Source organism: Mordavella massiliensis (genome assembly GCF_016901695.1).
Taxonomy (GTDB): domain Bacteria; phylum Bacillota; class Clostridia; order Lachnospirales; family Lachnospiraceae; genus Claveliimonas; species Claveliimonas massiliensis_A.
In genome coordinates this window covers 1-57671 of record NZ_JACJKS010000012.1, presented here as the reverse complement: position 1 = coordinate 57671, position 57671 = coordinate 1, and the positions used below count along the sequence as shown (strand labels likewise).

Sequence of the window (57671 nt, the reverse complement as noted above, 5' to 3'; positions counted from 1 at the left end):
ACGTCGGAAGTGTGCGAGCCGGAGGACCTGATGTCCATCGAGCGCTACCTGGGCTCCGGCGCTGTGAAGGGTGTGGGGGCCGCCCTGGCGGCGCGGATCGTCCGCCGCTTTAAGGAGGACACTTTCCGCATCATCGAGGAGGAGCCGGAGCGCCTGGCCGAAGTGAAGGGCATCAGCGAGCGGAAGGCCCGGGAGATCGCGGAGCAGATCGAGGAGAAGAAAGACCTCAGGCGGGCCATGATCTACCTGCAGAAATACGGGATCACCACCGCCCTGGCGGCGAAGATCTACGAGCGCTATGGCAACCGCATGTACCAGGTGCTGGAGGAGAACCCGTACCAGATGGCGGACGATATAAGCGGCGTGGGCTTCAAGACCGCGGACGAGATCGCCCGCCGGATCGGCATCCACGCGGACTCCGACTACCGGATCCGGAGCGGGATCTTCTACACCCTGCTCCAGAGCGTGGGGGAGGGCCATGTCTACCTGCGGGAGGAGGCGCTGCTGGCCAGGACCGGCGCCCTGCTGGGGATCGAGATCCCCCATATCGGGCGGTTCCTGATGGATCTTGCCATGGAGAGGAAGGTGGTCATCAAAGAGGCAGTGGACGGCAGGCGGGTCTACGCCTCCAACTACTACTATATGGAGCTGAACACGGCGAAGATGCTCCACGACCTGAACCTGGCGGCCCGGGTGGACGAGGAGGCAGTGCGGCGGAAGCTGGCGGCCATCGAGCGGCACATGGACATCCCCCTGGACGAGCGGCAGCGGGCCGCGGTCCTGGAGGCGGCGGGCCGGGGCATCATGATCCTCACCGGCGGCCCGGGAACGGGAAAGACCACCACCATCAACGCCATCATCCGCTACTTTGACGGGGAGCAGATGGACATCCGCCTGGCGGCCCCCACGGGGCGCGCGGCCAAGCGGATGACGGAGGCCACGGGCTGGGAGGCCCAGACCATCCACCGGCTCCTGGAAGTGAGCGGCAACCCGGAGGAGGAGACGGCGGGCACCGGGTTTCAGCGGAACGAGGAGAACCCCCTGGAGGCGGACGTCATCATCATCGACGAGATGTCCATGGTGGACCTGCCCCTGATGCACGCCCTGCTGCGGGCTGTCTGCCCGGGCACAAGGCTCATCCTGGTGGGGGATGTGAACCAGCTCCCCTCCGTGGGGCCGGGCAGCGTCCTGAAAGACATGATCGCTTCCCGCGCCTTCTCTGTAGTGGAGCTCACCCGTATCTTCCGGCAGGCGGGGGAGAGCGACATCGTGGTCAACGCCCACCGGATCAACCGGGGCGAGCACGTGGTGCTGGACAACAAGAGCCGGGATTTCTTTTTCCTGAAGCGGCAGGACGCCAACACCATCATCAGCGTGACCCTGACGCTCATTCAGAAAAAGCTCCCGAAATACGTGGGAGCCACCGCCTTCGACATCCAGGTGCTCACGCCCATGCGCAAGGGGCTCCTCGGCGTGGAGCGGCTGAACCGGATCCTGCAGGAGTACTTAAACCCGCCCGCCCCGTCCAAGGCGGAGAAGGAGTACGGGGACAGGAAGTTTCGGGTGGGGGACAAGGTCATGCAGATCCGGAACAACTACCAGTTGGAGTGGGAGATCTCCACCCGGTACGGCATGACCGTGGACAAGGGCGTCGGCATCTTCAACGGGGACATGGGCATCGTGCGCGCCATCAACACCTACGAGGAGACCCTCCAGGTGGAGTACGACGAGCACCGGGTTGTCACCTACCCCTTCGAGCTGCTGGACGAGCTGGAGCTGGCCTACGCCATCACCATACATAAGTCCCAGGGCAGCGAGTATCCGGCCGCCGTCATCCCCTTGCTGGCGGGGCCGAGGCAGCTCTACAACCGGAACCTGCTCTACACAGCCGTGACGCGGGCGAGGAAGTGCGTCACCATCGTGGGGAGCGAGGCCGTGTTCCAGGGCATGATCGACAACGACCGGGAGCAGGACCGGAACACCAGCCTCTGCGACCGGATCCGGGAACTGTGCCAGGACAGCACAGATGAATTGTGAGAAAATAAAAATATTTATTGAGAAACTTTTACGGTTCTTTTATCCGAACACCTGCCCTCTGTGCGGCAGGGTCATCCGGGAGGAGGTGTGCCCGGACTGCGCGCGGCGCGTGCAGCCCATCCGGGAGCCCCTCTGTAAAACCTGCGGCAAACCCATCCGGAGCAGCCAGGCGGAATACTGCCTGGACTGCAGCCGCACGGTCCATGACTTTGACTGCGGCCGGGCCCTCTATGTACACCGGGGGCAGGCCGCCTGGTCCATCTATCAGTTCAAGTTCCACAACCGGCGCATCTACGGCAGGTTCTATGCCGGGCAGATTGCGGACCGGTACGGAGCCCTCGTTCAGAAGTGGGGCGTCACCCGCATCCTTCCCATACCACTCAGCAGAAAGAAGAGGCGGCTGCGCGGCTTCAACCAGGCGCAGATCCTGGCCCTGGAGCTGGCAGAGAGGCTCGGCATCCCCGCGGACACCGGAAGCCTTGTGCGGATCCGCCACACAAAACCCCAGCGGACGCTGGACCCCGTGCTGCGCAGGCAGAACGTGCGGCGCGCCTTTGGCTGGAAGGGCGGCTCCCTGACCGGCGAGCGGGTGCTCCTGGTGGACGATATATACACCACCGGCAGCACCCTGGACGGCGCGGCCCGCGTCCTGAAGCGGGCGGGGGCAGAAAAAGTTTATTTTTTAACGGTAAGTATTGGACAAGGGTACTGATATTTGTTATACTTAAACATAATGAGCAAAACTGGATCCATATCCTTAATGAGGTGAATTATGTTAGATAAACGCAAGATAAGGCTGATGACCCGGATGGCCCTCTACGAACAGGGGGAGGGCGCCGAGGACATGAAGATCAGCGCCTACTACAAGAAAGACTATGTGAGCATGAAGATGATCGCGACGGTTGTCTGGACGACGGTCGGTTATGCCTGCGCCATGCTGCTTGTCCTGGCCTGGGGCATGACGGGATGGATCGAGGAACTTACATTCAGTCTCATCCTCATGCTGGCCGGCGTAGTGATCTTAGGGTACCTGGCCCTTCTCATCATTACCCTGATCGTCACGAGCCGGATCTGCGGCAGTAAGCACAGGGACGCCAGGATGCGGATGAAGCGTTACAACCACGGACTGTTACAACTGATGAAGATGTACGAAAAGGAGAATCGATAGAGATGGAGAACATATACAGCATAAAAGGGCAGTTGCAGAAGGTGTACGCTGCGTACTCAAAGTTCATCGACAAAGGGGTCCAGTTCCTGCTGGCCCTTGTTACATTCTACATGATCAACCACGACCTGGGCTTCATGGAGATCCTCTCCAACCCGCTGATCACCCTGGGTCTGGCGGTGATCTGCGCCTTCCTTCCCATGATCTTCACGGTCCTGGCGGCAGCGGCGCTGATCCTGGTGCAGATGGCGTCGGTATCCCTGGGGATCATGGCTGTGACAGCGGCTGTGTTTCTGATCATGTTTGTATTCTATGTGCGTTTCAGTCCCCGGATGGCTGTGTATATCCTTTTGACTTCCCTGGCTTTCCTGTGCCACATTCCGTATGTGGCGGCGGTAGCTTTCGGACTGATGGCGGGCCCGTCTGTTGTGATCCCCCTGATCTGCGGCACGGTGGCCTACTATATGATCGACTATGTGGAGACGTCCGCCTCCGCCCTCAAAGGAGGGGAAGAGGGCATGATCGGGCAGTTGATGGAATACTTAAAGCAGGTGTTCCAGAATAAAGAGATGATCGTCATGCTCATCGCCCTGATCATTGTGACGCTCCTTGTATACCAGTTGCACCGGATGTCCGTCAATCATGCCTGGAAGACGGCGTCCGCGGCGGGAGCCGTGGCGGGCATCGTCATCGTGGCGGCGGGAAGCGCCATGCTGGGCGTGAAAGTGTCCTACCCGGAGCTGATCATCGGCAGCGTGGCAGCCGTTGTCGTGGGACTTGTCCTGGAGCTCGCCTTCTTCGCAGTGGACTACTCCCGGACGGAGAGCGTCCAGTACGAGGACGATGAATACTATTACTATGTAAAAGCAGTGCCGAAGATCCTCGTGGCAGCGCCGGAGAAGACGGTGAAGCGCATCAACCGCCGCTCTGCGGGCGACGCCCAGGAGACGGAGATCATCGACACCGAGCAGATCCGCAGGAAAGCGGCCCCGGAGGAAGACGGGAAGACAGAGGACGAGGCGGAGCAGAAAAGGCCGGAGGCCGGACGGAAAAAAGGAGGACACAAAAAAGCCCCCCACGCAAAGGCCGGCTCTGTTACAGGCTCCATCACCGGCGCCCTCGCGGATAACGTAGATGAGCTGCTCCTGACAAAGCGGCTGCAGGAAGAGCTCAGCCTGGACGGTGACAAGAACAACAAGTAAGGACGGGAAGTGAAGGCATGGAGGCAAGAATCTCCGAATTCATCAACAGGTATATAAGAGACGGGTATTTTCCGGAGATGCATCTGACCGATATCATCGAGATCGTGATCATCGCGTTTCTTGTATACGAGATCATGATATGGATCAAGAACACGAAGGCGTGGATGCTGCTTAAAGGCATCCTCGTCCTTGGCGTGTTCATTTTTCTTGCCTTCGTGTTCCAGATGCACACCATCCTGTGGATCGCCCGCAACTCCCTGACGGTCCTGGCCACCGCCCTCATCGTGGTCTTCCAGCCGGAACTTCGGAGAGCCCTGGAGAAGCTGGGCGAGCGCAAATACATCAGCGCCGTGGTCCCTACCCTGGACAGCTCCCGTGACAAGGGGCGCTTCAGCGAGGAGACCATCGACGGCATCGTGGACGCCTGCTATATCATGGGGAAGGCCAAGACCGGCGCCCTGATCGTGGTGGAGCAGGCCATCCGCCTGACGGAGTATGAGAGCACCGGCATCCAGCTTGACTGCATCGTGTCCAGCCAGGTGCTGATCAATATATTCGAGCACAACACACCGCTCCATGACGGGGCCATCATCATCCGCAACGACCGGATCGTCTCCGCCACCTGCTACCTGCCCCTGTCCGATAACATGGGCCTGAGCAAGGATCTGGGAACCCGGCACCGGGCTGCGGTGGGCCTCAGCGAGGTGAGCGACGCCATGGTCATCGTGGTGTCCGAGGAGACCGGCTATGTGTCCGTCGCCCAGGGCGGCGTCCTTGACCGGAACATCACAAGGGAGCGGCTCAGGGAGTACCTGACGGAGATCCAGAACAAGCGCAGCGAGTCCCGCAGCATCATAGCAAAACTGAAAGGAAGGCTGATCCATGAAAGAAAATCTGATGCATAATATCGGCCTGAAGCTTCTGGCCTTTCTCTTTGCCTTCATGCTGTGGCTTCTGGTGGTAAACATAGACAACCCGGTCATGAGCGAGACCTTCGACGACATCCCGGTGACCGTCGAGCACAGCGAGGTGGTGACCCAGAACCAGCGTTCCTACCAGGTGCTGGACGGCACGGACACGGTGAGCGTCACGGTGAGCGCCACCCGCTCCGTCCTCCAGGACATTGAGGCGGAGAACATCGTGGCCACGGCGGACATGCGGGAGCTCTACCTGGAGTCCCAGGTGCCCATCGAGGTCTCCATCCCCGGATTCGAGATCAAAGATGCAGCCGCCACCCCGCGGAATATGCAGGTGAAGATCGAGCAGAACAAGAGCGATACCTTCCCCATCACCGTGTCCACGAAAGGCACGGTCCGGGACGGCTATGAGCTGGGCGCCGTGCAGGCGGATCCGGAGCGCGTGACCCTCAACGGGCCGGAGTCCGTGATCGACCGGATCAGCAAGGTGGTGGCTGAGGTGAACGTCTCCGGCCTCTCAGAGGACGCTTCCATCGACGCCTCCCTCACCTACTACGATGAGGACAACAACGAGATCAGCGCGGAGCAGCTTGCCAACAACCTGGGCGCCATCGGCGTGAAGGTCAATGTGACCCTTTTCCACACCGCGCGGATCCCGGTTACGGTAGATACATCCGGGATCACGGCGGCGGACGGCTACGCCATCTCTGAGGTGGTCTGGACGCCGGAGGAGATCCAGCTTGCCGGCGAGGAGGAAGTGCTGGACAGCCTTGCGGAGATCCGCATCCCCGCGGAGGCCCTGGATATCACCGCCATCTCCCAGCGCACGGAGGAGACGGTGGACGTCACGCCCTACCTGCCGGAGGGAACCCGGCTTGTGGAGGAGAACGGGAACAACATCCTTGTGACCGCCCGCGTGGCCCGGGAAGGGACGAAGAGCTTTGACATCCCGGTGGGCTCCATCACCGTGGAGGGGCTGGCAGACGACCTGGCCGTCGCCGGCTATGGAAGCGGCGACGATCTGGAAGTCCACATCGGCGGGCCCCAGGAGCAGTTGAACAGCCTGGATGTGAGCGACTTCGCTGTGAGCATCGACCTGTCGGATCATGCGAAGGCGGGCGAGTATGAAGTGCCCGTGACTATCGGACTGCCGGACGACGTGCCGGACTGCAAGGTGGAGACGGAAGTTTCCGTTACAGTTACACTGGAAGAGAGGGCGGTTCCGGATGAGTCTGCGGATGCCGCTGAAGACAGATAGAAAGAAATATCAGGAGGTTTATGTATTATGGTAAGCCGGAAAGTAGTGATCGCAAATCCAACGGGACTTCATCTGCGCCCGGCCGGAATCTTCTGCAACACAGCGGTGCAGTATGACTGCAAGATCACATTTCAGCATAATACGACGACAGCGAACGCCAAGAGCGTACTGAGCGTCCTCGGCGCCTGCATCAAGAAGGGCGATGAGATCGAGCTCATCTGCGAGGGGGCGGATGAGGAGGAAGCCCTGGCGGCGATGGTGAAGGCCGTGGAGGACGGACTGGGAGAATAGAAAAAGGAGAAACAATATGATGGGCAAAGCAACGCTGGTCATCATGGCCGCAGGAATAGGAAGCCGCTTTGGCGGGGGGATCAAACAGTTGGAGCCCGTAGGGCCAAACGGCGAGATCATTATGGATTACTCCATCTACGACGCCCTGGAGGCCGGATTTGACAAAGTCGTTTTTGTCATCCGCAGGGATCTGGAAAAGGATTTCAAAGAGGTGATCGGAAACCGGATCGAAAAGCAGGTGGAAGTCGGATATGCCTTCCAGGAGCTTGCCGATATCCCGGCGCAGTATAAAGACAAATTCCCGGGGCGGACCAAACCGTGGGGGACCGGACAGGCCATCCTCTGCTGCAGGGATCTGGTGCAGGAGCCGTTCCTTGTCATCAACGCAGACGACTATTATGGGAAACAGGCCTACCGGGAGGCGTTCGTCCATCTGCAGAAGATGAAGGAGATGCCGGCGGGAGAAAAGCTGCCGGTGTGCATGGTCGGATTTGTCCTTAAGAACACGCTCAGCGAGAACGGCGGCGTGACCCGGGGCGTGTGCCGGGTGAACGAAGCGCATATGCTGACAGACATCGTGGAAACGCATAATATTGTAAAGACGCAGGAAGGCGCGGCGGTCGTCCTTGAAGACGGACGGCGGGAAGAGATCGATGTGGAGTCGGAAGTGTCCATGAATATGTGGGGGCTGACGCCGGACTTCTTTTCCGTTCTTGAGAGCGGGTTCGACCGGTTCCTTGCAGAGACGCCGGCGGAGAACCTGAAGGCAGAGTATCTCCTTCCTACGATCATCGGGGAACTCTTACGAACCGGACAGGCGGATGTGAAAGTGCTCCAGTCCCACGACAAATGGTTCGGCGTAACGTATAAAGAAGACAAGGAGTCCGTGGTGCGCGCCGTTCAGGAACTGATCGCGCAGGGACATTATCAGAGGGGAAAATTCTAGTGTGAGGTGGGAAGAATGAGAGGAAAAAAACTTACAGCTTTTCTTTTAAGTGTTTCATTAGTATTCGGCAGCGCAGGCACAAGCCTGGCTGCTGAGCCGGAGGAGAATGGAGAAAATAATATTACAGCCGTGATGGAAGAGGCGGCGGATGACGGTTCGCAGGATATCGAGGAAACCGAACAGGAAAGTCAGGACTCATCAGATGTTTCGGAGGAGCAGGGAGATCTGGATGTGTCAGAAGAGGAGACAGCGCCGGAAATCCCGGAGGGTTCAGGAGAAGAGGAAACACCTGAGTCCCCGGAAGTACCGGAGAATACAGAAGAGCCAGATCAGGTCGGGCTCTCCTATCGTGCACATGTACAGACATATGGCTGGAATGAATGGACAGAAGAGGAAACAGGAATCCTGATTGGTACAGAAGGCCAGGCCAAACGTCTGGAAGCCCTGGAACTGAAAGTAGAAGACGCTCCGGAGGGAAGTGGAATCGAATATCGTGCTCACGTGCAGACATATGGCTGGCAGGACTGGAAAAAGGACGGGGAGACAGCAGGTACAACCGGACAGACAAAGCGTCTGGAGGCGGTTCGGATCCGTCTGACAGGAGCGCTGGCAGAACAGTACGATATATATTACCGTGCTCATGTGCAGAGTTATGGTTGGCTGAACTGGACATGCAATGGAGAGAAAGCCGGAAGTCTCGGTTATGCAAAACGTCTGGAGGCAATAGAGATCCGTCTTGTGAAAAAAGGGGCGGAAGTACCGAAAGGAGAGGGGGAAAGTTATAAGTACCCTGCACTCTCTTATCAGACACATTCTCAAACTATAGGCTGGCAGGCAGAGAAATTTAATGGCGAGACAGCAGGAATAACCGGCAAGTCCAAGCGGATGGAAGCTATCAAGATCAAACTGCCGGACAGTGAGTATGAAGGCGGGATTGAATACCAGACTCATGTGCAGACATATGGCTGGCAGGGGTGGAAGAAAGATGGAGAGCTTGCAGGTACAACAGGTCAGTCTAAGCGCCTGGAGGCGATACAGATCCGCCTGACGGGAGACATGGCGGAATACTATGATGTGTATTACAGAACGCATGTACAGACTTTTGGCTGGCTGGATTGGGCAAAGAACGGGGAGAAAGCTGGAAGCGCAGGGTATGGCAAGCGGATGGAGGCAATAGAGATCCGTCTGGTCAAAAAAGGAGAAGAAGCACCGGAACAGGGCGGGGAATGTTATAAATATCCACTCATATCCTATAGCGCTCATTCGCAGTCTGTGGGCTGGCAGGACACGAAGTGGGATGACGATATCGCAGGCGTGACAGGTAAGTCAAAACGAATGGAAGCCATCAAGATTTCGATTCCGGATAACGAATACGAAGGTGGCGTGGAATACAGAACTTTTGTGCAGGCCTATGGCTGGCAGGACTGGAAGAAAGACGGTGAAATTGCAGGTACAACGAATCAGGCCAAACGTGTTGAAGCAGTAGAGATCCGTCTGACAGGCGAATTGGCAGAGCATTACGATGTGTATTACAGCGTGCATATGGCGAAGATCGGATGGATCAATTACGCTGTAAACGGCGAGACGGCAGGCAGCACGGATCTGAGTAAGCGGATTGAGGCGATTCGTATCCAGCTTGTAGAAAAAGGCGGAACGGCGCCGAATACAAGCGGCATAAAATATATCGAAGGGTATAAAGCGGCAGATTTCACTTATTCTGGAACCATTCAGGGAACAGGTGACAGCGGGGAGATCCAGATGGGCGGAACACTCGGAACAACCGGGCAGAGCAAGCGACTGGAGAATATCTCGCTCCATCTGAACAGAAGAACAGAAAATATGCCGGAAGGCCAGATCACCTATGCTACGCATCTGTCGCATTTGGGATGGCAGGAAAGCACCGGCCTGGATACCGTAAACGGGAGCACGGACGGATCTTATGGCATTGAGGCTGTTAAAATATCTCTTTCCGGGGATCTGGCAAATTACTATGATATTTATTACCGTGCTCATGTGCAGAAATATGGTTGGCTCGGCTGGGCGAAAAACGGGCAGGCCGCCGGAACAACTAAGTGCGGTTACCGTATGGAAGCCCTGCAGATTAAATTGGTGTCAAAAGATGCCAGTGCACCGGGACCGAACAGCAATTATTATACAGAACTGAAATACCGCAGATATCAGAATCCAAGCCAGTACTATCAGATCAAGGACTCCATTACACTGACAGGGGGCGGCTATACACTCTCCTATGGCTTCGAGGGTGTGAAGGTCATGAAAGTAATCCAGGCTCTCGGCCTTGGCAATGGTATTGGTATGGGCGGAGCGTTCTACGGGCACAATGTGGAGAATGCAGTGCGCAGTTTCCAGGCGAGAAGCGGGCTCAGTCAAACCGGGAATGTGGATCTTCTGACCTGGATGCGGATGGGATTTAATCAGCTTCAGTGGGAACAGTGGGGCGCCTATGTGAGTCCTCTGAAAGTCAACAGGGACAGTACAAGAGCGGATCATATTGAAGCAATGATTAGTACAGCATATTCCTATCTGGGAACACCCTATGTGATAGGAGCTGCCGGACCTCCGGGAACAGGTATCGACTGCAGCGGACTTGTCATGCAGGCATTATATGGCGCAGGTCTCGATATATCTCCGATTAATCCTGTACGGCATGCACACCCGGGATATGAATATGAATCCAGAAATATGTGGGCTTCATCCAAATTTATGCATGTTCCTTACAGTCAGAGGCAGAGAGGGGACCTGATCTTCTATCAGAACAGTTCAGGCGTTGTGATCCATGTGGCAATTTATCTTGGAAACAACCAGGTGATTGAATCCTGGCCCAATGAAGTGGTTGTATGGCCGATCACAAACGGACAGCGGTCTAATATAAAAGGAGTTGTCAGACCCTTTGTATAAATAGTGCAATAAAAGACGGTATTATGCCGTCTTTTATTATTTTGACACAGGTAAAAAAAGGATGACATGTCTGGTTGTTGTTTGCGGCAATTGTGTGTTATAATAATCTGAAACATGTAAAAAAACCTTCTGTCATGTAAAGCGATTGTGGGACGCAGGAGAGGAGAAGTCATATGAGAAAGAGATGGAGAAGTATCATTACAACTATACTGTGCATAGGAATGCTTGCAGGAACCGCTGCCACCGCTTATGCGGATGAACCGGGGATTCCGACAGACGCATCTGTGCAGGAGCAGGATGTATACAGCATAGACGAAAATGGCAACATCTTTCTGCTTGAAGAGGATAACGGAGGCGTTGTCGAAGAGGATGCAGCCCTGCGTAAAGGCAGATCTGCCCAGGATAAGATTGTAAACTTCCGGGCTAACGCCAATGGACAGGCAGTTTTAGATACAACTCCATATACAGAGTACTATACTGGAGAGGCGGGTTATATATATGGAAGAAGCGGCGCTGACGCAGCCTATCTCGGAGAAGAGAACGGCAAAGTGAAATTTATGATAGCCGGCGTCGTGGGATTGGTTGATAAGTCCAGGGTGCAGGTGGTGAATTTGAGCAGTGCAAAGACCTACAGCCAGTATTATGCGGGCGGATCCAGTCTGATTCACAGAATTACAACGAATATGACCGATGAGAACTGGAAGAGTTCTGCCAACGTGGGGCCGCAGCCGTCTTACCTGCAGACAGGCCAGAGTTATTACAGCTATGACGGGCACTATTTTTATCAGGATTACAGTACGATGCTGGCTGACTACAGAAATAATACAAGAGCGCATTCTGTCAATCCAAGCAATCCCTATTACAATTATTATCAGTATCTGCCGCTGAGAAGTCAGACCAGTTATTCCGGGGCTGCACTCAATAGTATGATCAACCAGTATGCGGGCGGTTCATCTAAAATGAGCAATACAGGGACCAACTTTGTAAGCAAACAGAATACTTATGGGACGAATGCCCTTATCATGGCATCGGTCGGAGCGCTTGAAAGCGGATGGGGACAAAGTTCCATTGCGCAGAATAAGAATAATCTTTTTGGGCTCAATGCAGTAGATGCCTCTCCGGCAGAAAGCGCGGATACATATAAGAGCGTAGATGCATGTATCCGGACATTTGCAGAAACCTATCTGTCCAAAAGATATCTTAGAGCCGGATGGGATTACTATCATGGAGGATTTCTTGGCGATAAAGCAAGCGGGATGAATGTGAGTTATGCATCCGACCCCTATTGGGGCGAGAAGATCGCGGCAGTGGCCTGGATGCTGGACAATGCAAACGGGCAGAAGGACTATGGCCAGTATACGATCGGGATCAAGGATACGATCAATACGCAATATAATGTGGTGAACGTCAGAAAAGAGGCAAATACTTCTTCTAATGTCCTCTATACAACGACAAGTTCATCTGCAAATTCCGTTTCGAATTATGCGGTGCTGATTAAAGGGACGAATGGCAGCTTCTACCAGATCCAGAGCGATCCGGTGCTGAACAGTGCCAGGACTGCCATCGATATGGGATCCGGGACCTATGACTTTGACAATATGTATGCCTATATCAGCAAGGATTATGTGACAGTTGTATCCGGGACAGTAAGTGAAGGTGAAGGTACAGGCAATGCAGGCGAAACGGAAGAAGATCCGGAAACGCCGTCGGCCGGTGAAGGAATCAGCTATACAGTTCACGCGCAGACTTATGGATGGATGGGCGAAAAGCAGGATGGAGCCATGGCTGGGACGGAAGGCCAGTCAAAGAGGCTTGAAGCTGTCAGGATTAAACTCCGCTCTCCGTCTGCAGAAGGATCCGTAGAATACAGAACGCACCTTCAGGGAATCGGCTGGACCGGTTGGGAAATGGACGGAGCCGTGTCAGGTACAGAGGGAGAGGCAAGAAGAATGGAGGCAATTCGGATCCGTCTGACAGGCGAGATGGCGAAGAAGTACGATATTTATTACCGTGTGCACAGTCAGACTTACGGCTGGCTCGATTGGGCGAAAAATGGAGAGACAGCCGGTACGACAGATGGAGCCAAACGGATGGAAGCACTGGAGATCCGGCTTGTAAAGAAAGGCGGCGGGGCGCCGGGCGAGACCGTGCGGGCTTATGTGCAGCCGTTGCTGACATATCAGACGCATGTACAGACTTATGGCTGGCAGAAGCAGGCGGAAGGCGGTGTGATAGCCGGAACAGAAGGAGAGGCTAAGCGGATGGAGGCGCTGAAGCTTTCGCTCACAAATCAAAAATACACAGGAAGTATTGAATATCAGGTTCATGTGCAGACCTATGGCTGGACGGATACTGCCCGCAACGGATCTATGGCAGGGACGACCGGCCAGGCCAAGCGGATGGAGGCAGTGCGGATCCAACTGACAGGCGAAATGGCAAAGCAGTATGATGTGTATTACCGTGTGCATTCTCAGACATACGGCTGGCTTGACTGGGCAAGGAATGGACAGAGTGCCGGGACAGAGGGCCTGTCCAAACGGATGGAAGCGATCCAGATCATCCTGGTGACCAAGGGCGGCGAGGCGCCGGGCAGCACAGAACAGCCATTTGTAAAAGCATAACAGATTGAATAACAGAAGCAGAATGAAGGAGGAGACAACCAGTGAAACAGATCTGGAAGAGATTGACAGCGATTGGTTTGGCGGTATGCCTGACTGCAGGTATGACTCTGGCTGCAGACTTCAGAAGCAGCGCAGCAGAAGAGGAGGAGACCGGTTCTTATGTGCAGGATGTGGAAATGATTCAGGGAGAGGAAGCATCTGAAGCAGATGTGACAGAACCAGAAGCGGAAACAGAGGCAGAACCAGAAGCGGAAACAGAAGCTGTGACAGGAGAGACACGTCTGGCAAACAGTTGGAGATATAAAGACGGTGAGCCAATCCAGAGTCAGGAGAGAGCCGCCGCAAGAACAGCTTCCAACGCATGGGAGAAGGTGGACGGAAGATACGTGAATTCCTATGGAGATCCCATTCCGGGAGCGCAGTTAAAGGGTGTGGATGTCAGTGAGTGGCAGGAGCAGATCGATTGGGAAAAGGCGAAAGAGGACGGTATCGAGTACGCAATCATCCGTGTGGGATGGCATGGAAATAATGATAGTCATGTGGACGACTGGTTTGAATATAATGTTTCCGAATGTGAGAGGCTGGGTATTCCCTATGGCGTCTACCTTTACTCCTATATCACGACAACTGCAGGTGCTGCGAACGCGGCGAATTTTGTACTGAACCAGTTGAAAGGCCATACGCTTTCCTATCCGGTTTATCTTGATCTGGAGGATGAGAGCACAATTAGCACAGATCATGGAGCAATCGCAGAGACTTTTCTGAATAAGATTACAGCAGCGGGGTATCGCGGCGGAGTTTACGCGAATCTGAACTGGTGGAACAATTATCTTACCAGCTCTGTATTTGATAATGCAGCCTGGTCCAAGTGGGTGGCACAGTACAATTTTGAGTGCAACTATACCGGTACATATGATATGTGGCAGTGTACGAGCAAAGGTTCTGTGGACGGGATCGCGGGCTATGCGGATCTGAATTTCTGGATGGTCAAAACCTATGACCAGCAGCCGGTGGAAGTGGAAGACCCCAATATTATCAGCTGTTCATCCCACATGCAGACCTTTGGCTGGCAGCCGACAGTCCAGAACGGATATCAGACCGGTGTGACCGGTTACAGCAAGCGTCTGGAAGCGCTGAAGATCAGTATTGGAGACGGATACGGAGATCTGGGTGTGAAGTACAGCGCCCATGTTCAGACTTATGGCTGGATGGATTATGTGGAAAACGGGGAGACTGCCGGGACAGTTGGCGAGTCAAAGCGGATCGAGGCGGTAAAGATCGAACTGACAGGTGCAGAGGCGGAAAAGTATGATATCTATTACCGCGTACACAGCCAGACGTATGGCTGGCTTGACTGGGCCAGCAACGGACAGCCTGCGGGAACACAGGGCTATGGGAAACGGCTGGAGGCGTTGCAAATCGCGGTTGTCCCGAAAGGATCCGGGGCGCCGGGAAGCACGGAAAAGCCATTTGAGAAGGCTCCTATGACAGTCACCTACAGTACTTATGTGAGCGGGAGCGGCTGGACAACGGAAGCACAGGACGGCGCGACAAGCGGCACAACTGGAAAATCGACTCCGCTGGAGGCGTTCCAGGTCAGCATCGACAGTCCGGATTACACAGGCGGTGTAGAATACGAGGCATATATGCAGGGATTTGCCTGGAACGGCGAAAAGGCAGACGGGGCTGAAGCAGGCCTGCCGGGAGGAGGCAAACGTCTGGAAGCCGTGAGGATTGCGCTGAACGGGGAACTGGCGGAACATTACGATATCTATTACAGGGCCTATGTGCAGACCTATGGCTGGCTTGACTGGGCCAGCAACGGACAGACAGCAGGCACACTTGATTATGCAAAACGGATGGAAGCGCTGGAGATCCGGCTTGTAGCAAAGGGTGCAGCCGCGCCAGGCGAGACGGACCAGCCCAGTAAACAGGCTGTTCTCCGATACAGCACCCATGTCCAGACTTACGGCTGGCAGGGCAATAAATATGACGGTGAGACAAGCGGCACGACTGGCCAGGCGAAGCGGCTGGAAGCGGTGAAGATTGATTTTGCCAATGGGAAAAACGCAGACAGCATCCGGTACAAAACTCATGTGCAGACCTATGGCTGGGATGAGGACTGGACGAAGGGCGGGCAGATTGCCGGCACAACCGGACAGGCAAAACGGATGGAGGCCATTCAGATTGAACTGACTGGCAAGATGGCAGAACAGTATGATATCTATTACAGGGTACATTCCCAGACATACGGCTGGCTGGATTGGGCCCGAAACGGCGAATCGGCTGGGACAGAGGGACTTTCGAAGCGCCTGGAGGCCATAGAGATCTGTCTGGTGAAAAAAGGCGCAGCAGCGCCGGGCAGTACGGAGCAGCCCTTTGTGAAGGCATAAAGAGAGAATGAGGTGAGGGAGCATGAAACATTTAAAACAGACTGCGGCGCTTGTCTTAAGCGCGTTCCTCGTGCTGGGAAACGTGCAGGGCGTACTGGCTGCAGAACAGCCGGATGAAGAGACGCAGCTTGTTCTGGATGCAGCGAATGAAGAAAGCGGGGAAATATCTGCAGATGCGGAAGTTTCCGAAGCCAAGGAGACAGACTCCGAAAACGATGAGACGGAAGAAGGGCTGGAGACTGTCAATCCGGGAGAGGAGGACAGTTCTGACAGGCCTGCTGGTGAAGCTGGAGATGAAGCAGGAGATGTCTCTCAGGATATAGCCGGGGATGAGGATTTGAAAGAGGAGGTTCCCGTGCTGTCCTACCGTGTGCATGTGCAGAGCAGCGGCTGGAACAACTGGACAGAGAATGCCGGCACAATTGGTACGACCGGCCGTGGAAAGAGGCTGGAAGCAATTCAACTGAAGCTGGAGAACAGTAATGAGGATTCAGAAGCAGAAGCTGTGAGCGGCATCGAGTACCGTGTACATGCCCAGACCTATGGCTGGATGGACTGGGTGAAGGATGGACAGCAGGCCGGTACGACCGGCCAGGGAAAGAGACTGGAAGCAATCCAGATCCGACTGACGGGAGCTGCATCAGAACAATACGATATTTTCTACCGTGCTCATGTGCAGACGTATGGCTGGCTGAACTGGGCCAGTAACGGAGAGAAGGCAGGGAGTCTCGGCTATGGGAAACGGATGGAGGCACTGGAGATCTGCCTTGTGAAAAAAAGAGCAGACGCTCCTGCTGGAGAAGGAGACAGCTATAAATATCCGGCTCTTTCCTACCAGACCCATATGCAGTCGATCGGATGGCAGGGGGAAAGGCATGATGGGCAGACAGCCGGTGTGACCGGCCAGTCTAAACGGATGGAGGCCGTCAAGATCAAACTGCCGGACAGAGAGTATGAAGGCGGTATCGAGTACCAGGCCCATGTGCAGTCGATCGGATGGCAGGGCTGGAAAAAGGATGGCGAACAGGCCGGTACCACTGGTCAGAAGAAGAGGATCGAGGCGTTGGAGATCCGCCTGACCGGTGAGATGGCGGAGCACTATGACGTTTATTACCGTGTCCATGTACAGACATATGGCTGGCTCGGCTGGGCGAAAAACGGCGAGCAGGCCGGTACGATGGGGTATGGAAAACGGATGGAGGCACTGGAGATCCGTCTGATCCGAAAAGGAGACGAGGCGCCGGCACAGGATACAGCAAGCTTCCGGTATCCTCTTGTATCCTATAAGGCACATTGCCAGTCTGTCGGCTGGCAGGACATAAAAGCAGACAATGAGATCGCCGGTGTAACCGGCCAAAAGAAGCGCCTGGAGGCCATTGAGATCCAGCTTCCTAATATTGGATATGAGGGCAGCATTGAATACCGCACGTTTGTCCAGTCCGCCGGCTGGCAGGGATGGGTGAAAGACGGCCAGACTGCCGGTACGGTCGGCAAAGGTAAGCGGATCGAAGCAGTTCAGATCCAGCTTAGCGGGGAAGTGGCGGAGCATTACGATGTATATTACAGTGTCCATATGGCCAAGATCGGATGGACGAATTACGCGGTAAACGGCGAGATGGCAGGAAGCACAGACCTGAGCAAGCGGATCGAAGCGATTCGTATCCGTCTGGTGGAAAAAGGCGGCACCGCGCCGGATACGTCCGGCGTAAAGTTCATTGAAGGTTATAAGGCAGCGGATCTGACATATGCAGGAGTTATCCAGGGGAAAGGCCAAAGCGGCAGTGTTCAGATGGGCGGCACGCTTGGTACGACAGGCCAGAGCAGGCGTCTTGAAAATATCACAGTATCCCTTAACAGGAGAACAGAGGCCACGCCTTCAGGAACAGTCAAGTATGCGGTCCATCTCTCCGGGACCGGCTGGACCGGCTGGTCAGAAGCAGGCAGTGTATCCGGATGCACGGACGGCTCAAAAGGGATCGAAGCAGTGAAGTTTACCCTGTCTGGCGATCTTTCCAAATATTACGATATATACTACCGGGCATATGTACAGAAGTATGGCTGGCTCGGATGGGCAAAGAATGGACAGAACGCAGGCACTACAAAATGCAGTTACCGGCTGGAGGCCCTGCAGATCAGACTCGTCTCAAAAGATGCCACAGCGCCCGGAGTAAACAGCGGTTACTACACAGAGCAGAAATTTAATATGGGGCCTGACGCAGGTATGTATGCGAGAGCCAATCTGTACAGCAGTGTCACGCCGTACATTGTTATGGTAGACCGGGCAAACCGGAAAGTAGGCGTATACCAGGGAAGGCAGGGACTATGGCAAAATGTGCAGTATTGGTCCTGTACTGTTGGTACGCCGTACACGCCAACGGTATCCGGTGTATTTAGAGTCGGCAGCAGGGGCTACTCCTTTGATTCCGGCAATGTGAGATGTTTCTGGTGGACGCAGTTTTACGGAGACTATCTGTTCCACTCCACTACGTACTATCACAATGGAGCGGTTGCAGACAGCAGACTGGGACTGGCACTTTCGCATGGTTGTGTGCGGCTGAATATCAACAACGCAAAGTGGATCTACGATACAATCCCAAGTGGAACAACAGTAGTTGTATATAATTAGTATTTCAAAAGCTTTTCCCGAAAATCCGGAGGAAAAATCCATTTTGGGAAAAGCTTTTATGTTGTTTAAAATAGGAAATGGTGGTATAATCCACTAAGACTACACAAGATATAGCATAGTAAAATGTATATAAATAAACAGGGGAAATGTGAGAATGAGATTTAAAAAAATCAGGACACTGATACTGGCTGGCGTGCTTGTTTCCGCATCTGTGTTTTCAGGGGATTTTGTATATGCGGACGAGAATGAAAACCAGGAGATCACAGTGGACGATGGTCTGGATAATGAAATCACAGAGGAGCTTCCTGATGTGCCCTCCGATGGGGAGCCAGAATATGATGACAGTGCGACGGAGGAATCAGATGAAGAAGATTTGACTGAAGAAAAGCCGGAAGCGGAAGAAAATGTTCAACCTGGTCTGCTTTCGGAAGAGGAAGAACCAGTTTCAGATGAATTGCAGACAGAGTCGGCTGTATTTCAAAGCGCCGGAGAAGATGCTCCTTATGGCATGAAGATCAATCTGCTGTCAAAGCCATTCGGTGTTACGAAGGGAAAGATGGCATTTACATGGATGGATGCAGATGCCAACGGCATGCAGAAGCAAACTGCTTACCGAATTGTCATTTCCAGCCGGATTAAAGATGTGTATGCAGGTTCCTATCTATATGATACTGGATGGGTTGAGAGTGCGCAGAATACGTCCGTGCAGTATGACCTTTCAGACAAACTAACAGATAATGAGTTATACTACTGGCAGGTGCAGATCCGCAATGAAGAGGGGACAGAAAGCTCGTTGTCAGAACCACAGGCATTTTCTACCTCTGTCGGAAATGAATGGAAAAGTAAAAATGGTACATGGGGATCTTCAAGCCAGAAGGTAGTTATGTTCCGTACAGATCTGGAAAGGCCACAGGGTGTAGAAAAGGCGGTGCTTAGCATAACTGCGTCTTCCGCCAGGGAAGCCCGCCAGTACGTGTATAATCTATCTGTTAACGGACAGGAGATAGGAGTAGGGCCGGTTCGCCAGGACGGAAACAACCTGTATTATAATACATATGATATTACAGAATATCTGCAGGAAGGAAATAATGCAATCGGAGCCGTCAACTATTCAGAGACAGACGGATCCTTTCTGTGCCAGATAGTCTACTATATGGAAGACGGGACAAGTAAAATTGTGACAAACAGTACAGAGGACCGGGATACATGGAAGGTAAAGGATGCAGATGAAATCTTTATAGGGGGAAACTATACTTCTATAGGGACTTCCTATTATACGGCAAGACGCGATAACCTGAATGGATTAAAATATCCGTTCGGGTGGGATACGGCGGGATATAATGCAGGCGGCTGGCGTACACCTGTCACGAACGAAAAACTGGACAACTATTATTTCGTGAGTTCCCAGATGGAATATATGAAGCGGTATGAGGTGAAGCCTGCTTCTATACAGAAAGCCAATGGAAACACCTATATTGTAGATATGGGAAAGGAAATCATAGGAGGCATCCGGTTGCATGTCAACGTGCCGGGAACCAGTACGATCGAGCTTAAATATGGCGAAGAACTAAATGAGGATGGTTCTGTCAAGTTCAACCTCAATGCGGGTAATACCTATAAGGAAAGCTGGACATTAAAGGCGGGAGAACAGTCTCTTTACGGCATTGGGATGAAAACGTTCCGGTATGTGAGTATTACAGGGCTTCCAGTCAGCATAAATCCGGAAAATATCACAGGACTGATGCTGCGGCAGGAGTTTGACGATAGTGCATCGGAGTTTACTTCATCAAATCAGGTACTGAATGATGCTTACAACCTTGCAAAATATACGATCAAGGCAGCTTCGCAGGATTTATATGTGGATTCCCAGAACCGCGAACGGGTTCCGTATGAAGGCGATTCGCTTGTTACCTCTATGAGCAGCTACAGTTTTTCGGCGGCATCTACTTCTGCGAAAGCTTCCGCAGAATATCTGCTTAACCTTGATAACACAACCTGGCCGGCCGAGTATTCGCTGCATAATATCTCACTAATTTATAAGAACTATATGTACACAGGAGATAGGAGGGATCTGGAGAATTCCTATCAGTTATTAAAAGAGAAGACTTTGGAAAAATACTACGATGCTTCAGTGGGTCTGATGAAAAATGTTACCAATGGAATCGTGGATGGACAGAGAGTTATGACGGACTGGCCCACAGTTGAATTGGATGGATATAAGACTGGTGAAGTAAATTATAATACGGTCTTCAACGCGGTGTGTTCCGGCGCCTATCATGATATGGCCTGCATAGCGCAGATACTTGGATATGAGGACGACAGAGCCTATTATCAGGGACTGTCAGATACGATCAAGAGCAGTCTGATTGAAAAACTGTACAATGCAGAAACAGGGGAGTTTTATGATGGATTGTCTATTACCGGAGGTGTTGTACAGCATTCGGCGCAGCATGCGACAGCCTATGCGCTGGCATATGGCATATACACAGATCAGGCGATGGCGGATCGGATGGCGGAAGCTATAGAGGATGACGGTCAGGTAAAAATGAGTGTCTATGGATCATATTTCCTGCTGAAAGGATTGTATGAGAGCAATCACGGCGATCTTGCACGGAAGATCATGAGCAATCCGGACAGCGAACTGGGGACTCGTAGCTGGGCCTATATGATGTATGGACAGGGTGCTACTATTACTACGGAATTCTGGAATAATATAAATAAGACAAACATGTCTACTGCGCACGCATGGGGGAGTTCTCCGGGTAGTATGCTTGTACAGGGAATGTTTGGTATACAGCCGACCTCTCCCGGATTTGAGACATTTCAGATAAAACTGCAGCCGGGGGGAGTGCAGGACGCGGCAGTAAAAGTACCTACTTTAAAAGGAGAAATTTCGGCCTCATATACGCTGGACGGGGCAGGGGGGATTTCCGGAGAGGTTTATGTACCAGCCAATACAGTGGCAACGCTGTATATACCTGTTTCATCGGATAATTCTGTTCTGTATATCGATGGGAATGTGGTGAATGCCGTGATAGAAGGCGGCTATCTGGTGTATGAACTGCCTTCAGGAATACATACCTATCAGTCTGCCTGTGGGATCATGCCGGATTCTTCCGAGTGGACTATGGAAGATGTTGTATATAGTGCATACAGGGATTCTACATGGACTGAGGACACAACAAACAGGATTGATATAAGAAATAGTAAAAACGCTCATCTTGAGGCAGTCAAGTTGAGAATACGTAATCAAAGCGTCTCCGGAGATATTCAGTATTCAGCCTATATGCAGACATATGGCTGGCAAGATTGGAAGAATAACGGGGAAGAGGCAGGTCTTCCTGGAAGCGGTAAAAGGATGGAGGCATTCCGGGTCCAGCTTACCGGGGAACTGGCACAGAAATATGATGTATATTACAAAGCATACGTGCCTGGCAGCGGATGGCTCGACTGGGCCTGTAATGGTGAGGCGGCCGGTTCAAGCGGACTTTCCAGGGAGATATTAAAACTCCAGGTGACGCTGGTGGAGAAAAACGGGACACCACCAGGCGATATGCTTACACCATACTTGAGTTCAGAAAAGGATGTATCTTATGAAACCCATGTGCAAAGTTATGGGTGGCAGCTGCCCGTCGGAGACGGAGAAATATCCGGGACTGTAGGAGGTGCCAAACGTCTGGAAGCAATCAAGATTTCACTTAGCGAGAAAATACAGGGCGGTATTTCCTACAGTACGCATGTACAGACCTACGGCTGGCAGGACTGGAAGAATAATGGAGAACTTGCAGGTACGACAGGCCAGGCGAAGCGTCTGGAGGCAATAAAGATAAAACTGACCGGAGAGGCAGAACAGAAGTATGACGTCTACTATCGGGTCCATGTACAGACATTCGGCTGGCTTGGCTGGGCGAAAAACGGAGAACCGGCAGGGTCAGAAGGATACGCCAAACGGCTGGAGGGGATCCAGATCCGTCTGGTAAAAAAAGGCGGTGCTGCGCCGGGAGCAACACAGGATACTTTCCGTAAAGCGACGTTGGCCTACCGCACACATGTACAGACCTACGGTTGGCAGCCATATGTCTATGACGGCGCTACAGCCGGGACCAGCGGGCAGGCGAAACGCCTGGAAGGCATTGAAATTAAGAATATGAATGCAGAAGTATCCGGCAGTATTCTGTACAAGACCCATGTGCAGACTTATGGCTGGGAAGACAGCTGGAAAAAGGACGGAGCGATGTCAGGGACCAGCGGGCAGGCGAAACGTCTGGAAGCGATCCGTATCCGCCTGGATGGGAAACTGGAGGAAATGTACGATATCTATTATCGTGTTCACGCTCAGACATACGGCTGGCTTGACTGGGCAAAAAATGGGGATCCTGCGGGCACAGAAGGACTATCAAAACGTCTGGAAGCTATCGAGATCGTACTTGTGGAAAAAGGCGAAAAAGCGCCTGGCAATATCATCTGTCCATTCCTGGGAAGTGACACAAAGATATCATATCAGACACATGTACAGAGGCAGGGATGGCAGTCGAAGAAATATAATGGTTTGGTTAGCGGAACAAGCGGTGAATCTCTGCGGCTGGAGGCAATCCGAATTCAACTGGAGGATTCCGGCATTAAGGGGGGTGTAAGATATAAAACGCATGTACAGACATATGGATGGCAGAACTGGGCCTATAATGGACAGCTGAGCGGGACAGAAGGACAGTTCAAACGTCTGGAAGCAATTCGGATTGAGCTGACGGGAGATGCAAAGCAGAAGTATGATATTTACTATCGCGTCCATGCGCAGACTTATGGATGGCTTGGATGGGCAAAGAATGGTGCATCCGCTGGAACAGAAGGACTGTTTAAGCGTCTGGAGGCAATTCAGATCGTGCTTGTGGAAAAAGGCGGAAAGGCGCCGGGAAGCACGGTGGGAGCGTTTATAGATTAAACATAAAGCATTCGGGAAAATGGATGTTTATATGAGTAATCTTGGTAACTATATATACTTTGTTGTTGCGTCTGTGTTTGGTGTTATTTGAGTACTTGTGTTTTGAAAGTTCCTACAAAAGAACCGAATATTAGAATACATTGGACGAAATACTCTTGTATATTACGCGTTTCAGAATAGCATCTTTATTCCGGGTGCAATACAGATTGTGGAAAGTTTCACTCAAAAAGGTATAATTTTCCAAAACCTCTTTCTGAAGGTGATTTCTGTTTTGTTCCTTACCTGTTGCGGTCTTGCCATATGGAGTGAAATATTTAACCGATGTTTTCATTTTTTGTTAGGGAAATCTTTGGTTAATGAGATAAGATAATTATACTTATAACTAAAGGTATAGTGATAGTGTGAAATCAATAGTACATAAGTCATATTTAAGGGGTAAAGATGATTATTAGAAACCAATTCTTTAGAAATTTAGTTTCGGCTTTTCTAGCGCAGGGCGTAGGGCTAGTGTTAAATGTGATATTATCATTGGCCGTGCCGAAGGTATTAGGTATAACAGAATATGGATATTGGCAGCTCTTTATTTTTTACACGGGATATGTTGGATTTTTTCATTTTGGATGGGCAGATGGTATTTATTTAAGACTCGGAGGTAAGGACTATAAAAATCTGGATTATAAGACATTGGGAGTAGAATACAGATTCTTTTTAGTGATGGAAAGTCTGATCGCGATACTTGTTGTAGTTGCCGCATATGGTATGGTCGATGATGCAAATAGAATATTTGTGTTTGTGGGAACAGCCGTATACATGGTTTTGTACAATGCCACGCTGTATTTGAATTATATTTTTCAGGCAGTGAATGAAATTAAAACATATGCGCTCTCTGTCATCATGGACCGAATTTTTTTGCTTGCAGTCGTTATAGTGCTATTGTTTGCTGGTGAAGAATCCTATATTCCATTTATAATCAGCTATGTGGTCAGTAAGTTTATATCTCTGGCATATCTTTTTTATAAAGGGAAGAAAATAGTATTTGTAAAACTTTCGGGTTATAGAGATGCTATGTTGGATACGAAAGAAAATATACTTGTAGGCAGTAATCTGATGCTTGCCAATATTGCAAGCCTGATGATTCTCGGTGTAGGCAGAGTTGTTATTGATCAGATTTGGGGGATCAATTTTTTTGGGAAAATATCTTTTTCGTTATCGCTGACTAATTTTTTTCTTTTATTTATTCAGCAGGTCAGTATGGTGTTATTTCCATTTCTGCGCAAAATACAGGAAGATAAATTAACGATGGCGTATTCTGGATTAAAAACAGTGCTGGAGGTCCTGCTTCCGATATCTTTGGTATTATATGTTCCAATAAAATGCATATTGATAATTTGGCTTCCTGAGTATGCAGAAAGTTTGGAGTATCTTGCATTATTACTGCCAGTCTGTATTTTTGACGGGAAAATGCAGATGTTATACAATACTTATTTAAAGGTATTAAGAGAAGAAAAAAAGATGTTACAGATTAATGTTATTTCACTTTTGGTAAGCGTATTTTTGGCGGGAGTATGTGGCTTCATTCTACATAACTTTTTTGCAGTAATTATTTCTATGCTTGCAGCAGTTGCATTCAGGTGTATAGTTGCTGAACTCTATTTGGCAAGAAAAATGCATATATCTTCCGGACATAATTTTATAGCAGAACTTTTGGTAGTTGTTATATTTGTTCTGGTTTCATGGCAAATGCCGGATTTACAATCTTTTATTATCGTAGTATGTGTATACATATGTTACTTGTTGACAAACAGTAAAAAATTAGTTAGCTGTCTAAAGATGTTAAAAACAAAACCTTAGATATTGCGAGTGGCAGGATACAGGATGTGCTGGTTATTGTCAATAGATGCGCTTATGTGATATGATAATAAATATGTTATAAGATATAGTATTTTAACAATGATATCTATATATCTAAAGTGTCAGCTACAGAAAGGGGAAAGATATGAATATTGCAATCTTAACAGCAGCCGGGACTGGAACAAGGATGCATCAGGATATTCCGAAGCAGTTTTTACATGTAGATAATAAACCTATAATTGCCTACACTATGCAGGCATTTCAGGAGCATCCAAGTATCGATGCAATTGTTGTAGTAACATTGGAGGCTTGGGAGGAGGTCCTCTATGCATACGCAAAACAATTTAATATTTCTAAATTGTCTATCGTAGTAAAAGGTGGAAATACAGGACAAGAATCTATTTATAATGGATTGGTGGCAATAAAAGAAAAGTATGGTGAAGAGCACACAGTCCTTGTGCATGATGGTAATCGTCCGCTGGTTTCGACAGAGATCATATCAGACGCATTGGCAACTTTTAGGCAGTATGGAAGTGCAGTGGCAGCTATTCCATGTGTAGAAGCAATGTTTACTAGCAAAGACGGAGTACTGGCCGAAGAAGAGGTTCCAAGGGAAAGAGCATTTAGAACACAGACACCGCATGTATATACAGTACAAAAATTGCTGTGGGCACATGAGGAAGCAAAGAAAAAGAATATAGTTAATACAGCGGCATCCTGTACGTTATTATATGAACTTGGGGAAAAAATCTATTTTTCCAGGGGATCAGAGGAGAATTTTAAAATAACTACAACAGATGATCTGACGATATTTAAAGCTATGTTAAAGACGAGAAAAGAGGAATGGATTAAGTAGTTATGAGGCTTTCTAGATTAGATATGTTTGAAGAAATGTGGAGAAAGGTATCCGAAATTGTTCCGCGGGACAGTTCTATTTTGGTTACCGGTGCAAATGGATTAATTGCATCAAATCTGGTAGACACATTGATGTATTTTAATGAACGATATAAAACTTGCAATGTGGTTATTGCATTATGTAGAAATGCGGAAAAAGCTCAGAAAAGGTTTGAACAGTTTCAGGAGAATAAGCTGTTCAAATTGACAATACAGGATGTTCAAAATTTTACTTTGGATTTTCATAGTGACTATATTATTCATGCTGCAAGCAATGCACATCCGATGGCATATTCATTGAAACCGATTGAAACGATGAAAACAAATTTGTTGGGGACAATACGTCTTCTGGACTATGCCAATAGAGAAAGGTGCAAGAAATTTGTATATGTTTCAACATCGGAAATATACGGAGAAGTCCCAGAGGGAGTAAATAAACTATCAGAAACCGAGTATGGACATATTAATACTCTTAATCCAAGATCATGCTATTCGGAGAGTAAGAGGTGTGCAGAAACTTTATGCGTCTGTTATTCAAAAGAAAAAGAGATGGATGTTTCGATTGTCAGACCTGGATATATATATGGGAGGCAGATTACAGAAGACAACAGCAGAGCAGATGCTCAGTTTCTGAGGTGTGTTTTGGCAAAACAGAACATAGTTATGAAAAGCGCAGGTGAGCAAAAGAGGTCTTATTGTTATGTCGCAGATGCCGTGACAGCTATTTTGTATATTATGAAAAGTGGAGGAAATGGAGAGGCATATAATATTGCTAATTCTAATTCTGAAGCAACAATCAAGGAGTTTGCAGAAACAATGGCAGATATAGGCGGAGTCAGTGTTGAGTACGAGATTCCGAGTATAGAAGAAAAAAGAGGATATTCGATGATAAAAAATTCTCTCCTAGATGATCAAAAATTAAGAGCGTTAGGCTGGACAAGTTCTTATGATTTGAAACGTGGGTTGAAAGCTACGGTAGAAGAGGAATAATAGAAATTTATCTTGTGGGTGGATTATGGCTGTAGTTAGTGTTATTATGCCGGTATATAATTCGGAAAACTATGTGGAGGATGCTGTAAATTCAATTTTGCGGCAAAGCGAGAAAAATATTCAGGTTATTTTGGTAGATGACGGTTCCCAAGATCGCTCGGGCATTATATGTGATAAAATAGCAGAACGAGATGAGCGGGTTGTAGTAATTCATCAAAAGAATCAGGGGATTTGTGCGGCTAGGAATAGCGCTTTAAAAGTAGCAAATGGAGACTATATTACCTTTTGTGATAATGATGATGAATTTCTCCCTAATTTGATCGCAGATAACTATAAAATTGCCAAAGAGTATAATGCAGATATTGTTCGGTTCTGCCGTAGAAGAATAGTTTCTGTTGATGGGAAGGTAATCAGAGATTCAGTTATGAATAATTTCCCGTTTTTGGTAATAAAAAATACAGATTATGCGAAATATGATCATGAAATTAGCAGCACGGGGAATGGAGTTTGGACAGGATTATATAAGACAAGTTTTATAAAGGAGAATCGGCTTCATTTTGATGAATCTATGAGGTATGGTCATGAAGATAATATGTTTAACCTGCAAGCATATCAAGTTTTTAAAGTGATGGTGTTAAATCCGAAAGTATATTATATATGGAAGAATAGGATGGAACACAGTACTACAGGGAAATTCAATTTAAATTATATTGAGTCATTAAAAAAATGCCTTGAGGAAGATGTAAAGTTAGCAAAGCAGTATGCAACTTTTGAAAATAATATGGGTTCATATCAGTCAAAACTGGCACGAGCATACGTTTACCCTTTGTATGATTATTTAAATCTTGCAAAAAAGAGGATTCGTCTAAGCGAAAAAAGAAACATTGTAAAGGAGTTCCGTAACCATATTGGGTTCCAAGTCCCCAATAATTGTAGGATGATAAAAAGAGACGGGATTCTTATTTGGGGAATGTGGAATTTTTTTTACCATAGACTGTATATGGTGCCATATGTTGCTCTGCACATAAAGCAAAAGATTTTTAATAGTTAAGGGAAGACAGTTATGGAGATTAACAAAGATGAACTAACATTAAGGCTACAAAGAGTGGAAAAGCAGATATATATGGATTTTCAGGAATTGTGCAAAAGGCATGATATTCCTTTTTTTGTTTCGGGGGGAACAGCTATAGGAGCTATCCGGCATAAGGGCTTTATACCTTGGGATGATGATATTGATGTTTGTATGCTGAGATCAGATTATGACAGGGCAATTCATTATATAAGACATGAATTGAGCGACAAATATGATATTTACGACTGTTGTTCGAGAGACGGACATGTTTTAGTTTTTGGGAAAATGTGTAAGAAAGGCACCAAAATTCAGGAGGATACTTATGCGGATACAAATAATATAACAGGTATTTTCATAGATTTGTTTCCGTATGACAAAACAACCTCGAATATGAAAAAGAGGAAAAAGCAGATATGGAAAACATGGTTTTGGGCGAGAATGATGGTCTTATCTGTATATGGACATCCAAGATTTCCTGATGGTTTAAAAGGAATAAAGCTAAAAGTGTCACAATTTATTTGCTTAATGATTCATTATTTCTTAAAATTTATGCATATGAAAAAGGAATTTTTTTATAAAAAATATTTAAAAGAAGCAACAAAGTATAATAAATCAGAAGAAGAACTGTATACAGATTTTTCGTATAGTCATCCTGAAAAAGTTATGTGTACATACGATATGATCTTTCCATTAAAAGAAATGCCATTTGAAGATATAACAGTGCAGATGTTGAATAATGCAGATAAGTATCTTACGTCTCAATATGGTGATTATATGAAAATCCCTCCGATAGAGAAAAGAATTACTCATAATCCGGGATATGTTGATTTTGGAGATGGCAATATTTATAGAAAAGAATCATAAACAATAGAGGGTAATTATGAATATAGCTTATACGACAAATGAGTTGTTTGCAGCAAAAGTAGCGGCAAGTATATGTTCCGTTTTTGAAAATAATAAGGCTATGGAAGAAATTGTGATTTATATTATCGGGGAGAGCCTGTCAGATAAAACAATAGAGAATTATGAAAAGCTTTCACGTAAGTATAAACGGGATATTAGAATTATACAATTAGTTGACATAAAAAAATATCTGGATTTTGATTTTGATACAAGTGGATGGAGCCAGATAATTGTTGCTAGGCTTGCATTAGATCAAATGCTTCCAGACGAAATAGAGAAAATATTATATTTAGACGGAGATACAATTAACATTGCGCCTTTAAATGAATTGTGGAATACGAATATGTGCGGCGCTACATTGGGGGCATGTATTGAAGCTACTGCAGATATAAAACGGAGAACTGCTTTGGGAATGGAGACTATTCCATATATTAATTCTGGAGTGCTGTTAATGGATCTTAAACAGTGGAGAGAGCAGAAGACAGGCAGGAGAATTTTGGAGTTTTATAAGGAGAATAATGGAAAATTGGTTTCATGTGATCAGGACGCTATCAATGGTGCTTTGAAAGAAAATATACATTACCTTAGTCCTAGGTATAATTTTTACAATATTTATTGGACATATCCATACAGGACGCTAAAGAAAAGGATGAAAAATACATTCTATTATAGTAAAGCCGAGGTAAATAGTGCAATAGCGTCTCCTGCTATCATCCATTATCTTGGAGAAGAGCGGCCATGGAGAAAGGGGAATAGGCATAAATACCGAGGCGAATATAAAAAGTATTTGCGAAAGACTCCATGGAAAAATGAGAGAATGGAGGAAGGCTGGCAACTGTATTTTGCTCTTTGGAACACATTTAATGTTATTATACGCCCTTTTCCAGAACTCCGATATCAGATCATTAATCATCTGATTCCTGTTATGATGAAATGGAGAAGTAAGCAGCTTAAGAAAAAGAAGGCAATTACGCAAAGGTAGAGACCAGCCATCTGAAAGAGGATTTCATCCGCTGAGTTCGTGATAAAGCAGTCATGTTTATCCTTAGCGATGTCAATTCCAGTGTAGATCATAAGAACACCTCAGTAATAGATTTAGATACTGCTTAGGACCACAGGGATCTCTGTGCTTGTAAACCTCGTTCTAAATCAATCATCATGCTGTATCTATCTGCTTGACAACTATATAGAGAAACTCTGGTTGGAGCCTTCCTTAAACTATCAAGTGGTAGGAAATGAGAATTAATCCACGGTATTTCCAAGCAGTATAGCATACAGACCTTGGAGAGGGTCTATAAACACTACTACTATATAATACGAGGAAATATGATGTTTTGTTTCTGTAAAACATCATACAAGAGAATAATGATGAAAAAACATACTTTTGTGATATGTGCGTATAAAGAGAGCCCATATTTGGAGAAATGTATACAGTCATTGAAGCAACAAATATTGGAAAGCAATATTATTATAGTGACCTCTACGCCCTCTGTATATATTGAAAGCCTTGCAGATAAGTATGAGATACCGTATCTTATAAATAAAGGTGAGAGCGGGATAACTCAAGATTGGAACTTTGGATATCAATGTGCGGTTAACCAATATCAAAGTAAATATATTACAATCGCGCATCAAGATGATATCTATGATAAAAATTACTTGTCTTCGATGCTAAAAAGAGTCAAGAGTGCTATACATCCGCTGATAGCATTTAGTGATTATTATGAGATTAGGTGCGAAAAAAAGGTTACAGTGAATACTGTTCTAAAAATAAAAAGATTGATGTTGCTCCCATTAAAATTTTCGCTACTCAGGAGAAGCAAATGGGTGCGGCGTAGGATTCTGTCTTTTGGTTCCCCAATATGCTGTCCCTCTGTTACATTTGTAGTGGATAATTTGCCTAGGGTTATATTTGAAAATCATTATAGGGCATGTGAAGATTGGGAAGCATGGGAAAAGATTTCTAAATTAAAAGGAGAATTTCTATATGTACCTGAAATGCTGATGGGGCATCGTATTCATGAAGACTCTGAAACAACGTCAGCTATTGGCGATAATAAGCGTACTTTGGAGGAATACCAGATGTTCTGTAAGTTCTGGCCAAAGATAATTGCAAAGATATTATCGAAAGAATATGCAAAAAGCCAGCAGTCAAATAATGTTAATTAAGAGAGAAAGAAAAAATGGAAAAAATAAAGAAATTGATTATTATTCCTGCTTTTAATGAGGAAGCTAATATTGAAAAGACCGTGCGTGCTATTTTGAGAGATGCCCCGGATTTTGATTATGTGGTAATTAACGATTGCTCTACGGATCAGACGCGAAAAATATGTGAAGAACATGGGTTTAACATTGTAAATCTTCCAATTAATCTGGGGATAGGTGGTGCAGTTCAAACAGGTTATAAATATGCCTATGAGAACGGGTATGACGTGGCTGTACAGGTTGATGGTGATGGACAACATGACCCAGAGTTTCTAAATAAAATGGCAGAGCATCTAATGGACAGGCACCTGGATATGGTGATTGGCTCAAGATTTATTGAAAAAAAAGGATTCCAGTCATCGAAAATGAGACGAGTAGGAATTATTTTCTTTTCAAAACTTATTAAATTACTTACGGGTATATTGATTACTGATCCGACATCAGGCCTTCGGATGGTGGGGAGAAATGTAATGGCGCTTTTTGCAGTGGATTATCCTAGGGATTATCCAGAACCGGAAAGTGTGGTAGCCGTGCTGAGAAGGCGTATGAAAGTGGAAGAAATACCTGTAATCATGCATGAAAGAGAGGGTGGAATTTCTTCGATTTCCTTAAAAAAATCAGTATATTATATGATTAAAGTTACATTGGCTATCCTGATTGAGAGGATCAGAAAGTATTAGAGGTGAAGAAAACATGAATATACGAATACAAATTATTGTTGCAGTTATTGTTATAGTTTCACTTTGTGTGATTGTTAATATGATTCGGAGGAAAAAGCTTGAATTACGTTATGCGCTTGCTTGGCTAATGGTCGGAGGTGGTACATTAGTATTAGATTGTTTTCCTGATTTAGTTATTTGGTTGGCAGAAAAAGTCGGGATTGCCAGTCCGGTAAATATGCTATTCTTTTTTGGCTTTTGCTTTTCTTTGATGATTATATTTGTATTGACAGTTTCAATATCAAGGATGTCAATTCGTATTAAGCAGTTGGCTCAGGAAGTGGCCTTGTATGAAAAGGGCAATAAAAATAAAGAGAATTAGAGTACAAATGTTATATTAATAGAAAAGGAAGGAAGTATGATGTTGCTTTTTATGCAAACATCATCAAAGATAACTATATGAAAGAGATTTCAATAATTAGAAAATTTGTATATTTATCATTGATTTTTGGTATTTTGTTTGTGATACTAATACCGCCATTTCAATCACCGGATGAAGATAGTCATTTTAAAAAGGCCTATGTAATAGCAGAAGGACAACTATATCCTGCTGTTGTTAATGGTGAAAAAGGCTTTTATCTTTCACGATCAATAGAGGAATATATTTCTGGTACTTTAGAATCCATAGGAAATTTGGACTACAAGTTTTCTTATTCTGAGATCATTTCCGAAGAACAAAAATCTATCACTTATGACGATAGAGAATTTCAACAGTTTTCTACAATGTCAACGAGCCCAATTGGGCATATTATTCCTGCGATCGGAATTATGGTAGGGAAAGGAGTAGCAGCATTGGCTGCAAAAGACCCATCAGTAGTGTTTTTGCTCTACTTTGCCCGTTTCTTTAGTCTGATATCATATATTGTGATTGTATCATTAGCAATTAGAATTACTCCTATTTTAAAAACTACATTTTGCATTATTGGTTGCATGCCAATGTCCTTGTTCTTGGCTAGCAGCGTATCCTATGATATGCTTCTGATTGGGTGTTCATTTATTTTCGCGGCGTTATGTTTTTGGTTACTATATGATGATAAAGTGACAATGCAGTATAAACATATGCTTGCTTTTGGGATTATAGCATATGTTTTTTTGGCATTGAAAATAATATACCTGTCTATATATTTGCTTTTGGTGGTTGTCCTCTATGATCAATATCAGAAGAAAAATATTTCTCTAAAAAGGAGCCTAAAGAACGTAGCGCTTGCGCTAACTGTTTTTTTTCTTTTAGAGTTGGCAATATCTATAATTCCGGACTTTATTGTTTCTTCTCAAATTCAAACAGGGGCAGGGACAGGAGGAATGTCGTTGTCTCAACAGCAAATGCATTATGTAATTAAAGATCCCTTTGGATTCGCAAATACATTATATTGTACTATAAAAGCAGGGAGAAATTATTATATATCATCAACTGTAGGTCTGTTTGGTTTAGTAGATACTCCTATGATTTCGCTGGTGATTTATTTATTTGTCTTCATCTCAATATTAGTAGCGCTGGCAGAGCTTGCGCTTACGAATGTTAAGGTTTTGTGGTATCATAAAATAGCTGTTTTTGTATCAACTATAATAGGAGTTGTGGGGGCTTTTCTTGCGATGTATATTTATTGGACTCCTCTTATTTTCGGCGTTGGCGCTAAAACTATTGAAGGAGTTCAGGGAAGATATTTCATTCCTTTTTTGCCAGTGGCAGTTCTTGTGCTAGGAAATAGTTTTTTGCGACGAAGAAAGCTGATAAAAATGTGTGGAGTTGTGTTAGTTGAAAATGGTGTTCTTTTATCTATATTAACATTGATTGTTTCGGTAACAACTGTTATACTAAGATATTGGATTTCATAAAAGAACTGGCTGGAACAATGATGGCAGGAGGTGTGATAACATATGCTGAAAAGATGTCTAGTTGCTTTAGAAATATTATTTAGATATGGTATATGTTCTCTTATAAGGCAAATAAGTAATAAGAAATATAATAAGTCTATAGCTGAAAGTAAAATTCAAACTATACATCTTGTTGATAAACATGTGTTAAATACTCAAAGAAAAACTATTTTTAATAATAATATTAAAATAAGTATAATTACGCCATTATATAACACTCCTTCAAATTACTTAGTTGAGTTAATACAATCATTACAAAATCAAACATATTCTAATTGGGAATTATGTTTTGCTGATGGCAGTGATGAGAATCATAAATATGTAAATGAAATATGTGAAAAATGGCGCAAAAAAGATTCAAGAATAGTATATAAGAAATTAGATGAAAATTTAGGGATTTCCCACAATACAAATGAGTGCTTGAAATTGGCATCGGGTGATTATTTGGGCCTATTAGATCATGACGATATTTTACATCCATCGGCTCTGTATGAAATCGTACGTGTGATTGAGCGAGAAAAAGCTGATTTTATTTATACGGATGAAGTGAAGTTCAAAGATAATATAGAACATATTGTGAATCCTTTAGCCTTTAATTTGAAACCAGGATTTAGTAAATATGATTTGCGAGCACATAATTACATATGCCATTTTACGGTATTTAATAAATGTTTACTACAAGGTGAAAAGGATTTATATAGAACAGAATATGATGGAAGTCAAGATCATGATATGGTATTGCGACTTACAGAAAAGGCAAATAAAATTGTACATATACCAAAAGTCTTATATTATTGGAGAATCCATGAGAATTCGGTATCGTTAAATATTGGAGTAAAGCCATATGCAGTGGATGCAGGGCTTCGTGCTGTCGAAGCTCAACTTCAGAGAAATAAAGAGCCAGGAGAGGTATATAGCGCCCCCCCGTTTCAAACGCTGTATAATGTAAATTATAGGTTTGCTTATGATAGAGTTTCTATTATCATTTATAATACACAAGATAAACAAGAAATTACTAACTGTATAGAAAAGATTTCGTCTAACACAGAATATCCTTGTATGGAAATAATTTATTGGTGCAAGTATAAAGTGAGTATAAATGATAGTCGTATAACGTTAATTAATCTTGGAAATGTTTATGAATTTTCAAGAAGTATAATGTGGAATTTAGGTACAGATAAGGCAACAGGAAAATATATTCTTTTGCTAAATAGTAATTGTAGACCACAAACTAAAAATTGGATTTCTTCAATGGTTATGTTGGCTCAAAAAGAAGATGTCTGTACTGTCGGTCCTAAGATATGTTATCGAGATCAGACAATTGCATATGCAGGATTAAGCTATTATAGAAAATTGGTACTTTTATGCCAGCATAATATGTCTAATGATATTGGGTACGAAGCACTGTTATGCCATGTTCGAAAGACAATGTCTACTATTTCTGCGTGTATGATGTTTAAAAAAGAAACCTGGAGCTTAATTGGAGGCTTTTCAGACAAGTACACCGGTTTAGAAGAGGTAGAATTTTGTCTTCGTGGTGCAAGAATGAATAAAGTATCTTTATGGACGAGTTTTTCAAAAGTAATTTATCAAAAAAGTAAAATATTCTGTTTGAGCAATAAAAGAATTACGGAAAAGTTATGCGAAGATTTTCCTGAAGAAATGGGAAATGATGAAACATACCATGAGTTATGGAATGAGCTTAGATTAGTATAGAAGGAGATGAAATTATGGATGATATTAGAACACTTGGAAAAAAGACGATAAAGACACTTAAAGAAGGAGGGGTTTTCCAAGTAGCAAAAAAATCAGTAGAGTATATAAAAGTCGAAAATATCAGACGCAAATATAATGGAAGAGTTTATAAAGATGTACTTTTTATAAATGGATGTGATTATAATAGTTTACCACACCCACCTAGGTACAGAATACAACATCAAATGGAACAATTGCGTGCAAATGGAATCGAGTGTGATGAGGCAAATTGGGTAGAACTGGACCTAAATGCTGTACGGAATTATAGATTGTTTATTATTTTTAGATGTCAATATGATGAAAAGATTGAGAAATTTATTCGACTGGCGCACAGCTTAAATAAGCGGGTGGTCTATGATATTGATGATTTAGTAATAGATACAAAGTATACAGATGAAATAAAATATTTAAATACATTTGATAAACAACAAAAAAAGGACTATGATTTGGGAGTTATGAACATGCAAAGAGTCCTTAAAATGTGTGATGCTGCAATTACAACAACGGAAAGGCTTGCTGAAGAGTTAAAAAAGTATAACGCAAATGTATTTATCAATAGAAACGTAGCGTCAGAAAAAATGTACGAATTATCTGAAAAGGCATATGAAAAGAGGGTGAATCAGAAGCAGAAAAAGGAAAAGTTTGCAATAGGTTATTTTAGCGGAAGTATTACGCATAATGATGATTTTGAGCTTGTTTTGCCTGTGATTAGTAAATTAATGAGAAAATATCCAAAGTTAGAGTTGCATATTGTTGGTTTGTTGGATATCCCTAATGAATTGAAATGTTTTCAAACGAGAATTATTGCGCATAAATTTGTTAATTGGCAGGAATTGCCAGATTTAATTGCTGCCGTAGATGTGAATCTTGTGCCACTTCAAAATAATATTTTTAATGAGGCTAAATCAGAGAACAAGTGGGTGGAGGCTGCGTTGGTACGTGTTCCGACTGTTGCAAGCAATGTTGGAGCATTAAAAAGAATGATAAAACATGAAGAAACTGGGTTGTTGTGCAATGATAAAAAGGAATGGTATGAAGCGCTTGTTACGTTGATTGAAAATGAAGAGATAGGAAAACGAATAGGTGAAAATGCATATTCTTTTTGTAAAAAGAATTGTTTGACACTTTATACAGGGATGCCGTTAGTACGCATAGTAAAAAAACTATTTACTCCTAATATTGCATTTGTGTTACCTGCATTAAATATTAGTGGAGGAGTCATGGTGGCGTTGGAACACTGTGTTATGTTAAAGAAAGCGGGGTATGATGTTACAATTATTAATACAGATATTGATAATTCTGAGTGGTGTAAATTTCACGGTGTACGATTGCCTGTTATAGCAAGTAGAAAATATACAATTACTGGTTCTCTGGATAAAGTAGTAGCTACTATGTGGTTTACAGTGCGGTTTTTAGAAGGAAATTGCAACATAAAAGAGAGATATTATTTAGTTCAAGGGTTTGAGCCGGATATGTATGAACCAGGTAGCCCGTTTCGGCTTGAAGCAAATGAAATGTATTCGCCAAAATCCGAGGTTAGGTTTGTAACTATTTCAAAATGGTGTGAGAAGTGGTTACAAGAAAAATACGACAAAAAGGCAAGATATATAAGGAATGGGATGCATGTAAAAGATTATTGGCCCATAAAACGAGATTTTTCTGGGAAGGTTCGTATATTGATTGAAGGAGATTGCGGAGTAGCATATAAAAATGTTGATGAAAGTTTTCAAATTACAAATCAATTAGATAAAAATAAATATGAAATATGTTACATGTCATATAATGCAGAGCCAAAGGATTGGTACGATGTAGATGAGTTCTACCATAAAGTTCCGTTTGAGGAAGTGGGAGATATTTATCGGAGTTGTCATATCCTTTTGAAAACTAGTACACTGGAAAGCTTTTCGTATCCGCCGTTAGAAATGATGGCAACGGGTGGATTTGTTGTTGCAATTCCTAACGGAGGAAACAAAGAGATATTGACAAATGAAAAGAACTGTCTGCTATATCATCAGGGAGATATTTTGGAAGGTGTTAATGCAATCAAGAGAATATGCAGTGATGAAGACCTCAGAAATAAGCTTTACGAAGAAGGGCTTAAAACGGCTAAGGAGCGGGACTGGAATAATATACGGAACGATGTGTTAGAAGCATATGGATGTAAAGAAAGGTAATAATTTGATTGGGCAAGTAATATAATTACGGAGGTTGGTTGTGCCGATATATATTAGCAATTTTATTAAATTTAGGCCCCTGTTACATGAGTTGATAACAAGGGATATTAAAACAAAATATAGGAAATCTATTTTGGGTGTATTTTGGACAATCCTGAATCCTTTATTTATGATGGTTGTTTTGTCTGTAGTGTTTTCAAACCTGTTTAAATTTGATATAGAGTATTTTCCTGTATATCTGCTGAGCGGACAGTTGATCTTCAATTTCTATAATGAAGCGACTACTAGTGCGATGGGTGCGATCATTGACAATGGACCGCTGATCAAGAAAATATATGTGCCAAAGTATGTGTTTGTACTGTCGCGTGTTTTTTCCAGTTCTATTAACCTCCTAGCATCCTTTACTGCGTTGATTTTTGTAATGCTGGCCATGCGAGTGGAACTTCACTATACAGTATTGTTGGTACCAATCCCACTGTTTTTTATTGTATTCTTTTCACTGGGGGTTGGTATCCTGCTGGCAGCGGTGACGGTGAAGTTCAGAGATATTATGCATCTGTATTCCGTATTTGTAACTGCATTGATGTATCTTACGCCGGTGATCTATCCTATGTCGATATTGCCGGAATGGTTGGAGAAGATTGTGCTGCTAAATCCGATTACGAATATTTTGATAATGTTTCGGGATGTAATGATGAATAATGCAGTGCCATCAATTACATCTGTACTGCTGGCGGCAGCAGAAGTGCTCTTAGTTATGGCGGCAGGGCTTTACGTATTTTATAAGAGACAGGATACGTTTATTCTGGATATATAGGTATACGAGGAGAAGTAGGATGGAGAACATGGATATTATCAGTGTGGATCATGTATCTATGCGGTTTCGGTTGGCTTCAGAAAAGGTGGACAGCCTAAAGGAATACTTTATTAAGACGCTGAAGAGCCAGATTTCTACAAATGAGTTCTGGGCGCTCAAGGATGTGTCTTTTCAAATCCAAAAGGGTGATGCACTGGGGTTGATCGGACTGAATGGTAGTGGAAAAAGCACAATGTTGAAGATCATAGCCGGTGTATTGAAGCCTACAAAGGGTAGCGTAGCTGTTAGGGGGGAGGTGGCTCCCCTAATTGAACTTGGAGCAGGGTTTGATTATGACCTGACAGCAAGCGAAAATATCTTTCTGAACGGTGCGCTGATGGGACGGTCGCATGAAGAGATGGAGTCTCATTATGAGGGGATAGTAGAGTTCTCGGAATTGAAAGATTTTATTGATGTACCGGTAAAAAATTTTTCCTCTGGTATGATTGCCCGGCTAGCTTTTGCAATTGCAACGATTGGGACACCGGATATACTGATCTGTGATGAAGTTTTGTCAGTAGGAGATTTCCGTTTTCAGGAAAAGTGTCATAAACGGATTGGCGAGATGCTGGAAAGAGGAACGACACTTCTGTTTGTCTCGCATAGTATCGAACAAGTGGAAGGCTTGTGTAATAAAGCTGTCTGGCTGGAACATGGGAATGTGAAGATGTTTGGTGAATGTAAAGAAATTGCGGAAATTTACAGAACTGCATATTAAATATGGGTAGGAGTAATATATAGCATGAAGAGAAAAATAGGATGGATTATATTTGCCTTAATATTAATAGCGTGTATATGTTTATATGCAGTTGTCGATAAAAATCACAGCATCTATGACCGGGAGATAGACTCCAGCGAATATATATCTGTTGAACTTGCAAAAGGAGATACGCTGACACAATCTTTTGTTTCCGAAGAAGATTTCCTGGATGGCATTAATATTAAAATATCAGTGACAGGGGGGGCGGCAGAAAAAGAAGTATCCTATATGTTGAAGGATAATGAAGGACAGAAAGTGACTTCGGGTAAGATGTCACTAGAAGATTTGCAGTCCGGGAAATATTTCGCTTTGAAGTTTGATCGGATTAGTGGCTGTAAAGGCCAGGAATACACACTGGAATTTACGGTTAGTCAGAGTATGGATGACGGGACTGTCATTGTATATGATGTGCCGGGAGTACAAGAAGATACGAACTTTACTGTAAGAGGCGAAGAAATAGAGGGTACACTGGCACTTCGGACAATTACGCATCGGTTTGACGTGGAAACATTTGTCGTGACAGCTATTTTTGCTGTGTATGTGATTTTATTTATTAAGTGGCTGGCGAAAGTGTTTAAGTAGTAAAGAGGCTGTCAAAGATGTTTGCGAGTATGCTCGAAATTTTTACGAAATTTCAGATGGCGGAGTAGAAGCTTTTTTGTTTGACCTTTGAGTTGAAAGAGTGATTTTTATAATATAACTGAACAATACGGAAGGAACAATTAAAAACGCCAGAGAACTGGAATTCGCTGTGTTTTGTGTTGAAAATGTTGCAAAAGAACTTGGCGTAAATGCGGAACAGGGTTTCTGATATGCATTGTATGAGTGATGAGTACCTGGCGGAAGAACTAAAGCAGGAATATGAATTGAAATTCGGTAAAAATAATTAAAAAATAGAACAAAAACGATTGTATTTCTATCAAACTATGGTTATACTATGTAACATAGGAGGAATAGAATTATGCTGATCCGATTTGAATTTTATAATTATCGCTCTTTCCGTGATAAAAATGTGTTGTCTTTGGAGGCCAAAGGGAATGCAGAATACCGGAGCTGCTTACTTCCGTATAAGAGAAAAGGGCTTTTGCCGGCAGCAGCTGTTTTTGGAAAAAACGGCGGCGGAAAAAGCAATGTGATCCGGGCGTTCTGGCTGGGGGTTCAGTTTGTCCGCAATGCACAGAGGACACAGCATGAGAGTGCAGAGGTGCCGGTGAATGCATTTACCTTGAATGATTATTCTAAAGATATGCCTACCGGGTTTGAATATGAATATACGCAGGATGGCGTAAAGTATATTTATGGTTTTTCAGCTACCAGAGAAAAGATAGAAACAGAGTATCTGTACGCTTCGCCTAAAGGACAGAAGTCAGAGGTTTTCTTTAGGGAAGGACAGGATTTCTCCTTTCCGGCAAATAGTGAGCGCAAAAAAAAAGAATTGATTGCGGAAGCAGTTGGTCCGAATCAGCTGTTTTTTTCGATTGCATGTGTCATGAATTATCAGCCCTGTATTGGTGCTATGAAATGGTTTCGTGATGATGTTTTCTTTTCAAAAGATTATATGGATATCCCGCAGCAATTATTAGAACATGCTCATAATCCGCATATGCTGAAAGCAGTGGTGTCCTATGCAAAACAGGCTGATGTAGGCATTGAGGATATGAAATTTGAAGTGAAAAACAGAGAAATTCTGAATGCTGCTGATGAATTGCCTTCGGATATTCCTCCTGAAATTGTAAAAGCGTTAAAGCAATTTGTGGAAGCATTAAGGGACACGTCTGATATGGCAGAGGCACGATTTCAGGTAAATGAGTTAAAAACGCTTTCTTTTCACAGGGGGCTGACCAAAGCAGGCTTGCCGGCAATGTTTCCGCTGGATCTCGCAGATGAGTCAGATGGTACAAGAAGGATCATGGCGCTGGCAATAGGTATAGAACAGGTATTAAGCAGGGGAGGGGTCCTTTTTGTTGACGAGATCGACCAGGATCTGCATCCGCTGCTGGTAGAGTTTGTTGTTGCGAAGTTTCAGAATCCGCAGACTAATCCGGGGCGGGGACAACTGGTGTTCACTACTCATGATACAGAATTATTAAATATGGAGATCTTAAGAAAAGATCAAATATACTTTGTTGATAAAAATCAGAAGGATGGGGTTTCAGAATTATTTAATCTGACAGATCTTCCGGTTCGTACAAATGATAACATTAGAAAGGCATATCTTGCAGGGAAATATGGTGCAGTTCCATTGGTAGATACGGCGGAGGTCGAATAATGAAAAGAAACATAAAGCCTTTGATTTATGTGTTTTGTGAGGGCGAAAGTGAGATAGAGTATGCGAATTTTTTGAAAGAAAGATTTGCAGAAACGGCAATTATAAAGAAGCCGGTTAAAGGTCTGTTTGAAGTTGCAAGAAATAAGTTTAAGCGGGAGGCACGTTATCGAAACGAGGCGGAAATTACAGATGAAATATGGTTTTTCTTTGATGTTGACGAGGAACAGACGGGAAGCTGGGAAAAGAACAAAAAGATAATTTCCACATTAAAGAGATTGCGTAGGAAACCGAATATACGGATCAGGCTTTTAATGACAACTGGATGTGTAGAATACTGGTTCCTGCTTCATTATAAAAAAACAAACCCTTCTATACAAAGTCCTGCTGAGAAAGAAAAAGTACTGGAGATTTTGAAGAAATACTGTTCTAACTATGCGAAAGGTGATCCAAGGGCAATAAGGGAAATAGGAGATAATTTAAAAAATGCTTTGGAAAATGGGAAATGGGTATTACATACTCTGGAAGGATTGCCGATAACGGACGATGAGGATATCAGGAATCAATGGCTGTATCAGTCTGGCCTGACATTTACTACAGTACATGAAGCAATAGAGTTTTTGGAAGGACTACAACGGTAAAAAGCTATGAAGAAACAAGGCTATTATTCTTCCGGCGAGTTCGCCCGCATGGCCCAGGTGACCCTGCGGACGATCCGCTACTATGATAAACAGAACATTCTAAAGCCCTCGTATGTGACAGATGCGGGGGCCCGTTTTTATACAGACGGGGACTTTGCGCGGCTGCAGCAGATCCTGCTTCTTAAGTATCTGGGCTTTTCCCTGGACGATATCCGGGAGATGACCATTGCGGACACGGATTACCACTTTATGCTGAATTCCCTGGAGATCCAGAGGAAGCTGGTGCAGGACCGGATTGAGCAGATGCAGCTCATGGAGCAGACCATCGAGGAAACCACGGAGGCGATCCGCAAGGAGCGTGGCGTGGAGTGGAGCCGGATGCTGGATCTGATCCACCTGACCGGCATGGAGAAGAGCTTTAAGAACCAGTACAAGAGCGCTACAAACATTGCGGCCCGCATCAACCTCCACAGCCTGTATTCCGTGAATTCCAAAGGGTGGTTCCCCTGGATCTTTGAGCAGCTTGACCTGCGGAAGGGGATGCGGATCCTGGAGATCGGCTGCGGGGACGGCACCCTTTGGACGGAAAATAAAGCCCGCCTGCCGGAGGGGATCTCCGTGACCCTCTCGGATATCTCGGAGGGCATGCTCCGGGACGCCCGGCGCGCGGTGGGAACGGAGGATGACAGGTTCACCTTCCGGGCCTTCGACTGCAGCAGGATCCCTTATGAGGACGGGGCCTTTGATCTGGTGATCGCCAACCATGTGCTCTTCTACTGCGACGATATCCCGGGTGTTTGCCGGGAGGTGCGAAGGGTGCTGAAAGACGGCGGGCCCTTTATCTGCAGTACCTACGGCAGCAGGCATATGCGGGAGGTGAGCGCCCTTGTGCAGGAGTTCGATGAGCGGATTGCCCTCTCGGCGGACAAGCTCTACGAGAAGTTTGGCAAGGAGAATGGGGCCGGTATTCTGGAGCGGGTGTTCCCGCGCGCCGCGTGGCGGCAGTATGAGGACGCCCTCATCGTCACGGAGCCGGAGCCCCTTATCTCCTATGTACTTTCCTGCCACGGCAACCAGGGGCAGTATATTGGGGAGAAGTACGGTGACTTCCGGGCGTTTGTGAAGAAGAAGACAGGGGCGGGAGGCTTCCGGATCACGAAGGATGCAGGAATTTTTGTGTGTTTGTGATGGAAAATTTTTTGAAAGCTGTAAAAATCTACGTTGAATTTTACAGCTTTTGCGTATAATAAAAGTGACAATAATAATATAGTATCAAGAAGGAAGCTGAAAGAATATGGCAAATATTTTACCAGTATCTGATCTGAGAAATTATAATGAAGTCCTGAAAAATTGTCACAAGGGAGAACCGGTGTATTTGACCAAGAATGGAAGAGGGCGTTTTGTAGTTATGGACATTGAAGACTATGAACGTGACCGGGCAGAAAAGAAACTTCTGGTAAAGCTGCAGGAAGCCGAAGAAGCAGTGAAAGATGGCGAAGGATGGCTGGATCTGGATGAATTGAAAGCACTTTTATGTGATCATCTATAAGGTAAGCAACGGGTATGTAGAAATCTATCGTGTGGTCAACCGATATCAGGATATCACGAGAATCTTTGAGTGATAACAAAAAAGACGATGAATGGACGCTTTGTGCAAAATAACCAAATTGTTACGAAATGTTAAAAAACACTTGAAGGTGACCTAAGGTCACCTTTTATAATGCAGATAAGCTTATAAGAAACGACAGATCAGAAATACTATGTAGCAGAGATACCGAAGAAAGGTACCAAGGAGGTTTTCAAATGAAGGGTATTATCTTAGCGGGAGGATCCGGCACACGCCTCTATCCTCTGACCACAGTGACATCCAAGCAGCTTCTGCCGATCTACGACAAGCCGATGATCTACTATCCCATGTCTGTTCTCATGAACGCGGGCATCCGGGATATCCTGATCATCTCCACGCCCCAGGACACGCCAAGGTTTGAGGCTCTCCTGGGGGACGGCCATCAGTTTGGCGTGGATCTTTCCTATGCCGTACAGCCAAGCCCGGACGGTCTGGCCCAGGCGTTCATCATCGGCGAGGAGTTCATCGGCGATGACTCTGTGGCCATGGTGCTGGGAGACAATATTTTCGCCGGCCATGGCCTGAAGAAGCGGCTGAAGGCGGCGGTGGAGAACGCGGAGTCCGGCAAGGGGGCTACGGTGTTCGGCTACTATGTGGACGATCCGGAGCGGTTCGGCATCGTGGAGTTCGACCACAACGGCAAGGCAGTCTCCATCGAGGAGAAGCCGGAGCATCCGAAGAGCAACTACTGCGTGACCGGCCTTTACTTCTACGACAACCGGGTGGTAGAGTATGCCAAAGGCTTAAAGCCCGGCAAGCGGGGCGAGCTGGAGATCACGGACCTGAACCGCATCTACCTGGAGGACGACTCCCTGAATGTGGAGCTGCTCGGCCAGGGCTTTACCTGGCTGGATACGGGAACCCATGAGAGCCTGGTGGACGCCACCAACTTTGTGAAGACCATGGAGACCCATCAGCACCGCAAGATCGCCTGCCTGGAGGAGATCGCCTACCTCAACGGCTGGATCAGCAAGGACGCAGTGCTGGAAGTCTACGAGGTGCTGAAGAAGAACCAGTACGGCCAGTACCTGAAGGATGTCGTAGACGGAAAGTATCAGGAAAACTTGTATTAATAAAGGGACTAAAGAATATGCGTTTCATGCTTGCATGAAAAAGCATATTCCTTAGGACCGAAAAAACATGAGGAAGTAGACCGGCAGGTCGGATTCCGAATGTTTTTAGGATTGCGAGAGTATGAAATACGGAGCAATCCGTATTAATATGCTATAGATAACATAAAAAAACAAGGAGAAGGATCATCATGAACATTATCGTAACCGGCGGAGCCGGATTTATCGGAAGCAACTTTATCTTTCACATGCTGGACAAGTATCCGGACTACCGCATCATCTGTCTGGACTGCCTGACCTACGCAGGCAACCTGTCCACCCTGGCGCCTGTCATGGACAACCCGAATTTCCGTTTCGTGAAGGCCAGCATCACGGACCGCGAGGCCGTGTACAAGCTGTTCGAGGAGGAGCATCCGGATATGGTGGTGAACTTCGCGGCCGAGAGCCACGTGGACCGCTCCATCGAGAACCCGGAGGTCTTCCTGGATACGAACATCAAGGGGACGGCGGTGCTCATGGACGCCTGCCGCAAGTACGGCATCAAGAGATACCACCAGGTGTCAACAGACGAAGTGTACGGCGACCTGCCTCTGGACCGTCCGGACCTCTTCTTTACGGAGGAGACCCCCATCCACACAAGCAGCCCCTACAGCTCCTCCAAGGCGGGGGCGGATCTGCTCGTGCTGGCTTATCACAGGACATACAGCCTGCCGGTGACCATCAGCCGCTGCTCCAACAACTACGGCCCCTACCACTTCCCGGAGAAGCTGATCCCGCTGATGATCGCCAACGCGCTCAACGACAAGCCGCTGCCAGTGTACGGGGCTGGTGAGAACGTGCGCGACTGGCTCTACGTGGAGGACCACTGCAAGGCCATCGACCTCATTATCCACAAGGGCCGTGTGGGCGAGGTGTACAACATCGGCGGCCACAACGAGATGAAGAACATTGATATCGTAAAGCTGATCTGCAAGGAGCTCGGCAAGCCGGAGAGCCTGATCGTCCACGTGGAGGACAGGAAGGGACATGACATGCGCTACGCCATCGATCCCACCAAGATCCACAATGAGCTGGGCTGGCTGCCGGAGACGAAGTTCGCGGACGGCATCAAGAAGACCATCAAGTGGTACCTGGAGAACAAGGAGTGGTGGGAGACCATTATCTCCGGCGAGTACCAGAACTACTATGAGAAAATGTACGGAAACAGGGAGGAGATCGGATAATGAAGGTATTTGTGACCGGTGTTGCGGGACAGCTTGGGCATGACGTGATGAACGAACTGGCAGGCCGCGGCTATGAGGGCGTCGGCTCTGACCTGAAGGAGGAGTACAGCGGCATCAAGGACGGCACCCCGGTGGAGACCATGCCCTACGTGCCCATGGACATCACAGATCCGGCTTCTGTAGAGAAAGTCCTTTCCGAAGTGAAGCCGGACGTGGTGGTGCACTGCGCGGCCTGGACAGCCGTGGATCTGGCGGAGGACGAGGATAAAAAGGACAAGGTGCGGGCCATCAACGTGGACGGCACGAAATACATTGCCGGGATGTGCAAAAAGCTGGACTGCAAGATGATCTACTTAAGCACGGACTACGTCTTTGACGGCCAGGGGGAGACGCCCTGGGATCCGGACTGCAAGGACTACAAGCCCCTGAATGTGTACGGGGAGACGAAGATGGCCGGCGAGCTGGCGGTGGCGGAGACGCTGGATAAGTACTTTATCGTCCGCATCGCCTGGGTGTTCGGCAAGAACGGCAAGAACTTTATCAAGACCATGCTGAACGTGGGCAAGACCCACGATGCCCTTACCGTGGTGAACGACCAGATCGGCACGCCCACCTACACCTTCGATCTGGCAAGGCTGCTGGTGGACATGCTGGAGACAGAGAAGTACGGATACTACCATGCCACCAACGAGGGCGGCTACATCAGCTGGTATGATTTCACGAAGGAGATCTTCCGGCAGGCGGTGGAGATGGGGCACACAGAGTACAGCGAGGAGAGGCTGACGGTGAAGCCGGTGACTACGGCGGAGTACGGCGTGTCCAAAGCGGCCCGCCCCTTCAACAGCCGGCTTGACAAGAGCAAGCTGGCAGCGAACGGCTTTACGCCTCTTCCCACCTGGCAGGACGCGCTGGCCAGATATCTGAAGGAAATCGAATTCTAAGGAGGCTTTTACAGAATGGGACAGATCAAAGTTGAGAAGAACGTGGGCGGCATCGAGGGGCTGTGCGTGATCGAGCCCGCCGTTCACGGAGACGCCAGAGGCTACTTCATGGAGACATACAACCAGAGGGATATGGAGGAGAACGGCCTGAATATGGTCTTCGTGCAGGACAACCAGTCCTGCTCCACCAAGGGCGTGCTCCGGGGACTCCACTTCCAGAAGGAATTCCCCCAGGGCAAGCTGGTGCGGGTAATCAAAGGCTCCGTCTTTGACGTGGCGGTGGACCTTAGAAGCGGCAGCGAGACGTACGGGAAATGGTTCGGCATTGAGCTGACTGAGGAGAACAAGAAGCAGTTCTACATCCCCGAGGGCTTTGCCCACGGCTTCCTTGTGCTGAGCGAGGTCGCCGAGTTCTGCTACAAGTGCACGGACTTCTACCATCCGGGGGACGAGGGCGGACTGGCCTGGAATGACCCGGAGATCGGCATTACCTGGCCGAAGCTTACGGGGGAGTACCCGGGAAGCGCCTCGGCGGCAGGGTATGCCCTGGAGGACGGCACACCGCTGAACTTAAGCGACAAGGATCAGAAATGGGCCGTGCTGAAGGAGACATTTCACTTCTAGTTTTTTCTTTATTCATTAATAAAAGATCGGATCTGCAGCCAGGCGGATGCTCCTGTGAGACAGGAGTGTCCGCCTGGCTTAATAGAACCTTAAGAAATTATTTTCTTGCCCTGCCAGGGTAAATATTGTATGATAGGTAAAGTGTTTACAGAAATAAAAAGACAGAATGAAGCAGCCGTGCAGAGTACATATTAAACAGGGAGAAGATGCAGATATGGGGAAAAACAGGATGACGCGCCAGGAGAGGGAGCTGCGCGCGCAGAAGAAAAAGAAGAGAAGGCGCAGGAGAGTGGTGGTCCTTATCGCTGAGCTGATCATCCTGGCTGTTCTTTGCGTGGTCGCCTACGGTATGTTCAAACTGGATCTTCTGAATCATTCCTTCTTTGATGAGGAGAGCATCCTGAACAACGGGGTGAACCAGGAAGGATTTAAAAATGTCGCTCTCTTTGGCACGGACAACCGGGCCGGGGAGACAAGCGGGGTGCGGAGCGACTGCATCATCGTGGCAAGCATCAACACGAACACAAAGGAAGTAAATATGCTGTCTGTCTACAGGGATACTATGCTGCTGCAGGAAGACGGCTATTTTGACAAGGCGAATTCGGCCTATGCCACAGGCGGTCCGGAGGCTGCCATCAATATGCTCAACAGGAACCTGGATCTGGATATCACAGACTATGTGACTGTGAATTTCCTGGCCCTGGCGGATGCGGTGGATCAGCTTGGAGGGATTGATCTGGAGCTGACGGATGAAGAAGTTGTTCATATGAACAACTATTGTGTGGAGACGTCAGAGATCACAGGAAAGGATTACGAGAGGATCGAGCCGGAGACAGCGGGTACCTATCATCTGAACGGTGTGCAGGCGGTTTCTTATGCGAGGATCCGTTATACGGCAGGCGGTGATTTTACCAGGACATCCCGTCAGAGGCTTGTAATCGAGAAGCTGGTGGAGAAGGCAAAGCAGGCGGATCTTCTGACGATCAACCGCGTGATCGACGCAGTATTTCCGGAGATATCCACAAGCTTTACCACGAGTGAGCTGATTGGTCTGGCAGCAGATGTCTTCAGCTACCAGCTGGGAGAAAACAGCGGCTTTCCGTTTGATCTGGAGATGCCGGAATCTGTTCCCGGATACACGGGCTCCTATGTAGTGCCGGCGGACTTGGAAGGGAATGTGCGGAAGGCCCATGCGTTTCTTTTTGGAAAAGAAAATTACGAACCGACAGAGACGGTGAGGGAGATCAGCGCACAGCTGTCAGACATGACTGGGATCTACGGGGTGGAAAACGACGTGGACAGCACACAAGAGAGCGCTACAGATAGTGTGGAATAGAGAAAAAATCCAGAAATAAATAACAATATATTGAAAAACTGCAGAAATTCGTGTATCATGTTTTCTGATATATGCATGGTAGCATCGGGATAAGTCTAGAGTTGTAAGATACCGAAGAAAGGGTGTTAGGATGGCCGGGCGGAAAAGCAGGAAACGACCAAAGCGGCACGGGTTTGCCACATGGTCGCTTGGAAAGAAAATAGGAGTGATCTTCAGCGGTGTTTTTTTTGTCGTCCTCTCGACGGCAGCCGTTCTCCTTGCGGGGAAAATGAGCAAGATCGAGACCACTTCCATTGATACGGATAAACTGAATATATCCTCTGAGGTGGAGCATGAGGAGGGGTATACCAATATAGCCCTGTTCGGTCTTGACTCGCGGGCGGGTGATCTGGGGAAAGGCAACCGGAGCGATACAATGATGATCGCCAGCCTCAACAACGCCACGAAGGAAGTCAAGCTTGTGTCCATCTACAGGGATACGCTCCTTCAGCTGGATGACGGGAGCTATAACAAGGCAAATTCCGCCTATTCTTTCTATGGGCCGGAGGGCGCTATCTCCCTGATCAATAAGAACCTGGACATGAACATAGAGAAGTATGTCGCGGTAAACTTTAATGCCCTTGTTGATGTGATCGATGCGGTCGGGGGGCTTGATATCACACTGACTGAAGAAGAAGTCGTCCACATGAATAACTACTGTGTGGAGACATCAGAAGTGACCGGGCGCGAATACACGAAGATTGAACCGGAAGTCGCCGGGACCTATCATCTGAACGGAGTCCAGGCTGTGTCCTACTCCAGGATCCGCTATACTGCGGGCGGGGATTTCGAGCGGGCAAACCGGCAGCGGCATGTACTGGAACTGATCGCGAACGAGGCGCAGAATATGTCGCTGAGTACGATCAATAAGATTATTGACAAGGTATTTCCCCAGGTGTCAACGAATTTTACCCTGACAGAGATGGTGAGCTACGCGGCTGACTTTACCAAATATAAGCTGGGGGAGACAATGGGGTTCCCGGAGGACAATACGACAGATATGCTGAACGAAGTGGGAAGCGTGGTCATCCCGCAGACGCTTTCTTCCAATGTGCTGCAGGTGCACCAGTTCCTGTTCGGCAATGACGGTTATTCTGTGTCAAGCACAGTGCAGGGGATCGAAGGCGGGATCGCGACGATGGCCGCGAACAACCGCTATACGGGATCTTCGGAGACAGTGGAAGATGATACGGATTACTATGAGACCTACGATACTGATACCGGAGATGACTATGGAGACGGGACGGGTTCCGGCACAGACGACTGGTATTACGAGGAAGAAGGAACGGGTGACTGGATCGGGGATGATTCCGGCGGCGACGGCTATGGAGACGGCGGCTGGGATGATGCGGGAGGCGGATCCGGGGATGACAGCTACGGAGACAGTACCGCCGGTGACGGAACGGGAATGCAGTAATAATACGTAAGAGAGGTAACAGATGCGATGAAACATGTAAGAAAATGGATAGCCATGGTCTTTGCTGTATGTATGATTGCAGCCATGCTGCCCGCGGAGCTCCGGGCGGCGGAGCCGCAACTCAGGTTTTCAGATCCGTCCACAACGCAGGGCACTACCTTTGACGTGGATGTGACATTCTATGCAGATGATATAGGCAGTGTGGACGCGACACTTAACTATGACACGGCGGCGCTTAAGTTTATCAGCGGCAACGGGGCGACTGCAAGCGGCTCGCAGATCCAGCTGACCGGGTCCGGCAGCGGAAGCACGCAGCTGAGCTGGTCCCTGCAGTTCCAGGCGTTGCAGGTGACAACGACGCAGATAGAAGTTGCCTCTGTGACGGCTTCTTCTTCAGACGGGACCTCGCTGCAGGTGACGCAGGGGAATTCCACTATCACGATCGGCGAGGGGGATCCCTCCCTCATACAGGATGCAGGGCAGACAGATGCTGCCGCCGGCGGTGCGCAGATCGATGTGAACGGGGCGGCCTACACGGTTGTGGATATTTCGGATATCCTCATCCCCACCGGGTTTACAAAGGCAGAAGTGACGCTTGAAGGGCAGCAGTGCCCGGCGGCCATACAGGAGAGCAGCGGGATGTATGCGCTGAATCTGGCAGACAGCGCCGGGGAGGAGAGTTTCTTCCTCTATGACCCGGAGGATGGAAGTTTTTCCCCCTTTGAGCAGATCCTGATTTCGCAGGGCGAGAGATTCATCATTCCGCTGACAGATGAAGTGGGAAGCCAGTTGCCGTCCTACCTGCAGGAGACGACTTTTACCGTAAACGGAAAGACGTTCCCGGCATGGCAGAACATAGATAATGCAAGCTTTTACGTGCTGTATGCGCTCAACAGTGACGGCGAGGAGGCATATTACCAGTACGATTCTCTTGAGGATACCTATCAGAGATACACAGTTGAGAATGCAGTGCAGGAGGATGACGGCGAGCCGTCCTCCATGCTGGGAAAGGTGTTCGACAAGCTGCGTGACAATATCGACAAGTTCCTGCTTGGCACATGGCTTATCTTCCTTTTCCTGTTCCTGCTCGTGATCATTCTTGCTGTCAAGCTCCGCCACCGCAACCTGGAGCTGGACGACCTCTATGACGAGTACGGCATCGATCTGGAGGAGGAGCCGGAGGAGATTCCGGATAAGAAAAAGGCGAAGAAAGAGAAAAAAGCAGAGAAGAAGGCGGAGAAGAAATCCAAAAAGAAGAAGGAGCCGGAAGACGACGGCTTTGAGAGTTTTGAGGATTTTGAGGACGACTACGAAGAGGAAGACTTCGATGATCCTGCAGATGATGAGTACGACCTGGACGAAGAGGACTTCGTGGAAGAGGACCTTGACGACTACAGGGAGGAAGACATCGAGGAGGAAGACCTGGACGAGGAGGACTTCGAGGAAGACTTTGATGAGGACCTGGAGGACGACTACGATGCCTTCGTAAGCGGCGCGGACAGATCCTTCGGCAAGGTGAGCCGTCAGGCGACGGATGCGGACGAAGAGGACATCGACGACCTGGATGCGCTTCTGAACGCCAGGGTGCGGGAGCCGGAGAAGCGGCCGCAGAAGAAGCCGGCAAGACGCAGCCACGCGGAGGAGGACGACACCTTCAAGATGGACATCATCGATCTGGATTAACAGATGGGAAAGCGTTTTGGGGAGAATGCAGAAAGAAAGCCTGCATTCTCCTTTTTCCTTTACAGATGCATGTGTTTTTGGTACAATACAGCTTGATAGTGCAAAAAAAACGGATGTTTGTGCAAATGAGATAAGGAGACGAGAAGTATGTGTGGAATTGTTGGATATATTGGTGAACAGCAGGCGGCGCCGATCCTTCTGGACGGCCTGGAGAAGCTGGAGTACAGGGGCTACGATTCGGCCGGCATCGCAGTCTATGACGGGGAGAAGATCAACGCCATGAAGGCGACTGGCAGACTGAAAGTGCTCTATGAGATGAGCCACGGCGGGGAGATGCTGCCCGGCACCCTGGGGATCGGGCATACAAGGTGGGCCACCCACGGGGCGCCCTCGGATGTGAACGCCCACCCTCACTTCAATGCAGACCGGACCATCGCGGTGGTGCACAACGGCATCATCGAGAACTATATCAAGCTGAAGAAGAAGCTGGAGAAGAAGGGGTATACATTCCTCTCCGAGACGGACACGGAGATCATCGCCCAGCTTCTGGACTACTACTATGACGGGAACCCCCTGCGGGCCATCACCAAGGTCATGCACCGGGTGGAGGGCTCCTACGCCCTGGGCATCGTCTTTGGCGACCACCCGGATGAGCTCTACGCGGTCCGCAAGGACAGCCCCCTTATCGTGGGACACACGAAGGACGGCAGCATCATCGCCTCCGACGTGCCGGCTGTGCTGAAGTACACCCGGGACGTGGTCTTCATCGAGAACGAGGAGATCGTCCGCATGACGCGGGAGGAGATGGAGTTCTTCAACGTGGATGAGGAGTCCATCGAGAAGGAGACCGTCCACATCGACTGGGATGTGAACGCGGCGGAGAAGGGCGGCTACGAGCACTTCATGCTCAAGGAGATGTACGAGCAGCCCAAGGCCATCACGGACACCTTCTCCCCCCGGATCAGGGAGGGGAAGATCGTCATCGAAGAGCTGGGGATGAGCGAAGAGGATATCAGGGCCGTCCGAAAGATCATGATCGTGGCCTGCGGCTCCGCCTACCACACCGGCATGACGAGCAAGTATGTCTTTGAGGGCCTGGCCCGGATCCCGGTGGAGGTGGACCTGGCTTCCGAGTTCCGCTATCGGGATCCCATCCTGGAGGAGGGCACCCTGCTCATCGTGGTGAGCCAGTCCGGCGAGACGGCCGACACCCTGGCGGCCCTTCGGGAGGCGAAGGCGAAAGGGGTGCGGGTGCTCGGCATTGTGAACGTGGTGGGCAGCTCCATCGCAAGGGAGGCGGACAACGTGATGTACACCTGGGCGGGACCGGAGATCGCCGTGGCCACGACGAAAGCGTACTCCGCCCAGTTGATCGCCCTCTACCTGCTGGCCATGAAGTTCGCCCATGTGCGGGGCCAGCTCTCGGACGCCGGCCTGGCGGACATGATCGAGGAGATGAAGGAGCTGCCGGCCCAGGTGGAGATGATGCTGGGGAACCAGAGCCGGATCCAGAAGTTCGCCAACCGGTACCTGGCGGCCAGGAGCATCTTCTTCATCGGCAGGGGTATCGACTACGCCATCTCCCTGGAGGGATCCTTAAAGCTCAAGGAGGTGTCCTACATCCACTCCGAGGCCTACGCGGCCGGGGAGCTGAAGCACGGGACCATCTCCCTCATCGAGGAGGGGACCCTCGTGTGCGCGGTCATGACCCAGGAGGACCTCTACAAGAAGACCCTCAGCAACATGGTGGAGGTGAAGACGCGGGGCGCGTTCGTCATGGCGGTGACGAACGTGGACAACACGGAGGCGGAGAAGTCCGCCGACTACGTGGTCTATATCCCGAAGACGAACAAATATTTTACCAACTCCCTGGCGATCATCCCCCTGCAGCTTTTCGGCTACTACGTGGCCGTGGGCCGGGGATGCGACGTGGATAAGCCGAGGAATCTGGCGAAGTCCGTGACCGTGGAGTAGAAGGAGAAGAGGATGAAATACGATTATCTCATCGTGGGCGCGGGCCTTTTCGGCGCCGTGTTTGCCCGCGAGGCGATGGACAGGGGCAGGACATGCCTGGTGCTGGACCGGCGGGACCACATCGGGGGGAATATCTATACGGAGGAAGTGGAGGGCATCCAGGTGCACCGGTACGGCGCCCACATCTTCCACACGTCGGACCGGCAGGTGTGGGACTACGTGAACCGGTTCGCGGAGTTTAACAACTACATCAACGCCCCGGTGGCGGTCTACAAGGATGAGCTCTACAACCTGCCCTTCAATATGAACACCTTCAGCCGGATGTGGAACATCCGCACGCCTCGGGAGGCGAAGGAGATCATCGACGCACAGATCGCGGATCTCCATATAGAAGAGCCCCGGAACCTGGAGGAGCAGGCCCTGTCCCTGGTGGGGAAGGACGTGTACGAGAAGCTGGTGAAGGGTTACACGGAGAAGCAGTGGGGCCGGGACTGCCGGGACCTGCCGGCCTTCATCATCCGCCGGCTGCCCCTGCGGTTCACCTATGACAACAACTATTTCAACGACCGGTACCAGGGGATCCCCATGGGCGGCTACACCCGGATCGCGGAGAAGCTCCTTGCGGGGGCGGATGTGGTGACAGGCGTGGACTATCTCAAAGAGAGAGAGACATATGAGAAAATGGCGTCAAAGATCCTCTTCACCGGCATGATCGACGAGTACTACGGGTACCGGCTGGGGGCCCTGGAGTACCGGAGCGTCCGGTTTGAGACGGAGGTGCTGGACTGCGGCAACTACCAGGGCAACGCGGTGGTCAACTACACGGACCGGGAGGTGCCCTGGACCCGGATCATCGAGCACAAGCACTTCGAGTTCGGCACCCAGGAGAAGACCGTGATCTCCCGGGAGTACTCCTCCGAGTGGAAGGTGGGGGACGAGCCCTACTATCCGGTGAACGACGACCGGAACTCCCGGCTCTACGAGGCGTACGCCGCCCTGGCGGCCGGGGAGGAGAAGGTGCTCTTCGGGGGACGTCTCGGCTCCTACCAGTACTATGACATGGACAAGGTGATCGCCGCCGCGCTTGAGCTGGCCGCCCGGGAGCTTGGGTAGGTTTTCAAGCTTCTTTTACGGATTTGTCACAGATTGAACACAAATATAGGGTAGACTACAGTCATAGAAATGAAAGATATGAAAGGAGTCTTAACTATGGAAAACCAGTATAACTACTACGATCCGGGACAGGATGATCAGAATAGATACAGCAGCCAGCCGCAGCAGGAGCCGCCGAAAAAGAAGAAGGGCGGATCCAGGAAGTGGCTCGGGATCATCAGCGCCGGCCTTGTCTTCGGACTGGTGGCCTGCGCCGCCTTCCAGGCAGGCAACGTCCTGGTGGGACGGGTGACGGGAAAGGACGGGAAGGAGACGCGCCAGGATGTGCCCTCCACCCAGTTGAGCCAGACGTCCAGCACCGTGATGTCGGATGTGTCCGGCATCGTGGAGGAGGCCATGCCGTCCATCGTGTCCATCACCAACATGAGCGTGCAGGAGGTGCAGAGCTTCTTCGGCCAGACCCAGCAGCAGGAGAGCGAGAGCCTTGGCTCCGGCATCATCATCCAGCAGTCTGACACGGAGCTTCTGATCGCAACCAACAACCATGTGGTGGAGGGGGCGGATACCCTGACCGTCACCTTTGCGGACAATGAGAGCGTGGAGGCGGCCCTCAAGGGGACGGATCCGTCCAAGGATCTGGCCATCGTGGCAGTCCCCCTTTCGGACATCAAGGATTCCACCATGGACGCCATCGCCATTGCGACCCTGGGCGATTCCAATGAGGTGAAGGTGGGCGAACCTGCCATTGCCATCGGAAATGCCCTCGGATACGGCCAGTCCGTGACGACCGGCATTGTCTCTGCCACGAACCGGCAGATCGACATGGACGGGTTTGACAGCGAGCTCATCCAGACGGATGCGGCCATCAACCCCGGCAACAGCGGCGGCGCCCTGCTTAATGCCAACGGCGCGGTCATCGGCATCAACACGGCCAAGATCAGCTCCAGCGTGGCCGAGGGCATGGGATATGCCATCCCCATCTCCGACGCCAGCGAAGTCCTGACGAACCTGATGAACCGGGAGACGAGGACAAAGCTGGATGAGAGCGAAAAGGGCTATCTGGGCATCCTGGGGCAGGATGTGTCCTCCGACATCGGGGCGGCCTACAACATGCCGACCGGCGTCTACATCTCTGAGGTGACAAAGGGGACCGGCGCGGAGAAGGCAGGGCTCACCAAAGGCAGCATCATCACCGGGCTGGAGGGCGTGACCATCGACAGCATGGCGACCCTGCAGGACCAGCTCTCCTACTATGGCATAGGAGAGAGCGTGGAGCTGACGGTACAGGTGCCGGCGGACGGCGGCGAGTACGCGGAGCAGACCTTCACGGTGACCCTCGGACCCAATCCGGACTAGAGGGACGGCGTTGCGTAAAGAAAATGCAGGAGTATGGAAGAAAGAGCTAAATTGAAATTTTAAATTCCGGCGAAGAGGTAAATTCCACCATACTTTATTTTTCGCGGATTTTACAGGGGATTTTTAAGCAAAATCTCCAGTTTTCTGTTATAATTAGCTAAACTCATCGAAAAATACTTGATTTCTGGGCATGGGAAACGGACCGCTGGAATACGGTGTGCGGGACTGAATTCCACCGGCCACATCTAAAAAATGTGAAACGTTTACTTCCAGTCTGACAGCAGATTTCGATCAGTTGATTAGTGGTTAAAGCGGATCAGCTTAGGCGTCAGATTTACCTCATCCGGGGCAATCGGTCTAAGCTGAAATGCGTTTAAGACCTCTTCTCCAAATGTTTCCAATGCAGCGCTGTATGGCGTTCTCCCACCCAGGCTTTCCCTGGGAGTAGAGTTGATGTGGTTTACGATCAGGTTGACATCCCATTGTGTAAGGAATTCAAAACTGGTTCCTTTCGGCAGAACCATCCGGAGCATGGTGTGAGCCTGTTCCAGACCGCCTTTCTGACCGCTCTGCATCGGGTCGCAATAATAAATACTGGAACGCTGTATTCCGGTTATACCGGTTTCTAAAGCGTCAGGATCACCGAATTCAGAACCCCGGTCCGTCAGGATATATGCAAACATGGAAGCAAATTCATAGGTTCCCATACGCTTTTCCAGACGGTCAAAAACAAGACGGACAGCGCCTTTGGTGCATCGGTTCATCAGAAAAGCAAGGAAGAGTTTTTCTTTGGTAAAAAACATGGTCAGTAAGGTTTTCTTCGATTCCCTGGAAGAATGGACCGTATCCATTTGGACATAGCTCATAAGGCCAAGGGAGCAGAAGTCGGCTCTTCGCTTTTTTCTGGTGTTTCTCCTCAATTCCCCGGTGTTCTTTAAAGTTTCACCAGTTTATTTTGAAGAACTTCTCCCTTTCCTGGTGTCACCCTAAAACTTC

43 protein-coding genes (1 of these 43 running past the window's edge) are annotated in these 57671 nt (G+C 48.0%); 42 read left to right on the top strand and 1 reads right to left on the bottom strand.

Features of this window, described 5'->3' with window-relative positions:
• The 42 genes from recD2 to H6A20_RS09050 all read left to right on the top strand — a co-directional run.
• Window positions 1–2037, top strand: partial view of an SF1B family DNA helicase RecD2 gene (gene recD2 / locus H6A20_RS09255; protein WP_204906839.1) — the 3' portion only. Its footprint begins 198 nt before the window's first position; the window shows 2037 of its 2235 coding nt (coding positions 199–2235); its start codon lies beyond the left edge, outside the window; its stop codon occupies window positions 2035–2037.
• Window positions 2027–2749: a ComF family protein gene (locus tag H6A20_RS09250; RefSeq protein ID WP_204906838.1), complete on the top strand. Its 723-nt coding sequence runs from the start codon at window positions 2027–2029 to the stop codon at window positions 2747–2749. The genes recD2 and H6A20_RS09250 overlap by 11 nt, the downstream gene beginning before the upstream one ends.
• 60 nt (window positions 2750–2809) lie before the next feature.
• Window positions 2810–3205, top strand: a complete 396-nt coding sequence (locus H6A20_RS09245) for a hypothetical protein (protein WP_204906837.1) — start codon at window positions 2810–2812, stop codon at window positions 3203–3205.
• A 2-nt stretch (window positions 3206–3207) separates the two neighbouring features.
• Window positions 3208–4404 carry a hypothetical protein gene (locus H6A20_RS09240; protein ID WP_204906836.1) on the top strand — a complete coding sequence of 399 codons (1197 nt, stop codon included), beginning with the start codon at window positions 3208–3210 and terminating at the stop codon, window positions 4402–4404.
• Between the two features lie 17 nt (window positions 4405–4421).
• Complete coding sequence (gene cdaA, locus H6A20_RS09235; RefSeq protein WP_204906835.1) at window positions 4422–5309, top strand: diadenylate cyclase CdaA; 888 nt, start codon at window positions 4422–4424, stop codon at window positions 5307–5309.
• Entirely contained in the window at window positions 5287–6579 is a 1293-nt protein-coding gene (locus tag H6A20_RS09230; RefSeq protein WP_204906834.1) for a CdaR family protein, read from the top strand. Before cdaA ends, H6A20_RS09230 begins: the two co-directional genes overlap by 23 nt.
• Before the next feature lie 27 nt (window positions 6580–6606).
• Complete coding sequence (locus H6A20_RS09225; protein WP_204906833.1) at window positions 6607–6870, top strand: HPr family phosphocarrier protein; 264 nt, start codon at window positions 6607–6609, stop codon at window positions 6868–6870.
• A 19-nt stretch (window positions 6871–6889) separates the two neighbouring features.
• Window positions 6890–7816 carry a nucleotidyltransferase family protein gene (locus tag H6A20_RS09220; RefSeq protein ID WP_204906851.1) on the top strand — a complete coding sequence of 309 codons (927 nt, stop codon included), beginning with the start codon at window positions 6890–6892 and terminating at the stop codon, window positions 7814–7816.
• Between the two features lie 15 nt (window positions 7817–7831).
• Complete coding sequence (locus H6A20_RS09215) at window positions 7832–10732, top strand: NlpC/P60 family protein (RefSeq protein WP_204906832.1); 2901 nt, start codon at window positions 7832–7834, stop codon at window positions 10730–10732.
• A gap of 173 nt (window positions 10733–10905) precedes the next feature.
• A complete protein-coding gene (locus H6A20_RS09210; protein WP_204906831.1) occupies window positions 10906–13353 on the top strand; it encodes a glucosaminidase domain-containing protein in 2448 nt (815 codons plus the stop codon).
• Window positions 13354–13394: 41 nt separating this feature from the next.
• On the top strand, window positions 13395–15746 hold the full coding sequence (locus H6A20_RS09205; protein WP_204906830.1) for a GH25 family lysozyme: 2352 nt from the start codon (window positions 13395–13397) through the stop codon (window positions 15744–15746).
• A 22-nt stretch (window positions 15747–15768) separates the two neighbouring features.
• On the top strand, window positions 15769–18372 hold the full coding sequence (locus H6A20_RS09200) for a L,D-transpeptidase family protein (protein WP_204906829.1): 2604 nt from the start codon (window positions 15769–15771) through the stop codon (window positions 18370–18372).
• A 154-nt stretch (window positions 18373–18526) separates the two neighbouring features.
• On the top strand, window positions 18527–23311 hold the full coding sequence (locus tag H6A20_RS09195) for a family 78 glycoside hydrolase catalytic domain (RefSeq protein ID WP_204906828.1): 4785 nt from the start codon (window positions 18527–18529) through the stop codon (window positions 23309–23311).
• A 441-nt stretch (window positions 23312–23752) separates the two neighbouring features.
• Entirely contained in the window at window positions 23753–25162 is a 1410-nt protein-coding gene (locus H6A20_RS09190; protein ID WP_204906827.1) for a lipopolysaccharide biosynthesis protein, read from the top strand.
• A gap of 145 nt (window positions 25163–25307) precedes the next feature.
• On the top strand, window positions 25308–26018 hold the full coding sequence (locus tag H6A20_RS09185) for an IspD/TarI family cytidylyltransferase (protein ID WP_204906826.1): 711 nt from the start codon (window positions 25308–25310) through the stop codon (window positions 26016–26018).
• A 2-nt stretch (window positions 26019–26020) separates the two neighbouring features.
• On the top strand, window positions 26021–27046 hold the full coding sequence (locus H6A20_RS09180) for an NAD-dependent epimerase/dehydratase family protein (RefSeq protein WP_204906825.1): 1026 nt from the start codon (window positions 26021–26023) through the stop codon (window positions 27044–27046).
• Between the two features lie 25 nt (window positions 27047–27071).
• Window positions 27072–28097 carry a glycosyltransferase family 2 protein gene (locus H6A20_RS09175; protein ID WP_204906824.1) on the top strand — a complete coding sequence of 342 codons (1026 nt, stop codon included), beginning with the start codon at window positions 27072–27074 and terminating at the stop codon, window positions 28095–28097.
• A 12-nt stretch (window positions 28098–28109) separates the two neighbouring features.
• Window positions 28110–28982: a LicD family protein gene (locus H6A20_RS09170; protein ID WP_204906823.1), complete on the top strand. Its 873-nt coding sequence runs from the start codon at window positions 28110–28112 to the stop codon at window positions 28980–28982.
• A 16-nt stretch (window positions 28983–28998) separates the two neighbouring features.
• On the top strand, window positions 28999–30003 hold the full coding sequence (locus H6A20_RS09165) for a glycosyltransferase family 8 protein (protein WP_204906822.1): 1005 nt from the start codon (window positions 28999–29001) through the stop codon (window positions 30001–30003).
• A gap of 386 nt (window positions 30004–30389) precedes the next feature.
• On the top strand, window positions 30390–31190 hold the full coding sequence (locus tag H6A20_RS09160) for a glycosyltransferase family 2 protein (RefSeq protein WP_338106663.1): 801 nt from the start codon (window positions 30390–30392) through the stop codon (window positions 31188–31190).
• Between the two features lie 14 nt (window positions 31191–31204).
• The gene (locus H6A20_RS09155; protein ID WP_207750401.1) at window positions 31205–31906 is read left to right on the top strand and encodes a glycosyltransferase family 2 protein; all 702 of its coding nucleotides are present in this window, start codon (window positions 31205–31207) and stop codon (window positions 31904–31906) included.
• 13 nt (window positions 31907–31919) lie between these two features.
• The gene (locus H6A20_RS09150) at window positions 31920–32267 is read left to right on the top strand and encodes a DUF2304 domain-containing protein (RefSeq protein WP_204906820.1); all 348 of its coding nucleotides are present in this window, start codon (window positions 31920–31922) and stop codon (window positions 32265–32267) included.
• Between the two features lie 77 nt (window positions 32268–32344).
• Window positions 32345–33781 (top strand): DUF2142 domain-containing protein, encoded by a 1437-nt coding sequence (locus tag H6A20_RS09145; RefSeq protein WP_204906819.1) that lies wholly within the window; start codon window positions 32345–32347, stop codon window positions 33779–33781.
• A 42-nt stretch (window positions 33782–33823) separates the two neighbouring features.
• Window positions 33824–35536, top strand: a complete 1713-nt coding sequence (locus tag H6A20_RS09140) for a glycosyltransferase family 2 protein (RefSeq protein ID WP_204906818.1) — start codon at window positions 33824–33826, stop codon at window positions 35534–35536.
• Between the two features lie 14 nt (window positions 35537–35550).
• Window positions 35551–37749, top strand: coding sequence for a glycosyltransferase (locus H6A20_RS09135; protein ID WP_204906817.1), 2199 nt, complete (start codon window positions 35551–35553; stop codon window positions 37747–37749).
• Between the two features lie 40 nt (window positions 37750–37789).
• Window positions 37790–38566: an ABC transporter permease gene (locus tag H6A20_RS09130; RefSeq protein ID WP_204906816.1), complete on the top strand. Its 777-nt coding sequence runs from the start codon at window positions 37790–37792 to the stop codon at window positions 38564–38566.
• A 19-nt stretch (window positions 38567–38585) separates the two neighbouring features.
• A complete protein-coding gene (locus tag H6A20_RS09125) occupies window positions 38586–39323 on the top strand; it encodes an ABC transporter ATP-binding protein (RefSeq protein ID WP_204906815.1) in 738 nt (245 codons plus the stop codon).
• Window positions 39324–39347: 24 nt separating this feature from the next.
• Window positions 39348–39947: a hypothetical protein gene (locus H6A20_RS09120; RefSeq protein ID WP_204906814.1), complete on the top strand. Its 600-nt coding sequence runs from the start codon at window positions 39348–39350 to the stop codon at window positions 39945–39947.
• 379 nt (window positions 39948–40326) lie between these two features.
• The gene (locus tag H6A20_RS09115; protein WP_204906813.1) at window positions 40327–41634 is read left to right on the top strand and encodes an AAA family ATPase; all 1308 of its coding nucleotides are present in this window, start codon (window positions 40327–40329) and stop codon (window positions 41632–41634) included.
• Window positions 41634–42272: an RloB domain-containing protein gene (locus H6A20_RS09110; protein WP_204906812.1), complete on the top strand. Its 639-nt coding sequence runs from the start codon at window positions 41634–41636 to the stop codon at window positions 42270–42272. The genes H6A20_RS09115 and H6A20_RS09110 overlap by 1 nt, the downstream gene beginning before the upstream one ends.
• Before the next feature lie 6 nt (window positions 42273–42278).
• Window positions 42279–43460, top strand: coding sequence for a MerR family transcriptional regulator (locus H6A20_RS09105; RefSeq protein ID WP_204906811.1), 1182 nt, complete (start codon window positions 42279–42281; stop codon window positions 43458–43460).
• Between the two features lie 106 nt (window positions 43461–43566).
• On the top strand, window positions 43567–43821 hold the full coding sequence (locus H6A20_RS09100) for a type II toxin-antitoxin system prevent-host-death family antitoxin (RefSeq protein WP_204906810.1): 255 nt from the start codon (window positions 43567–43569) through the stop codon (window positions 43819–43821).
• A gap of 254 nt (window positions 43822–44075) precedes the next feature.
• On the top strand, window positions 44076–44972 hold the full coding sequence (gene rfbA, locus H6A20_RS09095; RefSeq protein ID WP_204906809.1) for a glucose-1-phosphate thymidylyltransferase RfbA: 897 nt from the start codon (window positions 44076–44078) through the stop codon (window positions 44970–44972).
• Window positions 44973–45160: 188 nt separating this feature from the next.
• A complete protein-coding gene (gene rfbB, locus H6A20_RS09090) occupies window positions 45161–46192 on the top strand; it encodes a dTDP-glucose 4,6-dehydratase (RefSeq protein WP_204906808.1) in 1032 nt (343 codons plus the stop codon).
• Complete coding sequence (gene rfbD / locus H6A20_RS09085; RefSeq protein ID WP_204906807.1) at window positions 46192–47133, top strand: dTDP-4-dehydrorhamnose reductase; 942 nt, start codon at window positions 46192–46194, stop codon at window positions 47131–47133. Before rfbB ends, rfbD begins: the two co-directional genes overlap by 1 nt.
• A gap of 15 nt (window positions 47134–47148) precedes the next feature.
• Complete coding sequence (rfbC, locus tag H6A20_RS09080; RefSeq protein ID WP_204906806.1) at window positions 47149–47757, top strand: dTDP-4-dehydrorhamnose 3,5-epimerase; 609 nt, start codon at window positions 47149–47151, stop codon at window positions 47755–47757.
• Window positions 47758–47971: 214 nt separating this feature from the next.
• A complete protein-coding gene (locus H6A20_RS09075; protein ID WP_243426191.1) occupies window positions 47972–49093 on the top strand; it encodes an LCP family protein in 1122 nt (373 codons plus the stop codon).
• Window positions 49094–49223: 130 nt separating this feature from the next.
• Window positions 49224–50549 (top strand): LCP family protein, encoded by a 1326-nt coding sequence (locus H6A20_RS09070; RefSeq protein ID WP_204906804.1) that lies wholly within the window; start codon window positions 49224–49226, stop codon window positions 50547–50549.
• A 27-nt stretch (window positions 50550–50576) separates the two neighbouring features.
• Window positions 50577–52232 carry a cohesin domain-containing protein gene (locus H6A20_RS09065; RefSeq protein ID WP_204906803.1) on the top strand — a complete coding sequence of 552 codons (1656 nt, stop codon included), beginning with the start codon at window positions 50577–50579 and terminating at the stop codon, window positions 52230–52232.
• 147 nt (window positions 52233–52379) lie between these two features.
• Entirely contained in the window at window positions 52380–54206 is a 1827-nt protein-coding gene (gene glmS / locus H6A20_RS09060) for a glutamine--fructose-6-phosphate transaminase (isomerizing) (RefSeq protein WP_204906802.1), read from the top strand.
• A 12-nt stretch (window positions 54207–54218) separates the two neighbouring features.
• Window positions 54219–55319, top strand: coding sequence for a UDP-galactopyranose mutase (glf, locus tag H6A20_RS09055; protein WP_204906801.1), 1101 nt, complete (start codon window positions 54219–54221; stop codon window positions 55317–55319).
• 96 nt (window positions 55320–55415) lie between these two features.
• Window positions 55416–56675 (top strand): S1C family serine protease, encoded by a 1260-nt coding sequence (locus tag H6A20_RS09050; protein ID WP_204906800.1) that lies wholly within the window; start codon window positions 55416–55418, stop codon window positions 56673–56675.
• Between the two features lie 299 nt (window positions 56676–56974).
• On the opposite strand, the gene H6A20_RS09045 is transcribed toward H6A20_RS09050, so the two are convergent.
• The gene (locus tag H6A20_RS09045; RefSeq protein ID WP_338106662.1) at window positions 56975–57541 is read right to left on the bottom strand and encodes a hypothetical protein; all 567 of its coding nucleotides are present in this window, start codon (window positions 57539–57541) and stop codon (window positions 56975–56977) included.
• Window positions 57542–57671: the final 130 nt, after the last annotated feature.

What these genes read in the sequence shown, in the direction of transcription:
- H6A20_RS09250 (WP_204906838.1), top strand. Translation starts at nt 2,027, where the DNA reads ATGAATTGTGAGAAAATAAAAATATTTATTGAGAAACTTTTACGGTTC.
- H6A20_RS09245 (WP_204906837.1), top strand. Translation starts at nt 2,810, where the DNA reads ATGTTAGATAAACGCAAGATAAGGCTGATGACCCGGATGGCCCTCTAC.
- H6A20_RS09240 (WP_204906836.1), top strand. Translation starts at nt 3,208, where the DNA reads ATGGAGAACATATACAGCATAAAAGGGCAGTTGCAGAAGGTGTACGCT.
- cdaA (WP_204906835.1), top strand. Translation starts at nt 4,422, where the DNA reads ATGGAGGCAAGAATCTCCGAATTCATCAACAGGTATATAAGAGACGGG.
- H6A20_RS09230 (WP_204906834.1), top strand. Translation starts at nt 5,287, where the DNA reads ATGAAAGAAAATCTGATGCATAATATCGGCCTGAAGCTTCTGGCCTTT.
- H6A20_RS09225 (WP_204906833.1), top strand. Translation starts at nt 6,607, where the DNA reads ATGGTAAGCCGGAAAGTAGTGATCGCAAATCCAACGGGACTTCATCTG.
- H6A20_RS09220 (WP_204906851.1), top strand. Translation starts at nt 6,890, where the DNA reads ATGGGCAAAGCAACGCTGGTCATCATGGCCGCAGGAATAGGAAGCCGC.
- H6A20_RS09215 (WP_204906832.1), top strand. Translation starts at nt 7,832, where the DNA reads ATGAGAGGAAAAAAACTTACAGCTTTTCTTTTAAGTGTTTCATTAGTA.
- H6A20_RS09210 (WP_204906831.1), top strand. Translation starts at nt 10,906, where the DNA reads ATGAGAAAGAGATGGAGAAGTATCATTACAACTATACTGTGCATAGGA.
- H6A20_RS09200 (WP_204906829.1), top strand. Translation starts at nt 15,769, where the DNA reads ATGAAACATTTAAAACAGACTGCGGCGCTTGTCTTAAGCGCGTTCCTC.
- H6A20_RS09195 (WP_204906828.1), top strand. Translation starts at nt 18,527, where the DNA reads ATGAGATTTAAAAAAATCAGGACACTGATACTGGCTGGCGTGCTTGTT.
- H6A20_RS09190 (WP_204906827.1), top strand. Translation starts at nt 23,753, where the DNA reads ATGATTATTAGAAACCAATTCTTTAGAAATTTAGTTTCGGCTTTTCTA.
- H6A20_RS09185 (WP_204906826.1), top strand. Translation starts at nt 25,308, where the DNA reads ATGAATATTGCAATCTTAACAGCAGCCGGGACTGGAACAAGGATGCAT.
- H6A20_RS09180 (WP_204906825.1), top strand. Translation starts at nt 26,021, where the DNA reads ATGAGGCTTTCTAGATTAGATATGTTTGAAGAAATGTGGAGAAAGGTA.
- H6A20_RS09175 (WP_204906824.1), top strand. Translation starts at nt 27,072, where the DNA reads ATGGCTGTAGTTAGTGTTATTATGCCGGTATATAATTCGGAAAACTAT.
- H6A20_RS09170 (WP_204906823.1), top strand. Translation starts at nt 28,110, where the DNA reads ATGGAGATTAACAAAGATGAACTAACATTAAGGCTACAAAGAGTGGAA.
- H6A20_RS09165 (WP_204906822.1), top strand. Translation starts at nt 28,999, where the DNA reads ATGAATATAGCTTATACGACAAATGAGTTGTTTGCAGCAAAAGTAGCG.
- H6A20_RS09160 (WP_338106663.1), top strand. Translation starts at nt 30,390, where the DNA reads ATGAAAAAACATACTTTTGTGATATGTGCGTATAAAGAGAGCCCATAT.
- H6A20_RS09155 (WP_207750401.1), top strand. Translation starts at nt 31,205, where the DNA reads ATGGAAAAAATAAAGAAATTGATTATTATTCCTGCTTTTAATGAGGAA.
- H6A20_RS09150 (WP_204906820.1), top strand. Translation starts at nt 31,920, where the DNA reads ATGAATATACGAATACAAATTATTGTTGCAGTTATTGTTATAGTTTCA.
- H6A20_RS09145 (WP_204906819.1), top strand. Translation starts at nt 32,345, where the DNA reads ATGAAAGAGATTTCAATAATTAGAAAATTTGTATATTTATCATTGATT.
- H6A20_RS09140 (WP_204906818.1), top strand. Translation starts at nt 33,824, where the DNA reads ATGCTGAAAAGATGTCTAGTTGCTTTAGAAATATTATTTAGATATGGT.
- H6A20_RS09135 (WP_204906817.1), top strand. Translation starts at nt 35,551, where the DNA reads ATGGATGATATTAGAACACTTGGAAAAAAGACGATAAAGACACTTAAA.
- H6A20_RS09125 (WP_204906815.1), top strand. Translation starts at nt 38,586, where the DNA reads ATGGAGAACATGGATATTATCAGTGTGGATCATGTATCTATGCGGTTT.
- H6A20_RS09120 (WP_204906814.1), top strand. Translation starts at nt 39,348, where the DNA reads ATGAAGAGAAAAATAGGATGGATTATATTTGCCTTAATATTAATAGCG.
- H6A20_RS09115 (WP_204906813.1), top strand. Translation starts at nt 40,327, where the DNA reads ATGCTGATCCGATTTGAATTTTATAATTATCGCTCTTTCCGTGATAAA.
- H6A20_RS09110 (WP_204906812.1), top strand. Translation starts at nt 41,634, where the DNA reads ATGAAAAGAAACATAAAGCCTTTGATTTATGTGTTTTGTGAGGGCGAA.
- H6A20_RS09105 (WP_204906811.1), top strand. Translation starts at nt 42,279, where the DNA reads ATGAAGAAACAAGGCTATTATTCTTCCGGCGAGTTCGCCCGCATGGCC.
- H6A20_RS09100 (WP_204906810.1), top strand. Translation starts at nt 43,567, where the DNA reads ATGGCAAATATTTTACCAGTATCTGATCTGAGAAATTATAATGAAGTC.
- rfbA (WP_204906809.1), top strand. Translation starts at nt 44,076, where the DNA reads ATGAAGGGTATTATCTTAGCGGGAGGATCCGGCACACGCCTCTATCCT.
- rfbB (WP_204906808.1), top strand. Translation starts at nt 45,161, where the DNA reads ATGAACATTATCGTAACCGGCGGAGCCGGATTTATCGGAAGCAACTTT.
- rfbD (WP_204906807.1), top strand. Translation starts at nt 46,192, where the DNA reads ATGAAGGTATTTGTGACCGGTGTTGCGGGACAGCTTGGGCATGACGTG.
- rfbC (WP_204906806.1), top strand. Translation starts at nt 47,149, where the DNA reads ATGGGACAGATCAAAGTTGAGAAGAACGTGGGCGGCATCGAGGGGCTG.
- H6A20_RS09075 (WP_243426191.1), top strand. Translation starts at nt 47,972, where the DNA reads ATGGGGAAAAACAGGATGACGCGCCAGGAGAGGGAGCTGCGCGCGCAG.
- H6A20_RS09070 (WP_204906804.1), top strand. Translation starts at nt 49,224, where the DNA reads ATGGCCGGGCGGAAAAGCAGGAAACGACCAAAGCGGCACGGGTTTGCC.
- H6A20_RS09065 (WP_204906803.1), top strand. Translation starts at nt 50,577, where the DNA reads ATGAAACATGTAAGAAAATGGATAGCCATGGTCTTTGCTGTATGTATG.
- glmS (WP_204906802.1), top strand. Translation starts at nt 52,380, where the DNA reads ATGTGTGGAATTGTTGGATATATTGGTGAACAGCAGGCGGCGCCGATC.
- glf (WP_204906801.1), top strand. Translation starts at nt 54,219, where the DNA reads ATGAAATACGATTATCTCATCGTGGGCGCGGGCCTTTTCGGCGCCGTG.
- H6A20_RS09050 (WP_204906800.1), top strand. Translation starts at nt 55,416, where the DNA reads ATGGAAAACCAGTATAACTACTACGATCCGGGACAGGATGATCAGAAT.
- H6A20_RS09045 (WP_338106662.1), bottom strand. Translation starts at nt 57,541, where the DNA reads ATGAGCTATGTCCAAATGGATACGGTCCATTCTTCCAGGGAATCGAAG.